Here is a 53,163-nt window from a genome sequence, read left to right as displayed (position 1 = left end):
AATCCTTCCCCCACCACCATCACTTTCAAACGACACTTAACATTCTGCTCGCACCGTGCATCATGTATTTCCGCAAGGGGAAGGATGAGAAGCTTCGACTAAGGTTCGATTCGAGCGCAGCGAGAAAGCGTTGCCGCAGGCAACGACCCGAAGGGCGAGGCGCAGCCGCCACCCGGCGACAGACGACTACATTGGCGGCAAACGACGCTTCACCGGCGAACTTTTCACAATCGACGTATTACATTGGGCATGCTCCGCCAGCCCGTCCAGCAGCGCATCCAGTTGTTCTATTGATCGCACCACTAGCCTAATCACAAAGCAGTCTTCCCCGGTCACCTTGTCGCTCTCAATACACTCCGGCATCGCCTGTATGTATTTATCCACCTTATGCAACAGCCCCGGCAAAGGCCGCACGCGTACCAGCGCCTGCAGCGTATACCCCAGCGCCGCCAGATTCACCCGTGCGCCATACCCCTGAATCACACCGCGCTCTTCCAGCCGCTTCAGACGCTCTGCCGTGCTGGGTGAGGTCAGGCCGATGCGGCCGCTGAGCACCTTCAACGACATGCGCGCATCCTCAACCAGGCAGGCTAAAATTTGCCGATCGATATCATCAATAAGGTATTCCACTCGTTTCACCTAATTTAAAAATGCAGTTAACACCTTCAACCTTATCTCACCCCTGTAAAACCCAACAGCGATTTTCGACAATAGCGTTATTAATCAGGAGGTGAATGATGCGTGATTTACATAAAGGCGTCTGGCAGATGAGTCTGGCGATGTTAATTTCCGGCTCTATCGGCGCGTTTGTTTTGCTCAGCGGCCTGCCGGTGACGGAAGTGGTGTTCTGGCGCTGCCTTATTGGGGCAATAGCGCTTTTCATTTTTATCCGGGTAAGTCAAAAGCCCTTTAGCCCCCTCACCCGCACCACGCTGCTGCTGGCGATACTCGGCGGTGTGGCATTAGTGGTGAACTGGCTGCTGCTCTTCGCAGCCTATGAGCGGATCTCTATTGGTCTTTCGACCGTGGTCTATAATACTCAGCCGTTTATGCTGGTCCTGATGGGGATGTTTTTAGGCGAGCGCGTCAGCGTGGTGAAATGGGGCTGGCTGTTCCTTGCCTTCGGCGGCGTGGTGATACTGCTCTCCAGCGAGCTGACCGGCACCCACGACACTGAATGGCTGGCGGGTATTAGTCTGGCAATGGCCGCGGCCTTCTTCTACGCGCTGACGGCAATCATTGCGCGCAAACTGAAAACAATCGCACCGCAGCATATTGCCTTTATTCAGGTGCTGACTGGCGTCGTGATGCTTCTGCCGTTTGCCAGCCGGCCGTCATTTTCCGGTGATTTTCCCTGGCCGCTCCTGTTGACGCTCGGCATCGTCCATACCGGCATTATGTACCAGCTGCTCTACAGCGCGATTCAGAAGCTACCTACCCCCATTACCGGCTCCCTGTCGTTTATCTATCCGGTGGTGGCGATCGTTGTCGATAACCTGGTGTTCGGACACTCGCTGAACCTGACGCAGCTGGCGGGCGGCGCGTTGATCCTGTTTGCTGCAGCGGGTAACAACCTGGACTGGGGCGAAAAAAAACCCCGCGAATGCGGGGTTGGTATCAAGACGCTGAATTAGCGACGGGCACGCACAATCTGGTATTTGCGCGTCAGGTACTCCACCGGCGCGCTCCAGATATGCACCAGTCGGGAGAACGGGAACAGCACAAACAGCGTCATCCCCAGCACAAGGTGAACGCGGAAGATAAACGCCACGCCGTCCAGGTGCTCAGACGCTCCGCCGTGGAAGGTCACGACGGACTGCGCCCACCCCACCAGCTTCATCATTTCACTGCCGTCCATATGCTGCGCAGAGAATGGAATAGTCAGCAGACCCAGCGCGCACTGCACCATCAGCAGGGAGAGGATCAGGATGTCCGCTGCAGTGGTGGTTGCACGCACGCGCGGGCTGAACAGACGACGTTTCAGCAGCAGCAGGCCACCCACCAGGGTCATCACGCCGCAAGCACCGCCGGCGATCATCGCCATCTTCTGCTTCACTTCAATCGGCAGCCACGCTTCGTACATCCAGTGCGGCGTCAGCATCCCAAGGAAGTGACCGGCAAAAATCCCCAAAATACCGATGTGGAACAGGTTAGACGCGACGTGCATCCCTTTGCGATCCAGCATCTGGCTGGAGGCAGCACGCCAGGTGTACTGGCCGTAGTCATAGCGCAGCCAGCTTCCCACCAGGAATACGGTGCCCGCGATATACGGGTAAATGTCAAAGAAGAACATATTCAGGAAGTGCATTAGTGCCGTCCTCCGTTAGAGATATTCAAATATTGCGGGGCAACCGCGCCGGCAAAACGACGCTGGTGAGCGGAGATTTCAGACTCGCCGCAGTTCTGGTCAGCAAAGAATTTCACCTGCTCTTCTTCCCAGACCGCATCCAGCGCTTGCGGGGTATCGTCGCGGGCTTCATCCGCGATTTTCTCCGCCACTTTTTCACTGTCTACAGAGGCGTTCGCCAGCTTCACCAGCAGATCGAACAGTACGGCATAGCGGCTCTCGCGCTGCTGTAGACGCGCGCCGAGCAGCGCAAGAATCGGGGCGATATCCTGCAGACCGCCCAGCGCCTCTTCTTTCGGCAGCTGCGCCAGATACTCCAGGTACAGCGGCAGATGATCCGGCAGCTCGCGGCTGTCGAGCTGCAGGCCGTGCTGCTCGTACTGGGCCATCAGGTCCACCATCGCCTGACCGCGGTCGCGGGATTCACCGTGAACGTGCTCAAACAGCAGCAGAGACGTCGCACGACCACGGTCAAACAGCTGGCTGTAGTCCGCCTGCGCGTCGAGCAGATCGCGTGCCAGCAGATCGCGGAGGAAAACGCCCAGCTTCTGGGCATCCTCTTTATCCAGGTTTTCAGATGACGCGAGTGCATCAAAGAGTTCCTGTTGATGCTGCGCAAGCGCAGCATCAGGGTACTCGAGCAGACGCGAAACAATGACGAGTTCAATCATTGGTGCGGCTCCGTTTTGCTGGTCACATCCATGGCGTCGATGCGGCGGCTGTTGAACAGGTTGAATTTACTGTCTGACCCGTGGCAACCGTCGCCAAAGGTAAAGCCACACCCGCTTTTCTCCGGGAAGGCCTCGCGAGCCAGCTCGCGGTGGCTGCTTGGCACCACGAAACGGTCTTCGTAGTTAGCGATTGCCAGGTAGCGGTACATCTCCTGCGCCTGCGCTTCGGTCAGGCCGACCTCTTCCAGCGCGCGGGTATCGTTCACGCCGTCAACGGTTTCCGCACGTTTGAAGTGACGCATTGCCAGCATACGTTTCAGCGCCAGCAGCACCGGCTGGGTATCTCCGGCGGTCAGCAGGTTGGCCAGGTACTGCACCGGGATACGCAGGCTTTCAACGTCCGGCAGAATACCGTTGCTGCCCAGCTCGCCCGCGTCCGCCGCAGACTGAATCGGAGACAACGGCGGCACGTACCAGACCATCGGCAGGGTGCGGTATTCCGGGTGCAGCGGCAGAGCCAGCTTCCAGTCCATCGCCATTTTGTACACCGGCGACTGCTGTGCGGCGTCGATGACGCTCTGCGGAATGCCGTCCTTCAGCGCCTGCTCAATCACCTTCGGATCGTTCGGATCGAGGAAGACGTCCAGTTGACGCTGATAGAGATCTTTCTCATTCTCGGTGCTTGCGGCATTCTCAATCGCGTCCGCGTCGTACAGCAGCACGCCGAGGTAACGAATACGACCTACGCAGCTCTCGGAGCAGACGGTCGGCATACCGGCTTCGATACGCGGGTAGCAGAAGATGCACTTCTCAGACTTACCGCTCTTCCAGTTGAAGTAGATTTTTTTGTACGGACAGCCGGTGATGCACATGCGCCAGCCGCGGCACTTGTCCTGGTCGATCAGCACGATGCCGTCTTCTTCACGCTTGTAGATAGCGCCGCTCGGGCAGGTCGCGACGCACGCCGGGTTCAGGCAGTGTTCGCACAGGCGCGGCAGATACATCATGAAGGTGTTTTCGAACTGGCCGTACATCGCCTTCTGCATGTTCTCGAAGTTCTGGTCTTTGGCGCGCTTTTCGAACTCGCCGCCCAGAATTTCTTCCCAGTTTGGACCACTGGTAATTTTGTCCATGCGCTGACCGGTGATCAGCGAGCGAGGACGGGCGATCGGCTGGTGTTTGCTTTCCGGCGCGTTGTGCAGGTTCTGGTAGTCGTAATCAAACGGCTCGTAATAGTCCTCAATGCCCGGCAGGTGCGGGTTAGCGAAGATTTTACCCAGCAGCATTGCGCGGTTACCCATGCGCGGCTGCAGTTTGCCGTTGATTTTGCGGATCCAGCCGCCCTTCCACTTTTCCTGGTTTTCCCAGTCGGTCGGGAAGCCGGTGCCCGGCTTGCTTTCCACGTTGTTGAACCAGGCGTACTCCATACCTTCGCGGCTGGTCCAGACGTTTTTACAGGTCACTGAACAGGTGTGGCAGCCGATGCACTTATCGAGATTCAGCACCATGCCGACTTGTGAACGAATTTTCATTTTACGCTCTCCTGTACCTGGTCATTACCTTCGCCGTCTAACCAGTTAATATTCTTCATCTTACGTACCACCACGAACTCATCGCGGTTCGATCCTACGGTGCCGTAGTAGTTAAAGCCGTAGGCCAGCTGCGCATAGCCACCGATCATGTGGGTCGGCTTCGGCGTAATACGGGTCACGGAGTTGTGAATACCGCCGCGCTGCTCGGTGATCTCTGAACCCGGCAGGTTCACGATACGTTCCTGCGCGTGGTACATCATGGTCATCCCGGCCGGTACGCGCTGGCTCACCACCGCACGCGCCGTCAGGGCGCCGTTGCTGTTGAACACTTCAATCCAGTCGTTATCTTCGATACCCAGATCTTTGGCGTCCGCTTCGCTCATCCAGACAATCGGACCACCGCGCGACAAGGTCAGCATCAGCAGGTTGTCGCTGTAGGTGGAGTGGATACCCCACTTCTGGTGCGGCGTCAGGAAGTTCAGCGCCTTCTCAGGGTTACCGTTCGATTTCGCGCCCATCACTGCTTTCACGGAGCGGGTATCGATTGGCGGACGGTACACCAGCAGGCTTTCACCGAAGTCGCGCATCCACTGGTGGTCCTGATACAGTGACTGACGACCAGAAAGCGTGCGCCATGGGATCAGCTCGTGAACGTTGGTATAACCAGCGTTATAGGACACATGCTCATCTTCCAGACCAGACCAGGTCGGGCTGGAGATAATCTTGCGCGGCTGGGCCTGGATATCGCGGAAGCGGATTTTCTCTTCCTCTTTATTCTTCGCCAGATGCGTGTGGTCGCGACCGGTAAATTCACTCAGGGCCGCCCACGCTTTCACCGCCACGTGGCCGTTGGTTTCCGGTGCCAGGGTGAGGATCATCTCCGCCGCATCAATTGCCGTGTTGAGCATTGGCTGGCCTTTGGCCGGGCCGTCTGCTTTGGTGTAATTGAGCTTGCGCAGCAGGTCCATTTCGCTCTGGGTGTTCCAGGCGATGCCTTTGCCGCCGTTACCGATTTTCTCCATCAGCGGGCCGATGGAGGTAAAGCGCTCGTAGGTTGCCGGGTAATCACGTTCAACCGGAATGATGTGCGGCGCGGTCACGCCCGGGATCAGGTCGCATTCGCCTTTTTTCCAGTCCTTCACGTCAAGCGGCTGCGCCAGTTCGGCAGCGGAGTCGTGCTGAATTGGTAGCGTCACCACGTCGGTCTCTTTGCCCAGGTGACCTACGCAGACTTCGGAGAATTTCTTCGCGATGTCTTTGTAGATATCCCAGTCGCTTTTCGATTCCCACGCCGGGTCAACGGCGGCAGACAGCGGATGAATAAACGGATGCATGTCCGAGGTATTCATGTCGTCTTTTTCGTACCAGGTGGCGGTTGGCAGCACGATATCGGAGTACAGGCAGGTGCTGGACAGACGGAAGTCCAGCGTCACCACCAGATCCAGCTTGCCGTCCAGACCGTTGTCTTTCCATTCCACTTCTTCTGGCTTCACGCCGCCCTGCTTGCCGAGGTCTTTACCCTGAATACCGTTCTCGGTGCCCAGCAGGTATTTCAGCATGTACTCGTGGCCTTTACCGGACGAGCCCAGCAGATTGGAGCGCCAGATGAACAGGTTGCGCGGATGGTTTTTGCCGTTCTCAGGCTGTTCTGCCGCGAAACGAATTGAGCCTTCCTTGAGCGATTTCACGGTGTAATCCACCGGCGACATGCCCGCTTTCTTCGCCTCTTGTGCAATGCGCAGCGGGTTAGTGCCCAGCTGCGGCGCAGACGGCAGCCAGCCCATGCGTTCAGCGCGCACGTTGAAATCAATCAGGTGGCCGCTGTAGCGGGATTTATCCGCCATCGGCGACAGCAGTTCCTGCGCGGTAACCGTCTCGTAGCGCCACTGGCTGGAGTGGTTATAGAAGTAGGAGGTGCTGTTCATGTGACGTGCCGGACGCTGCCAGTCGAGGGCAAACGCCAGCGGCTGCCAGCCGGTCTGCGGACGCAGTTTTTCCTGGCCCACGTAGTGCGCCCAGCCGCCGCCGCTCTGCCCGACGCAGCCGCAGAAGATCAGCATGTTGATCAGGCCGCGATAGTTCATATCGAGGTGATACCAGTGGTTCAGACCGGCACCCACGATGATCATCGAGCGACCGTGGGTCTTGTCGGCGTTTTCCGCAAACTCGCGGGCGATACGAACGATCTGCGCGCGCGGTACGCCGGTGATCTGCTCCGCCCAGGCCGGGGTATAGGCCTTCACGTCGTCATAGCTGGTTGCGCAGTTTTCGTCGTTCAGACCGCGCTCCAGGCCGTAGTTCGCCATGGTCAGGTCATAGACGGTGGTGACCAGCGCGGTAGAACCGTCGGCCAGCTGCAGGCGCTTAACCGGCAGCTTGTGCATAAGCACGTTTTTCAGTTCAACCTTGTTGAAGTGCTCGGAACCTTCACCGCCAAAGTACGGGAAGCCAACCTCGGCGATCTCGTCCTGGCTGCCCAGCATGCTGAGGCGCAGCTCCGTCTGTTCACCGGTGGTGCTGTTGCGCTGCTCAAGGTTCCACTTGCCCTTCTCGCCCCAGCGGAAGCCGATAGAGCCGTTTGGCGCCACCAGCTCGCCGTTGCTGTTATAGGCAACGGTTTTCCACTCAGGGTTGTTTTCCTGGCCCAGCGCGTCCACCAGATCGGCGGCGCGCAGCGTGCGGCCCGCGGCATAGTAGCCCTCACGCTCTTCCAGCATCACCAGCATCGGCATGTCGGTGTAGCGACGCACGTAGTCAGTGAAATACTGGCTCGGTTTGTCGAGGTGGAATTCGCGCAGCATGACGTGGCCCATCGCCATCGCCATCGCGGCATCGGTACCCTGTTTCGGTGCCAGCCACAGGTCGCACAGCTTGGCGATTTCCGCGTAGTCCGGGGTGACCGCAACGGTTTTGGTCCCTTTGTAGCGGACTTCGGTAAAGAAGTGCGCGTCCGGGGTACGGGTCTGCGGAACGTTAGAGCCCCAGGCGATGATGTAGCTGGAGTTGTACCAGTCGGCGGATTCCGGCACGTCGGTCTGCTCACCCCAGGTCTGCGGTGACGCTGGCGGCAGGTCACAGTACCAGTCGTAGAAGCTCAGGCAGGTCCCGCCGATAAGCGACAGGTAGCGCGCGCCGGAAGCGTAAGAGACCATCGACATCGCCGGGATTGGCGAGAAGCCCGCCACGCGGTCAGGACCGTAGGTTTTTACGGTATAGACGTTAGAGGCGGCAATCAGCTCGTTCACCTCTTTCCAGGAAGAACGAACGAAACCACCGCGACCGCGCGCCTGCTTGAAGCTTTTCGCTTTGTCGGCATCTTCAATGATAGAGGCCCACGCATCAACCGGGTCGCTGTGCTGCACTTTCGCTTCACGCCACATTTTCATCAGGCGTTTGCGCATCAGCGGGTATTTCAGACGGTTGGCGCTGTAGAGATACCAGGAGTAGCTGGCCCCGCGCGGGCAGCCGCGCGGTTCATGGTTCGGCATATCCGGACGGGTGCGCGGATAGTCGGTCTGCTGCATTTCCCAGGTCACCAGACCGTTTTTAACGAAAATCTTCCAGCTACATGAGCCAGTGCAGTTTACGCCGTGGGTAGAACGGACGACTTTGTCATGCTGCCAGCGCTGGCGGTAACCGTCTTCCCAGTCCCGGTTGGTATCCAGAACCTGGCCGTGCCCATCGGCAAAAGTTTCACCCTTCTGTTTGAAGTAGCGAAACCGGTCCAAAAATTTGCTCATCGGGTATCTCCTGTATGGAGCCTGTGGCTCTCTAAATCGACATTGCTGATTTGCAGCGAAGGTAACGCCCTGAAAGAGGGGGAGAATTGATAACGATCAAGACGAAGAGGGACTATAAAAGGAGGGGTTAGACCAAATACCACCAAAGCGGTATATTTTTAAAACGAATAAATAAATGATTTATAAAGATATTTATTATTCATCGTACAATAACCCCGGCAAAATTTAACATCTCAGGTATTAAGGGGTAGACATCCCTGCAAAGCGATGGCGATCACAGTGTTACCCGCAGATGACTGCGGTAAAAGCTTTCAGTATGTTGTAACTATTATTCAGTCGAAAAAAAACGCGGCACGAAGGCCGCGTTAACGGATAATCACACTTACTTATTTTTCTTGGTATTACGGCCATATACCAGCCACGTAATCACGACGCAGGCGATATAGAAGACGAGGAAGACTTTCATGGCGCCAGCCGGAGAGCCGGTCAGGTCAAGCGAGATGCCGAACGCTTTCGGAATAAAGAAGCCGCCAATTGCGCCAATAGCCGAGATAAAGCCCAGGGCCGCAGCCGTATCCGTCGCTGCTTCACGCATGGCCTGCTCTTCGCTTCCGCCCTGCGCTTTCACGCGATCCATCGTCAGCTTGCGGAAGATCACGGAGATCATCTGGAAGGTGGAAGCACTCCCCAACCCGGCCGTCAGGAACAGCACCATAAACACGCCGAAGAAGGCAAAGAAGTTACCGCCCTGCCCGTCAGAAGGCAGCGTAAGGAACAGCAGCGCGCAGAAGACTGCCATCACAATAAAGTTCACCAGCGTAACGCGAGTCCCGCCCAGACGGTCGGAGATCATGCCGCCCAGCGAACGCGCCAGTGCGCCAATGAACGGACCGAAGAAGGCGAATTGCAGGATCTGCACGTCCGGGAACTGGGTTTTCGACAGCATGGCAAAGCCCGCTGAGAAGCCGATAAACGAACCGAAGGTAGCCAGATACAGCAGCGCCATCACCCAGAGGTGTCCACGTTTCAGCACCGGAAGCTGCTCGCTCAGGGATGCTTTCGACGCGCTCAGATCGTTCATAAAGAACCACGCAGCCAGGGTGAACACCACCAGGAACGGGACCCAAATCCAGGCCGCGTTCTGCAGGTAGAGGGAAGAACCATCCGCCTGCTCAACGCCGCCGCCACCGAAGGCGGCAAAAATAGAAACAGAGATCGCCAGCGGCGCAATCAACTGCATCACGCTTACGCCCATGTTGCCCAGACCGCCGTTAATACCCAGCGCGCCGCCCTGCTTCGCTTTCGGGAAGAAGAAGCTGATGTTCGCCATGCTGGAGGCGAAGTTAGCGCCGGCGAAACCGCACAGCAGGGAGATAATCACGAACACGCTGAACGGCGTGGAGGTATCCTGCACCGCGAAGCCTAGCCACACGCAAGGGACGATCATGATGCCCGTACTGAACGCCGTCCAGCGACGGCCACCGAATACCGGGACCATAAACGCGTAAGGGACACGCAGCAGCGCGCCAGACAGCGACGGCAATGCGGTAAGCATAAACAGCTGATCGGTCGTGAACGTAAACCCTACTTTCGGCAGGTTTACCGCGACCGCGCTAAACAACATCCATACGCAAAACGCTAAAAGCAGACACGGAACGGAAATCCACAGATTCCGGCTTGCTACACGATGGCCGCGCTGTTGCCAGAACGCCGGATCCTCTGGACGCCAGTCTGTAATAACGGCACCATTTTCCCTTTCGGGAGCGGATGAGTGACTCATAGACACCTCTGATTCTCGAATGATGCTGCAAACATTAGGGTTTTAGGGCGGCGGTAAGTTGATATAAATCAAAGGAAAAGTGCGGGGATTTGCGGCGCAAAAAAAGGGGTTATCCTTAGTGAGTAGGATAAATCGGTAAAAAAGACGTGGTTTTTCACTGCACTGAAGGTTCCTTGCTACCACCGCTTCTTCACCTATACTCCGTTGGCAATTTAGGGGTAATCCTTTATTGGTATGGGTATACTCCAGGGTATGCACCAGAATAGCGCCATTCCTGCAAGCAGGCCACGTCAGGAGCCCGGCAACTCTATGTTAAAAAGATGTTTATCACCGCTGACTCTCGTCAATCAGCTAGCCCTGATTGTTTTGCTGTCTACCGCCCTTGGCGTGGCCGGCATGGCGATTTCCGGCTGGCTGGTACAAGGGGTACAGGGTAATGCACATGCCATCAACGAGGCAGGTTCTCTACGCATGCAGAGTTATCGTCTGCTGGCGTCGGTCCCCCTGACGCAGGACGATCGGCCCTTAATCGATGAAATGGAGCGCACGGCCTTCAGCCCCGAACTGGAAAACGCTGCCATCCGCGCCGGCCAGCAGTCCCAGCTTAAAGCCCTGCAGGGCTACTGGCACACCCAGCTGGAACCCGGTCTGAAACAGGCGCGCAGCACCGAAACCGTTGCGCAGGACGTAGCGGGTTTCGTCTCCCGCATTGACGCGCTGGTCTCCTCTTTCGACCAAACCACCGAATTACGCATCGACCGGGTGGTAATAGTACACCGTGCCATGGCGCTGTTTATGGGCCTGCTACTGATCTTCACCATTATCTGGCTCCGGGCGCGGCTGCTGAATCCCTGGAAACAGCTGCTGGCGATGGCGCGCGCCGTAACGAACAGAGATTTTACCCAGCGCACGCACATCAGCGGCCGCAACGAGATGGCCATGCTCGGCCAGGCGCTGAACACCATGTCGTCGGAGCTCTCCGAAAGCTACGCGGTGCTGGAGCAGCGCGTGCAGGAAAAAACCGCCGGGCTGGAGCAGAAAAATGAGATCCTCTCCTTCCTCTGGCAGGCCAACCGCCGTCTGCACATGCAGGTGCCGCTATGTGAACGCCTTTCGCCGGTCCTGAACGGCCTGCAAAATCTGACCCTGCTGCATGACCTGGAGCTGCGGGTTTACGATGTAGAAGATGAAGATAACCATCAGGAGTTTACCTGTCAGTCTGACATGTCCTGCGATGATAAAGGCTGCCACCTGTGCCCGCGCGGCCTGCCGCTGCAGGCTTCTGGCGGCACTACCCTGAAGTGGCGGCTGACGGACAGCCACACCCAGTACGGTATTCTGCTGGCCACCCTGCCAGCCGGACGCCATCTGAGCCACGACCAGCAGCAGCTGGTGGACACCCTGGTTGAACAGCTAACGGCCACGCTGGCGCTCGACAGGCACCAGGAAAAACAGCAGCAGCTGATCGTCATGGAAGAGCGCGCGACCATCGCCCGCGAGCTCCACGACTCTATCGCCCAGTCGCTCTCCTGTATGAAAATGCAGGTGAGCTGCCTGCAGATGCAGGACGCGGAAATGCCGGAAAGCAACAAACAGCTGCTGAGCCAGATCCGCAACGAGCTGAACACCTCCTGGGTACAGCTGCGCGAGCTGCTGACCACCTTCCGCCTGCAGCTGACCGAGCCGGGGCTGCGCCCGGCGCTGGAATCCAGCTGCCAGGAATTTAGTGCCCGGCTTGGCTTCCCGGTGAAGCTGGATTACCAGCTGCCACCGCGGTTTGTCCCTTCCCATCAGGCGATTCATCTGCTGCAGATCGCCCGCGAAGCGCTGAGCAACGTGCTCAAACACGCTGAAGCGACGGCGGTTACGGTTACCGTCAGCCAGCACGCTAACCAGGTCAGGCTGACGGTTCACGACAACGGTCGCGGCGTGCCGGAAAATGCCGAACGCACTAACCACTATGGTTTAATCATTATGCGAGACCGCGCCCAAAGCCTGCGCGGTGATTGCCAGGTTCGACGGAGAGAGACGGGTGGCACGGAAGTTGTGGTCACCTTTATTCCCGAAAAACCGCTTACAACTGCTCAAGGAGAAACCCATGACTAATCAGGAACCGGCATCCATCCTGTTGATCGACGACCATCCGATGCTGCGTACTGGCGTAAAACAGCTGGTCAGCATGGCACCCGACATTACCGTGGTTGGCGAAGCCAGCAACGGTGAACAGGGTATTGAGCTGGCCGAATCCCTCGATCCGGATCTGATCCTGCTCGATCTCAACATGCCTGGCATGAACGGTCTGGAAACCCTCGACAAGTTGCGCGAGAAATCCCTTTCCGGTCGCGTGGTGGTCTTTAGCGTCTCCAACCACGAAGAGGATGTGGTCACGGCGCTGAAGCGCGGCGCGGATGGCTATCTGCTGAAGGATATGGAGCCGGAAGACCTGCTCAAGGCGCTGCAGCAGGCCGCCGCAGGCGAGATGGTGCTGAGCGAGGCCCTGACGCCGGTGCTGGCCGCCAGCCTGCGGGCGAACCGCGCCACCTCTGACCGCGACGTCAGCCAGTTAACCCCGCGCGAGCGCGATATTCTGAAGCTGATTGCCCAGGGCCTGCCGAACAAAATGATCGCCCGCCGCCTGGATATCACCGAAAGCACGGTTAAAGTGCACGTGAAGCATATGCTCAAGAAAATGAAGCTAAAATCCCGCGTTGAAGCCGCGGTGTGGGTCCATCAGGAACGTATTTTTTAAGCATTACTCATCCGGCAGCAGCTTCCAGCGCGGGTCGTCGTCAGGTAATGCGACCAGCGGCTGCACCACAGCGAGCGTGATCTCATTGGATGAGACGCGCTGGCCCTTCGCATCTTCCACCACCGCCGAGAGATGCCAGCGGTTTGTCGCCCCTTCAGCGTCATTCCAGGCAGGCATGATCACGCTCCAGCCGTCGGTGCTGTCACTTTTCCCCGGGGACGTCAGGCTCAATGCCTGGGTATCACCCTGCCAGTGGATCTGACGAATACCGTGAGTGCTGCGAACCTGCAGCTTCAGCATGACGGTTTCGCCCCCTTTGAGATCCCACGGCGGGGTTGCCAGCCAGACGGAGAGCGTTTTTCGCTGGCGGAACTCCATCACCGGCAGGCTGTTACGCTCCGGTGAATCATAGCGGCTTCCGCGCAGGGATCGCGTGGCCGCGACCTCTCCGGCGGAGAGCTGCTTAACCAGCGGCACGCCGAAGCGATAGTTGAGCTTCAGCCCGAGGTTATTCTGGCTCTCTCCGCTTTCGCCCTGCTTATGCCCGGCGGTCAGCGTCACCAGCGGCACGGGGGTATAGTTAAGCCCGAGATTGACCGCCACCGGGTTGTGATACCCGGTTCCGCTGTTGAAGAGGTCAACGTTGTCGCCAAAATATTGCTCAAAGCTGACGCTGGTGTTCAGGTGATGAAACCACGGCAGCCAGGCTTTGGCGGTCACGTCATATCCCCGCGCCATGCGCTGCTCCTGGACGTCAGAGCTGTCGCGCCAGCCGGCAAAAGGCTGATAATAGTTAGCCGACAGGCGCAGATTTTCTCCCCATAGCTCCGCGCCCAGCCCGGCACGCTGCAGGTTCTCATCCAGCAGGTTATCGTAAAAGGTGTTGTAGCCCAGCAGCCATTTTCCGGCCACCCAGCGCTGGCCGATTCCGGCGTTACTGACCAGGCCATCCGTTTGCTGCGTCAGGCCGAGCTGGCTCCAGCTCAGGTAACGGTTGTTATCGTTCCAGGGGATAAACCAGCTCCCGCTGCTGCCGTTGAATTTCCCGTCGTTATCCACCAGCAAATTGACGCTGGCATTCCCCCAGGGTGACAGCCAGGATTCAATCTGCTGGTTCACCTCGCCGCTCACCGCGTCACGCACCTGACCAAAGGCAAACTGCCGCGCCTGCTCGCCCGTAGTCAGGCCGTTGTCGGTCATACTGGCTTCACCAAAGGCTTTCGCCATTTCGGCGAGATGCTTTTCCCCCTCCCCGGTCGGGGCTGCCATACCGAGATCGGGGAGATTATCCCCGTTATTATCAAAGGGATTTTGTGCCTGCTGGATAAAGGAATTCGGCGCACCGTGAACGGCTCCGGCTGTAACGAGGGAGAGTAAAACCAGCGTTCGGAAAGGGGGAGAAACAGTCATCAATGTCGTAAGAATTACCCGGTGCTTACGTAAGAACACCAGGTACCTTAACGTGATTTCTCCCTCTTTGCAGCTTTACGGGGAATTTTCCGGAATTTCCTGAAACATTGTTTTGAGCTCAGGCACGCACGAACCGCAGTTCGTGCCGCACCGTAGCGTCGCCCCCAGCGCGATAACGGAACCGCAGCCTCCGGCAATCGCCTCCCGTATCGCGTTTTCTCCAACGCTGAAACAGCTGCAGATGATGCGCCCCGGATCTGTAACCTTCCCCACGCCCTGCCCGTTCAGCAGCGCATGGCGCTCAGCGGGCGTCGAGGGTGGTGACTGAAAAGCGGCTTCTATCACCGGATGCGCCAGATCGGGCAAGGCGGTGCCTTCCCAAAAACCCAGCATCAGATGGCCGTTATGCCAGGCCAGTACGCTGCTGCGTTCCCCGGTTTGCGCAACCTGCAGCTGCCAGCCCCGGCCGCTGGCATAGTCCATGACCCACGACAGCAGCGGCTTATCACCCGCTATCGTCATTCGCGAGGCTTTACGCCACCAGTGAACCGAAGAGGGGATTTCCGGCCATTCCCGGGCATAGAGCTCCCCCTGCCAGGCGGGCTGCCAGGGCATGATTCTGACGGCGGTTTGCTTACTCTCCGGCTGCCCGGAAGCCGGATCGACGCGCCCTTCCACCAGCGCGTTAACCTTTCCCTGGCGGGCAAACTCAGCGTTCCAGTGCATAGGAGCAAACGCTTCGCCTTCCCGTATTCCGTCGTTGATTCGTACTCTGGCCACCATCACGCCGCGCGGCGAGCCGATCCGCGCCAGCTGGCCGTCGCACAGTGAAAACCGAATGGCGTCTGCGGCGCAGACCTCAACAAACGGCTCCGCGATATGCTGCATCAGCCGGGGCACGTATCCCGTACGGGTCATGGTGTGCCACTGGTCGCGGATACGGCCAGTGTTGAGGATCGCCGGGTATAGCGCGGTAGCCGTCGCGCCGTGCGGCAGCGGATCGACAGGCACTACATTTCGGCGCGGTAAATTCCCCGTCGGCCACTGGTACGGCTCAAGCGTCTCCCACGCTTCACGGGTTAACCCCGCCAGTTCCTGAAGGTTCAACGCCCGCGCGCCGTCATTTTCAAACGCCGTCAGCGCCGCATGTTCGCAAAAAATCTCCTGCGGATGTTGCCAGGCAAAGGCCTCGCCGTAGCCCAGCCGTTTTGCAATCTGAGCCACGATCCACCAGTCCGGCTTCGCCTCACCCGGCGCGGGCAGAAACGCACGCTGGCGCGAAATGCGCCGCTCGGAATTGGTCACCGTGCCGTCCTTCTCCCCCCAGCCCAGCGCCGGAAAACGGATATGGGCGAACCGGCTGGTGTCGGTATCTTTCATCACCTCAGAGACAATCACCAGCGGACAGGCCGCCAGCGCCTGACACACCGCGTGGCTGTCCGGCAGCGATACGGCAGGATTGGTGCCCATGATCCACACCGCCTTCACCTCGCCGCGGGCGATGGCGTCAAACAGCTCCACCGCCATCAGCCCCGGCGTCTGCGCCAGCCGCTCCGTTCCCCAGAAACGCGCCACCCGTGAAAGATCGTCCAGCTCGAAACTCATATGCGCCGCCAGCTGGTTCGCCAGCCCACCTACTTCCCGGCCGCCCATGGCGTTTGGCTGTCCGGTCAGCGAAAACGGGCCGCAGCCCGGACGGTTGAACTTCCCGCTGGCAAGGTGAACGTTAATGATGGCGCTGCACTTGTCGCTGCCGCTGGAGGACTGGTTGATCCCCATGGTGTAGAGCGTTATCGCGCGAAGCGCGGTAACAAACCAGTCGTAAAAGGTACCAATATCCTCTGCCGGAAGGTCGCAAAACGCCGCCACGCGGGCAATCGGCCAATCATCAGTGCCCTGGATCAGATTGAGCAATCCCACAAACAGCCCGGCGTCGCTGCCGGGTTTAAGCGCCAGATGCAGGTCGGCAATATCGCAGGTAGCGGTTTTACGCGGGTCAATCACCACCACCTTCATCTGCGGATTGTTGTGCTTTGCCTGCACCAGACGCTGATAGAGCACCGGATGCGTCCAGGCCGCGTTCGAGCCAGCCAGCACCACCAGATCGCTGTTTTCCACATCCTCGTAGCTGCACGGCACCACGTCTTCGCCAAAGGCGCGCCTGTAGCCCACCACCGCCGAGGACATGCAGAGCCGGGAGTTGGTATCGATGTTCGCCGCGCCGATAAACCCTTTCATCAGCTTGTTGGCGGCATAGTAGTCCTCGGTTAACAGCTGGCCGGAGGCGTAAAACGCCACCGCCCGTGGCCCCCATGTGTCGATGATCTCCCGCAACCGCTCGCCCGCCGCGTTCAGCGCCTGGGACCAGTCCACCTCAAGTCCATCGACAACGGGGTACAGCAATCGCCCCTGCAAGCCCGTTGTCTCCCCCAGGGCCGATCCTTTCACGCACAGGCGGCCAAAGTTTGCAGGGTGGGTGTCGTCCCCCCGAACGCTGACCGCTCCATCCTCCACGCTGGCGATCACGCCGCAGCCGACCCCGCAGTAGGGGCACGTTGTCCTGGTTTCCGTCATGAGGCCTCCGCGCGCATCACCAGCTCTTCGTTGCCGACCCACACCTTGCCATTTTCAATTTTGACCGGCCAGGCGCGCACTGCGGGTTCGCCGTTCTCCACTTGACAGCCGTCGCGCAGGCGAATGCGCTGCTTGTAGAGCGGAGAAATAACCACCGGTTCGCCCGCCGCATCGCCGAGGATGCCGCGTGACAGCACGTTCGCGCGGCTGCCCGGCTCCAGGTCGTCCAGGGCATAAACAGTTTGACCAAAGCGGAACAGCGCGATCGGTTTACGGCCAAGACGCGCGCCAATGCCCGCCTGCTCCGGGATATCGTCAATGCCGCAGATTTCCTGCCAGCGCTTGCTTTCGTCCGACGGCGCGACGTTCACCGCGGTGCGGAACAGCGCCAGGCGGTCAGGATCGCTGAGCGTGGTTTGCCATTCGCACTGGTACGTCTCGACTACCCGGGCCATCTCCTGCTCCAGCTCGTGGGCGATGCCCAGGCTGTCGTTGAGGATCACCTCACGCAGATAGTCGAGGCCGCCCTCCAGGTTGTCCATCCAGGTGCTGGTGCGCTGCAGGCGATCCGCCGTGCGGATGTAGAACATCAGGAAACGGTCTACGGTGCGGATTAGCGTTTCGTCATCCAGATCGCTGGCGAAGAGATCCGCATGGCGAGGCTTCATCCCGCCGTTGCCGCACAGATAGAGGTTCCAGCCTTTGTCCGTGGCAATCACCCCCACGTCCTTGCTCTGCGCCTCCGCGCACTCGCGGGTGCAGCCGGAAACGGCCATTTTGATTTTGTGCGGGGCGCGCAGGCCCTTGTAGCGGTGCTCCAGCCTGACCGCGAGACCAGTGGAGTCCTGCACGCCGTAGCGGCACCAGGTCGACCCGACGCAGGATTTCACCGTGCGCAGGGATTTCCCGTAAGCGTGCCCGGTTTCAAACCCGGCCTCCACCAGCGCCTGCCAGATTTCCGGCAGCTGTTCCAGGGTGGCGCCAAACAGGTCGATACGCTGCCCGCCGGTGATTTTGCTGTACAGGCCGTAGCGTTTCGCAATCTGGCCGATGGCGATCAGCCCGTCGGCGGTCACTTCTCCTGCGGGCATGCGCGGCACGATGGAATACGTCCCGTCCTTCTGGATATTGGCGAAGTAGCGGTCGTTGGTATCCTGCAACGGCAGGTGCGCCGGTTTGAGCAGATACTCATTCCAGCAGGAGGCCAGCACTGACCCCACCAGCGGCTTACAGATCTCGCACCCGTGCCCCTGACCGTAGCGGCTGATGAGCTGCTCAAAGGTGCGGATATGGTTGACGCGCACCAGGTGATAAATTTCCTGGCGCGAGTACGGGAAGTGTTCGCAGATGTCCTTTTTCACCTCCACGCCCTGCTCGGCAAGCTGGAACTCCATCACCTGCTTCACCAGCGCGCTGCAGCCCCCGCAGCCGGTCGCCGCTTTGGTGCACTGCTTAACGGCGCCGATATCCGCTGCGCCCGCGCTCACCGCCCGGCAGATATCGCCTTTGCTGACGTTATGACACGAACAGATCTGCGCGCTTTCCGGCAGCGCCGCCACGCCCAGCGCTTTTGGCGCGCTGCCTGACAACGTGGGTAGTATCAGCGTTTCCGGCTCTTTCGGCAGGCTGATGCCGTTAAGCATCATCTGCACCAGCGTGGCGTATTCGCTGGCATCGCCCACCAGCACGCCGCCGAGCAGCGTTTTTCCGTCGTGGCTGACCACGATTTTCTTGTAGATTTGCTGCGGGCCGTGCGTCCACTGGTAGCTTAGCGCCCCCGGCGTGCGCCCGTGAGCATCGCCAAACGACGCCACGTCCACGCCGAGCAGCTTGAGCTTAGTGCTCATATCTGCCCCGGTGAAGGTTTTATCTTCGCCCGCGAGCGCGGCGGCGGCGACGCGCGCCATCTGGTAGCCCGGCGCCACCAGGCCAAAGATTTTCCCCTCCCACAGGGCGCATTCACCGATGGCAAACACGTTCGAATCGGAGGTCCGGCAGCCGTCGTCAATGCAGATCCCGCCGCGCTCGCCAATAGCCAGCCCGCTGCTGCGCGCCAGCGCGTCCTGAGGACGAATACCGGCAGAGAAGACCACCATGTCCGTTTCCAGCTGTTCACCGTCGGCGAAGCGCAGCACCAGCCCGTCGTCCGTCGCAGCAATTTCCGTGGTGGCCTTACTGGTGTGAACGCCAACGCCCAGCGCCTCGATTTTCCTGCGCAGCATCGCCGCGCCGTCATTATCAAGCTGCACCGCCATCAGATTGGGCGCAAACTCCACCACGTGCGTTTCCAGCCCGAGTTGCTTGAGGGCATTCGCCGCCTCCAGCCCGAGCAGGCCGCCGCCAATCACCACGCCACGACGCGAGCCCGCCGCGTGGGCCGCTATGTTGTCCAGGTCGTCAAGGGTGCGGTAGACAAAGCAGCCCGGCAGATCGTTGCCCGGTACCGGCGGTACGAACGGGTATGAGCCGGTCGCCAGCACCAGCTTGTCCCAGTGGGTCTCATGCCCGCTGGCGGTACGCACCACGCGCGCGTCGCGATCGATAGCGACGATCTGCTGCGAGAGGCGCAGCTCAATGCCGTTATCGGCAAAGAACTCCTCCTCCACCAGCGAGAGCGACGCCGCGCTTCGGCCGCCAAAGTATTCCGACAGATGCACGCGGTCATAGGCGGCATAGCGCTCCTCACCAAAGACAACGATCTGATACTGCTGATGCAGATTGCGGTTAACGCAGTCTTCGAGAAAATGATGGCCGACCATACCGTGCCCAACCACCACCAGAGTAGGTTTTGTCATAGCGTTCTGTCCTGCAACCTGCGGTTGCGTAGTGAAACGATCGAACAGCCAGTCCGCGCGTGCGGGCGCAGCCGTTGCCAGTAAATCGGTAAATGTTGCCGCGCTGCGGCAGTCGCCCATCAGCAGCACGCCAGCCAGCGCTCCCTGATGGATCAGTAACCGACGATAGTGACGGGTTAGCGGATCCCAGGAACTCCAGACCACGTCGTCCTCCTGCACCGTCGCGCGCCCGAGGCTGAACAGCTCCACGCCCGTAACCTTGAGGCGCACGCCGTTGTCGGTGAGGGCAAACGGCGCGGCTGTGTCACCCGCCAGCCGCGCGGCGAGAATATCCGCCTGCGTCATACAGGGCGCGACCAGGCCAAAGGTCTGGCCGTCAATTTCGCAGCACTCGCCAATGGCGTAGACGTCCGGTGCGGAGGTCCGCATCTGGCTATCCACCACGATGCCGCGCGCGCAGCGAACACCGCTGGCCTGCGCCAGCGCGACGTTGGGCTGCACGCCGGTCGCCAGCACCACGCGAGCGGCGGCGACGCGGCGTCCGTTGAGCAGCGTCACGCTATTCCCGTTAATCGCCGCGATGCCGGAGGCGAGTTCAGAGCGCACGCCCCGCGCCGCCAGCGCCTCTTCAAGCAGTACGCCCGCCTGCTGGTCCAGCTGCTGCTCCATCAGCCACGGGCCGCGATGAACGAGCGTGACGTTGTCACCTGAACGAGCCAGCGCTGCCGCCGTCTCTACGCCGAGCACGCCGCCCCCCAGCACCACCGCCGGACCGGCGATCGCCTGAATGGCGCGGGTATCCTCCAGGGTACGGAACGTGAAGACGTGCGGCGCATCGCCCCCAGGAATCGGCGGCACAAACGGCGTTGACCCGGTGGCAAATACCAGCGCATCCCAGCCCAGCGTGCGGGCGGTGGTTTGCACTTCCCGCGTGTCCACGTTCACGGCGAGTGCCTTTTCGCCCCTCAGCACCGTCACGCCGCGCTCCTGGTACCAGTGGTCATCCTGAAGGCAGATGCCCGCAGCCGTTTTTTCCCCCCCCAGCACCGGCGAAAGCTGGATGCGGTTATAGGCATGCTCCGGCTCGTCACCGATGACGGTGATAGCGAACCGACCGGAAGCTCGCCCGGTGAGCGAAGCAATCAGCCGGGTTGCCGCCATGCCATTCCCGATAATGACCAGTCGCATCAGCGCCCCCTCGTTACGCCGCTTTCGGCTGTTTTTCGTAGAGGAAATGGAGGATCTGCTGGCGCATGTGGTGATAGCGGCTGTCGTCCGCCAGCTGCACCCGGTTGCGCGGGCGCGGCAGGTCAACGCGGAGGATCTCCCCGACGGTGGCCGCCGGGCCGTTGGTCATCATCAGCACGCGATCGGAGAGCAGCACCGCCTCGTCCACGTCGTGGGTAATGAGCACGATGGTGGTGTTCAGCGCCTGCTGGATCTGCATCACCGAGTCCTGCAGATGGGCGCGCGTCAGCGCATCCAGCGCGCCGAACGGCTCATCCATCAGCAATACTTTCGGCTTCATCGCCAGCGCGCGGGCAATCCCGACGCGCTGCTTCATGCCGCCGGAGATCTCCCCCGGACGCTTGTGCAGCGCGTGGCCCATCTGCACGCGGTCGAGGTTGTGCTCGATCCACTCTTTGCGCTCGGCCTTGCTCATGGTGTGACGGAACACCTGATCCACCGCCAGCGCCACGTTGTCGAAGCAGGTCAGCCACGGCAGCAGCGAATGGTTCTGGAACACCACCGCGCGCTCGGGCCCCGGCCCGGCGATTTCGCGGTTGTCGCAAATCAGCCCGCCTTCCGTCGGCAGCGCGATCCCGGCGATGAGGTTAAGCAGCGTCGACTTGCCGCAGCCGGAGTGGCCGATAAGACTCACGGTTTCGCCCTCGTGGATATCAAAAGAGACGTTCTGCAGCGCCAGAAACTCGCCGCTGGCGGTGGAAAAACGCTGGCTCACGGCCTGGATCTGAATTAATGGTTTCATGTTCGCTCCTTATTTTTCCTGCCAGCTAAAGCGACGGGCGATCAGCATCAGCCCCTGCTCCAGCAGCAACCCGACCACGCCGATGATGACGATGGCGATCAGAATGTTTTCGACGTTGAGGTTGTTCCACTCGTTCCAGATCCAGAAGCCGATACCCAGCCCCCCGGTGAGCATCTCGGCGGCGACAATCACCAGCCAGGCGATGCCGATGGAGAGGCGCACCCCGGTCAGTACAGCGGGTAGCACAGCCGGGAAGAGTATGCGGCGCATGATCGTCCACTCGGAAAGCTGCAATACGCGGGCGACGTTGAGGTAGTCCTGCGGAATGCGGCGCACGCCTTCGGCGGTGTTGATCACCATCGGCCAGATAGAGCAGATGAAAATGGTCCAGCTCGACGCGGGCTCCGCTTTCTGGAACAGCAGCAGGCCGATGGGCAGCCAGGCCAGCGGGCTGACCGGGCGCAGAAGCGCAATCAGCGGATTGAACATGCGCGAGAAAAAGGTGAAGCGGCCAATCAAAAAGCCCAGCGGAATACCCGCCAGCGCAGCCAGGCCAAAGCCGATGGCGACGCGCTGCAGTGAAGCAAGCACGTTCCAGCCAATGCCCATATCGTTAGGCCCGTCGCGATAAAACGGGTCGGCAAACAGGGTAATGGCGGAATCAAGCGTGCTGAGCGGCGTCGGGAAGCCTTTGCTGTTTATCGCCGCCAGTTGCCAGAGCACCACCAGCAGCCCGAGGCCAAGCAGCGCCGGAATAACGCGCTGGAAAAAGTCGTTCATCCGGCGCGCTAACGCGGGCGGGCGGCGGCGAACCTGTACCGGAGGCAGGACAATCACTTCCCCGCTCTCTGGCGTCTCTTGTGGTTTCGTGTTTTGCAGATGCGGCATAATCAGGCCCCTTTACGGTGAATGGCGAAACGGCTGGCGTACCCTTCCGGATCGGTGCCGTTCCAGACGGTGCCGTCCATCAGCGTGCTGCTGCGGAACGGTGATGACGGCGTGGACACGCCGCCGACGGCGGTGGCGGCATCCTGCCAGACCGCGGTCTGGTTGATGCGCTGCGCGATGCCCGCGTAGTCCGGCGCGGCTTTGAGCAAGCCCCAGCGGCGGAACTGGGTTAAGAACCACATGCCGTCGGAGAGATACGGGTAGCTCACAGCCCCCTCGTTGAAGAAGCGGATCGGGTGCGCGTCCTGCCAGCGCTGGCCCAGGCCGTTGTCGTACTCGCCGAGCATGCGCCCGGTGAGATACTGTTCTTTGCAGTTGAGCCACGCCCGGCGAGAGAGGATCTGCGCGGTTTCGCGTTTGTTTTCCGGGGACGCCTCGATCCAGCGCGCGGCCTCCAGCACCGCGCTCACCAGCGCCCGGGCGGTGTGCGGGTTTTTCTCCACCCAGTCGCGACGCGTGCCGAGGATCTTTTCCGGATGATCGGCCCAGATGGACTGCGACGTGGCGGCGGTAAAGCCGATACGGTCGTTAATCGCCCGCGCGTTCCACGGCTCGCCGACGCAGAAGCCCACCATGTTGCCGATGCGCATGTTCATCACCATCTGCGGCGGCGGCACCACCACCGTGCGCACGTCGTCAAAGGGGTTAATGCCCGCGCTGGCCAGCCAGTAGTAAAGCCACATGGCATGCGTCCCGGTCGGGAAGGTGTGCGCGAAGGTGTAGGTTCCCGGCGCCTGCTGCCCGATCAGCGTTTTCAGCCCGTCGAGATCGCGAACGCCCTTCTCCGCCAGATCGCTTGAAAGCGTGATGGCCTGGCCGTTCTGATTGAGCGTCATCAGGTTCGCCATCTGCTGCGGCTTGCCGGCGATGCCCAGCTCCAGCCCGTACAGCAGACCGTAAAGAATGTGTGCGGCGTCCAGTTCTCCCGCCACCAGCTTGTCGCGCACCGCCGCCCAGCTCGCCTCTTTGGTGGGAACGATGGTGATACCGTATTTTTTATCAAAGCCTTTTAACGCTGCGATAACCACCGGCGCGCAGTCGGTCAGCGGAATAAACCCAACGCGCACCGTCTCCTGTTCCGGTTTATCTGAGCCAGCCGCCCAGGCAGCCTGCATAACACCCGGTAACAGCGCTGCACCACTCGCCAGCATGCTGGCCTGCAAAAATCGCCGTCTCGACAAATCCGCCATAACCGCTCCCGAAAAAAAGCCAAAAAAAAGCGCCCGCCGTGCCGAAGCACCGCTGGACGCCTTTATCCCGAAGACGGATGCACCGCCGTTGGCGCACCGTCAAAAATGGTTAATTAAATAATGCAAAGCCAGTGCCAGGTTTAAAGACCCTCTTTCAGGGCCGAAAACCGGGTTTTGCCCGCGTTCACGCACCTCAATCAGGCATAAAATGCCCGCTGATTGTGCAGCTACTCCTTTGGTGTTACCTGCCAGACGCTCTTCACCGTAAGCAGCGCGCGGGCGATATCGACCATGCGCTGGTTCTTGTCCATCGCCATTTTGCGCAGCGTTGTCCAGGCCTGTTCTTCACTCATGTTCTGGTGGGTCATCAGCACGCTTTTGGCTTTATCAATGGTTTTGCGCTCCTCAAGCATATCGCGCAGCGACGCGAGCTGGCGGGAAAGCTGCTCTATCTCTCGTGCCTGCTGGCGAACCAGGGTCAGCAGCGGTTTATCCGGGTAGTGCGCCAGCGGATCGTCCTGTTCATCCCCGGGAAGCGGGTATGCCTCGTCGCGCTGAATACGCTCATCCACCGCGACCATCAGATCGGCGATGATCGTCTCCTCCAGCGCGCGCAAATGCTCCAGCCGCGCCGTTTGCAGCGCAAACCAGACGAGTGCGGTATGGCCATTGTCTGCAGCAGGCTGGCGGGTACAGGCCACGCGCCGGAGTTGCTCCGTCTCACGATCGGGCTGACAATTAAGGGAGAACGAAGTCTGCACGTCGGCCTGGCTGTGGGAGAGAAAGATCTCAAAGCAGGCCTGCTGCCCGTCAATGCGGTCAACCAGCCGCTGGCGGGTCACATCATCGAAAAAGCCCTGCGTGAAGCCAATTGCCCCCAGGGCCCGCTCTTGTCCCGCCAGCTCTTTCCCCTGCATCAGGCTATATAGCGCGACGAAACGGCCCGCGATTTGCGGGTCGTCAATGCTGTCATTAAGCTGCGGTACAATACTGAGCAGGTGGCGCAGCATGCGGGAGTAGTGCTCCATTGCCTGCGGAGCCGTTAGCGTTTGCCGATTTACACCGTCGCGCAGTGCGGGAAGCGTCTCCAGCGTCAGCAGCGCATTGCCGATACGTTCGCAAACGGCGCTTCCCGGAAAGGCGGACTGTTTTCCAAGAATGTCGTTCAGTGCGGCAAGGTTTTCGTCCACCAGCGCCCGGCTGGCTTTGCATTCAGGCGCATAGAGCTTACCCTGTGAGCAGAGCCAGACGTTAGATGCGCCGCGCTCGCACTGGAGCATATGCACCAGCTGGCTAATACCGCGTACCAGCACGTTCAGCTGCGCCAGCCTGCTGAGCTGCTCCCGGCGCATCCGCCTTGCGCGCTGGAGCCATTCGGTTGCACCTGGCGAAATGCCGGCCATTAATGTCATGCTTACTCTCCCGGACAGCGAAACTCCGGGGAAATTAAGCAATATTCGTGCCTTTATAAGAACAGGAGTCAACATGCAGAAGATTGTGATCGTCGCCAACGGTGCGGCCTACGGCAGCGAATCCCTTTTCAACAGCCTGCGCCTGGCGATCGCGCTACGCGAAAAAGAGAGCGACCTGGTATTGCGGATATTTTTAATGTCCGATGCCGTGACCGCCGGGCTGAAGGGTCAAAAACCGGCGGAAGGCTACAACATTCAGCAGATGCTGGAGATCCTGACCGCGCAGGACGTGCCGGTAAAACTCTGTAAGACCTGCACCGACGGGCGCGGCATTACCGGGCTGCCGCTGATCGAGGGCGTAGAAATCGGTACGCTGGTTGAACTGGCCGAATGGACGCTGACCGCGGATAAAGTATTAACTTTTTAATAATAAACCCGTAAAAATATTATTTTCTTATGGACGCGGTTTCAGCATCAAGTTTACCTGCGGGGTTGCCGATAGGCATGGAAACAACACAGCAGGTATTTCACTTATGTTCAGATCCATTCGCGCACGCATTATCGCCGCGACGACAGGCTGCCTCGTCGTCGCCCTTCTTCTCAATACCGTAATTAACTTCCAGGTCACGCGCCAGGATAACCAGCACTCCCAGCGCGATATTCTGACCAGCACCCGCACCAGCCACAACATGGCGATTGCCGACTGGGTCAAAAGCAAAATGACGGTGATTACCTCCGCGCAGAGCATCGCGCTGGCTGACGATCCGGTTCCGGTGTTTAAGCAGCTTGCCCAGGCGGGCGGTTTCACCAACGTTTACGTGGGCTACGCCAGCAAGACGGCGAAATTCTCCGACCCGACAGGCGTCCCGGCGGATTATGACCCCACCGTTCGTCCCTGGTATCAACAGGTGGTGAGCACGGACGGCCCGGTGGTAACGGCACCCTACGTTGATGCCGGGACCGGGAAGCTGGTGGTCACGTTTGCCGTGCCGGTGAAAGAGAATGGCGCTCTGAAAGCGGTGGTGGCGGGCGATGTCGCCATGGATAGCGTGGTGGCGAACGTGCGCGGGATCCACCCCACGCCGGCCAGCAGCGGGTTGCTTCTGAACAGCGACGGCACGGTGATTGCCGCCAACGAGCCGGCCCTGACGCTGAAGCCGTTTGACGAGACGATCAAAGGCATCGACCTTGCGGCGCTGAAGAGCGGTAATCCGGTCGACGGAACGCTGAATGACGAGGAAAAAACCTTTATCGCCTCAGCCGTGCCGGGCACGAACTGGCTCCTGGTCGTCGCCCTCGACAGCAGCGATGCCACCTCCGGCATGCGTTCCCTGCTGAAAGCGTCGGCGATTTCGCTGGTGATCCTCGCACTCCTGAGCGGCGCCATTGTTCACGTCCTGATTGCCCGCCTGCTGAAGCGCCTGTCCGACATTCGTGACGCGATGCACAACATTGCCAACGGCACTAACGATCTGTCCCAGCGCCTGCCGGACAGCGGCGATGACGAAGTGGCGCAAATTGCGCAGGCGTTTAACGCCTTCAGCGATAAGCTCTCGGTGGTAATGGTTCAGCTCCGCGACGCCAGCGCCTCGGTGAAAAACGCCGCGCAGGAGATTGCGGCAGGTAACCAGGATCTCTCCGGACGTACCGAGCAGGCGGCGTCCAGCCTTCGCGAAACCGCCAGCGCCGTGGAAGAGATCACCGCCTCTGTCACCCAGTCGAATGAATCGGCAGCAGAAGCCAACGACCAGGCCAGCAAGGCCTCTGCCGCCGCAGCGCGCGGCGGTGAAGTGGTTTCGCAGGCCATCAGCACCATGCAGTCCATCGAAGTGGCGTCCGCTAAGATTGGCGATATCACCAGCGTGATCGACGGCATCGCCTTCCAGACCAACATTCTGGCGCTGAACGCCTCCGTCGAGGCGGCGCGTGCCGGTGAGCAGGGCCGCGGGTTCGCCGTGGTTGCCGGTGAAGTGCGGAACCTCGCCAGCCGCAGCGCCCAGGCGGCGAAAGAGATCAAATCGCTTATCGACTCCACCACCGACAGCGTGGCCACCGGCTCGCGCTACGTGCATCTGGCCGGGGTAAGCATGGATGAGATCCGCTCCAGCATCGGCAGCGTCTCCGGCATCATGCGCGAGATCTCGATTGCCACCAGCGAGCAGATGAAAGGCATTCACGAGATCAACCACGCGGTGACCCATCTCGACAGAATGGTGCAGCAGAATGCCGAGCTGGTGGTGCAGTCCGCCGCGGCCGCCAGCGCATTGCAAAGCCAGGCGGGCGACCTTGCTGAAACCGCCGGCCATTTCCGCATTTAATTTTCTTCAGGCACGCGTTAAACAGGGTAAACGCGCGTCCGCTGAAAGGTTTCAGGAATTTTGTCATTTTTGTTTAATCGTTATGCCATTTTTTGATCAAAATCAGCATCCCTCGCTCCCCGCTTTGGTGTTATGCAATGAGTATTTTGTGAACAACATCACGCTCGGGATGGGCAAAATCGACGGGGTAGAAAATGGCACTGGTGAAAACAAGTTTGAAACTGTTTGGCGGGGATACGGTGGTGGTGCGTTGCTCAGAGCGCTGTCGTATTCATCTGATGAGTGCGAAAGCACAGAAGCAATCCCAGGCGGATATTCTGACCGTGCAGGATGACAAGGCCTGGCTTACCGTGCCGTATACCGGCACGTGGGATGTGCTGATCGACAGCCACAGCCAGTCGCTGGAGCATTCGGTCAGCTACGTGGCAGCGTAATTTAAACGCCCGGCTCGCCGGGCGTATTCTCAGGCAAAACCCGGTCGCAGCGTGCTGTTGAGCGGGTTCCCTTCCAGCAGCGCCTTCACTTTCACCACCAGCTCATTCAGACAATCGTCCTGCATGCCGAGGCGGGTCAGCTCCTGATCGAGGGAGAAGAGATATTGCGCGTTGGTGCCCAGCGGCCCGCTGGCGGCGGCAATTAACGGGGCAATCACCTGCGTGCGGGTGTCCGCTTCATACAGCGGGTGGCGCGGATCCATAATAAATACCAGCGCGTTAACGGTGCGCCCGTCGTCGAGCTCCAGCTTGCACCAGCTCGGCATATAGCAGCCGGTGATCATCTCGCGCTTCCAGAGCAGCGTCAGCTCCTCTTCGAGCGTGGCATCCGGAAGGCGATACGCGACGCCCGTGGTGCGTCCGCCCTCTTTTAGTGCAAGCATGCGCCCTGGCTGACAGGCACTGCCGCGTCCGGCCGTCAGGCGCAGGCAAAATGCGCGATGCCAGCCGGGCAGCGTGCCGGTTGCCGATTCAACAAATTCGAGAGCCGGGTTCCACATCAGTGAACCGTAGCCAAAAATCCATACCGGGCCATCATCCGGGCGGCAGGCAAGCGTAGCAGCGAGCGACGCCGCACGTTGTTCAGCTGACCAGAGAAGCGATTCCTCAATAGCACCAAATGCCGTCTTACAATCTGCCTTCATTAAGAAATCACGCGTTAACACTTTACACCTCCGCCACTGCATGCTTCCTTGCGACATCTGTAATTCGCCTTCCCGGCATTCTGTGCTGGTCATTTTGCCAGCAGTCAAATTACGATAAGCAATTAGCGGACCAGTTGCAATACAACGGAAGTTCAACCGCCTGAAAAGTCAAAATGAAGGCAGCGAATAATTTCACGGCTATTTCTTTTTATGCCATTTATCATCGTCTCCTTTCTCATAGTCATGTTTTACTGCGGCCCAGGCGACCTTGTGCGCCGTCTCTTCCCGGCTGGCATCATCCCGCCGATCGTCTTTATCTTTGTACTGATCCCAGGCGCTGTTAAACGCTTCTTTGTAGATATCCTGCGCGTGTTCGGGCAGGACGTTTTTCACGTTATCGGGTAATTCGCGTTTCGTTTTATATGGCATCACTAACCTCTCTTTTGCCTAAAGAGTTAAGTGTGGACGACGATACGCCGGTGTGCCAGCCGGTCATAAACAATGAACGGATGAATTTCATAATTCATTGTTATTAAATATATATTTAAAAGAAATATCTTATTATAGGCATTAAACAAGAAAACCATAACAAAGGGTAAAATTAAGTAAAAAATAAAGGTTATTTAACAGATTTCTGTTAATTTATTGCCATTAAAATCTATCTATAATTACAAGCACCTGCATTGATGGAGAAGCACATGACAGCAACACACGAGGCGGTAAAGACCCGCCACAAGGAGACGTCTCTCATTTTCCCGGTTCTGGCACTGGCTGTGCTGCTCTTCTGGGGAAGCAGTCAGTCACTGCCAGTGGTGGTTGGTATCAATATTCTTGCCCTGGTCGGTATCTTAACCAGCGCATTTAGCGTCGTTCGCCATGCGGACGTATTAGCCCACCGCCTGGGCGAGCCTTATGGCTCTTTAATTCTCAGCCTTTCCGTCGTTATTCTCGAAGTCAGCCTGATTTCCGCGTTGATGGCAACCGGCGATGCCGCCCCGACCCTGATGCGCGATACGCTTTACTCCATCATTATGATTGTGACGGGCGGCCTGGTAGGCTTCTCTCTGTTACTGGGCGGACGCAAATTTGCGACCCAGTACATGAATCTTTTCGGCATTAAACAGTATCTGATTGCCCTCTTCCCGCTGGCCATCATCGTGCTGGTCTTCCCGATGGCGCTGCCGGGCGCAAACTTCTCCACCGGCCAGGCGCTGCTGGTCGCGCTGATTTCCGCCGCCATGTACGGCGTGTTCCTGCTCATTCAGACCAAAACGCACCAGAGCCTGTTTGTGTATGAGCATGAAGACGACAGCGACGACGATGACCCGCACCACGGCAAGCCGTCGGCCCACAGCAGCGCGTGGCACACGGTTTGGCTGATCGTGCATCTGATTGCGGTTATCGCGGTCACCAAGATGAACGCCAACCCGCTGGAGACGCTGTTAACCGAACTGAACGCGCCGGTGGCCTTTACCGGTTTCCTGGTGGCGCTGCTGATCCTCTCCCCTGAGGGTTTAGGTGCGCTGAAGGCGGTGCTGAACAATCAGGTGCAGCGTGCGATGAATCTGTTCTTCGGCTCCGTGCTGGCGACCATTTCACTCACCGTGCCGGTGGTGACGCTGATTGCCTTTATGACCGGTAACGAGCTGCAGTTTGCGCTGGGCGCGCCGGAGATGATTGTAATGGTGGCCTCGCTGCTGCTGTGCCAGATTTCATTCTCCACTGGCCGCACCAATGTCCTGAACGGCGCGGCGCATATGGCGCTGTTTGTAGCGTATTTGATGACAATTTTTGCGTAGTCTTTTTGCCCAGCGGCGCTTCGCTTACCCGGCAATATGTCCCATAAAAAAACCCGCCGAAGCGGGTTTTTTTATTAGTTGCTGGTATCCAGCTCGTCGAAGCTTTTCACCAGATCGTCAATCGCTTTGATCTGCTTCAGGAACGGCTCCAGCTTATCCAGCGGCAGCGCGGATGGGCCATCGCATTTCGCGTTAGCCGGATCCGGGTGCGCTTCAATGAACAGACCTGCCAGGCCGGTCGCCATACCGGCGCGCGCCAGCTCGGTCACCTGAGCACGACGGCCGCCAGAGGCTGCACCAAACGGGTCGCGGCACTGCAGCGCGTGGGTCACGTCGAAGATCACCGGCGACTGGTTAGAGACGTTCTTCATCACGCTGAAGCCCAGCATGTCCACCACCAGGTTGTCGTAACCGAAGTTAGCGCCACGGTCGCACAGAATAATCTTGTCGTTACCGCCTTCGATAAACTTATCAACGATGTTACCCATCTGGCCAGGGCTCACGAACTGCGGTTTTTTCACGTTGATCACGGCACCGGTTTTCGCCATCGCGGCAACCAGGTCGGTTTGACGCGCCAGGAACGCCGGAAGCTGGATTACGTCTACCACGTCTGCCACAGGCTGCGCCTGCCAGGACTCATGCACGTCGGTGATCACTTTCACGCCAAACGTCTGCTTCAGCTCCTGGAAAATTTTCATCCCCTCTTCCAGGCCAGGGCCACGGTAAGAGTTGATGGAGGAGCGGTTGGCTTTGTCAAAAGAGGCTTTAAACACGTACGGAATGCCCAGCTTCTGGGTCACGGTCACGTAGTGCTCGCAGATACGCATGGCGAGATCGCGGGACTCCAGCACGTTCATACCGCCAAACAGCACGAACGGCAGGTCGTTTGCTACCTTGATATCACCAATGCTAACCACTTTTTGTTTCATAGGATCGCCTTATTCAGGTGTGAATCGGAATTAAGATTAATGCAGTGTAATTTGTTTGTGCGAGATCGCGTTGATCTGCGCGCGAATCATTTCGCTAATCGGATCTTCCGGGCACTGCTCGACGAAATAGCTCAGATCGTTCAGCGCCACGTGCTCGCAGTCGAGCTGGGCATAGATAAGCCCGCGGTCGCGAATTTCGTACGGATCTTCCGGATTAAACTGCAGCAGCACTTCACTGGCACGCAAGGCCAGCTCCATCTGACGCTCTTCCATCAGCGCTGACTTCAGCGTATCCAGCAGCTTGCGAATGACTTCGGCGTTGTCGGCTTCGTCGAGATCTTCGTTAAAGAGCTCGGCCACCGGGCTGATGTTGCCTTTCAGCCAGACGTCCAGCGTATGCTCGTCCAGCGTGTCGCCGTTAAACGGATTAATGAGCCACATCTCACCGTCCAGCCACTCCGCACGCAGGATCATCTGCGTCGGGAAAATAACCGGCACCAGCGGAATATCCAGGCGGTGCGCAACCCACAGCAAAATAGAGCCCAGCGCAACGGCGCTGCCCTGACGATTTTTTAAGACCTGGTCCAGCCATAATGCGTCAGACAGGCGATACACGCCACGCGTGTCGCAGAAACCCCATTCGCCGTAGAAAAGCTCCAGAAGCTTCTCTAATTGCCAGTCCTGCGGGCGCGCCTGATTGATCTCTTCACGCGCCAGGCTGACCAGATTCTCCAGCTCATCGTAGACGTACTGCGACGTAAAATCGTCGCGTATCATCTCAGAAATCAGGATCATGCCATCGCAAAGCGGCACTTTATTAAATTCGAAATCGGCTAAGGACCTCATGACTTACCCCAGTAACGACTGAGCGAACAATGACGCTCAGGCGCGATAAAACTCAAAACGATGTAGATGATAACGCCAAACTGCCTTTCAGTCAGCCTTACGCCTTTATCAGTAAATGGCAGATACCCGGCACTCAAGACCACTGCCCCAGCGTCAGGCGTTCGTTGCCGCCGTAGTCGCGGCAGGTTTCGACAGCGGCGTAGCCTGCCTGGGTAAACAGTGCCCGCACGGATTCTCCCTGCGTCCAGCCATGCTCCACGAGCAGCCAGCCGCCGGGAAGCAAATGCTCTCGTGACGTTGTCACAATGTGATCAAGATCGGCTAATCCCGCGTTGGCGGCCACAAGCGCCGTCAGCGGTTCGAAGCGAACATCTCCCTGCGCAAGGTGCGGATCATGTTCGTCAATGTAAGGAGGATTGCTGACAATCATCGCAAATGAGCGGTTCTCCAGCGCGGCAAACCAGCTGCTTTGCAGCACCGTTACGTTGCTGAGCCCGAGACGTTCCACGTTACGCAGCGCCAGCGCCACCGCGTCGGGCATCACATCCACTGCCGTTACATCGCAGTCAGGCCGCTCGCTGGCCAGCGCCAGCGCGATAGCACCAGTTCCCGTCCCGAGATCGAGAATGCGGCAGGCCGCTGCGGGTAAACGTGCCAGCGCCTGCTCCACCAGACACTCGGTATCCGGACGCGGGATCAGCGTCGCCGCCGAGACGTAAAGCGGTAGCGACCAGAACTCGCGCTCACCGACAAGGTGAGCCACCGGCTCGCCGTTTTTACGGCGGGCAAGCAGCGCGGCGAGCCGTGCTTCCTGCTCTGCGGTCAGCTCAGTTTCGCCGAATGCCAGCAGGTACGTGCGGGCTTTACCCGTCACATGCTCAAGCAAAATTTCTGCGTCGCGCTTCGGGCTTTCGCTTTTGCAAAGCTCCCCGGCCGCCTCGCGTAACCAGCGCTGAAAATCCATTATTCCTGCTCGGACAGCGCCGCCAGCTGGTCGGCCTGGTATTCCTGCACGATAGGCTCAATCAGCATATCCAGCTTCCCTTCCATCACCTCGTCCAGACGGTACAGGGTCAGGTTGATTCGGTGGTCGGTCACGCGCCCCTGAGGGAAGTTATAGGTGCGGTTACGGTCGCTGCGATCGCCGCTGCCCAGCAGGTTACGACGCGTAGAGGCTTCCGCCTGCTGACGCTTCGCCATTTCCGCCGCGTGGATGCGCGCGCCCAGCACGGACAACGCTTTGGCTTTGTTTTTGTGCTGCGAACGTTCGTCCTGACACTCCACCACGATGCCGGTCGGCAGGTGGGTAATGCGGATGGCGGAGTCGGTGGTGTTAACGTGCTGACCGCCCGCCCCGGAGGAGCGGAAGGTGTCGATGCGCAGGTCCGCCGGGTTGATGTCCGGCAGTTCCGCTTCCGGCAGCTCCGGCATCACCGCCACCGTACAGGCGGAGGTATGAATACGGCCCTGAGATTCGGTGGCCGGAACGCGCTGCACGCGGTGACCGCCGGATTCAAACTTCAGACGTCCGTACACGCCGTCGCCGCTGATCTTGGCGATAACCTCTTTGTAGCCGCCATGTTCGCCTTCGTTGGCGCTCATGATCTCCACGCGCCAGCGGCGCGATTCGGCGTAGCGGCTGTACATGCGGAACAGATCCCCGGCAAAGAGCGCCGCTTCGTCACCGCCGGTACCGGCGCGCACTTCGACAAACGCGTTACGTTCATCGTCCGGATCTTTCGGCAGGAGCAGCACCTGAAGCTGCTGCTCCATCTCTTCGGAACGCGCTTTTGCATCCTGCAGCTCTTCCTGCGCCATCTCGCGCATCTCAGGATCGTCGAGCATCATCTGCGCGGTTTCAATATCTTCCTGAACCTGTCGCCAGTCGGTAAAGCATTTTGATACATCACTCAACTGCGCATATTCACGCGAAAGCGCGCGAAAACGTTCCTGGTCTGCGATAGTCCCGGCATCGCCGAGCAGCGCCTGTACTTCTTCATGGCGCTCGTGCAGAGCTTCCAGTTTAGCGACGATAGAAGGCTTCATAGGCGTAAGTGCACCTTGTCTTAGAAAATGGGTATAGGGCGCTATTCCAGCCCGAGGCTGTTGCGCAGAATAGTCAGGCGTTCATCATCCCCGTCACGGGCAGCCTGTTGAAGAGATTTGGTTGGCGCATGGATCAGGCGGTTGGTCAGCTTCCACGCCAGATCCTGCATAATCGCCTGCGCGTCGCCGCCCTGTTCCAGGGCCGCTAACGCTTTGGCAGTCAGGTCATCACGCACCTGCTCCGCCTGCCCGCGGTACTCGCGGATGGTCTCGCTGACGCTTTGCGCGCGCAGCCAGGCCATAAATTCGCTGGTTTCCTGCTCAACAATGGTTTCCGCCTGCACCGCCGCCGCTTTACGCTGGGCGAGGTTGTGCGAAATAATGCTTTGCAGGTCATCCACGCTGTAAAGATAGGCGTTAGCCAGCTTGCCAACCTCTGGCTCAACATCGCGCGGAACGGCGATATCCACCAGCAGCATTGGCTGATTACGGCGGGATTTCAGCGCACGCTCCACCATCCCTTTACCGATGATCGGCAGCGGGCTGGCGGTAGAGCTGATAATAATGTCCGCCTCTTTCAGACGTTCATCAATATCGCTCAGCGCAACCACCTCGGCACCCACTTCGTCCGCCAGCACCTGCGCGCGTTCGCGGGTGCGGTTCGCGATAATCATCTTTTTCACTTTATGCTCGCGCAGATGGCGCGCCACAAGCTCGATGGTTTCGCCCGCGCCTACCAGCATCACGGTGACGGTCGACAGGGATTCAAAGATTTGCCGTGCAAGGGTACAGGCCGCGAAAGCAACAGAAACCGCACTGGCACCAATGTCGGTTTCGGTTCGCACACGCTTCGCCACGGAGAAGGACTTCTGGAACATACGCTCCAGCTCGCTGGCCTTGAGATGCCCTTTCTGGGAATCTGCGAAGGCTTTTTTTACCTGGCCGAGGATCTGCGGCTCGCCAAGCACCAGCGAATCCAGACCGCTGGCGACGCGCATCAGATGGCTGACCGCATCGTTATCCTGATGCCAGTACAGGCTGTTGCGCAGCTCGTCTTCGTTGAGATTGTGGTAGTCACATAGCCAGCGGATCAGCGCGTCGTGCAGGTTATCCTGCTCTTCCACGCTCAAATACAGCTCGGTACGGTTGCACGTCGAAAGCACCACGCCACCCTGCACCATCGGCTGTGCAAGCAGGCTGTCCAGCGCCAGGTCAAGCGTATCCGGCGAAAACGTAACGCGTTCTCGCAGCGAAACCGGGGCCGTTTTGTGGTTGATGCCGAGTGCTAATAGGGTCATGTTGAGCGGGAGTAGTACCAGCGTTAATAAGGTTAGCAGGACGCATCATACAGGATGCGCGAGATCAATAAAAGAGACCGCCTCCTTTCGGAGTAATAGGTTACTCAACGCTTTGAGATAATTTGAACGTAGACGGTAGCACTGCGGGGCGCTAGCATTAACAGTTATAACTGCAACGTATCTCAAGGATTTGTCCTCATTATGACCCGACTGATTCGCCTGCTGCCGCTGGCAGCACTGGTTCTGACCGCCTGTACTGTCACCCAACCAAAAGGCCCGGGCAAAAGCCCTGATTCACCGCAGTGGCGTCAGCACCAGCAGGACGTCCTTAATTTGAAGCAGTACCAGACGCGCGGCGCCTTCGCGTATCTCTCTGACGAACAAAAGGTTTATGCCCGCTTCTTCTGGCAGCAAACGGGGCAGGACAACTATCGCCTGCTGCTGCTGAACCCGCTGGGCAGCACCGAGCTGGAGCTTATCGCCAAACCGGGCGAAGCGCAGATCACCGATAACAAAGGCCAGCACTACACGGCGACCGATGCCGAAGAGATGATTGGCAAGCTGACCGGGATGCCAATTCCGCTGAACAGCCTGCGCCAGTGGATCCTCGGCCTGCCGGGCGAAGCGACCGACTATACGCTTGACGATCAATACCGTCTGAGCCAGGTCAACTACACCCAGAACGGCAAAACCTGGAAAGTGGTGTACAGCGCCTATGACAGCAAGAGTAAACCTTCGCTGCCATCAAACATGGAGCTGACCCAGGGCAGCCAGCGCATCAAGCTGAAAATGGACAACTGGATCGTTAAATGATGACCCACTGGCCTTCTCCGGCAAAACTGAACCTGTTTTTATACATCACCGGCCAGCGTGCTGACGGCTATCACACTCTGCAGACGCTGTTTCAGTTTATTGACTATGGCGACACGATTGCCATCGAGCCGCGTCAGGATGGGCAGATTTGCCTGCTGACGCCGGTCGACGGCGTGGCGCATGAGGACAACCTGATCGTCCGCGCCGCGCGCCTGCTGATGAAAGCCGCCGCGGAATCGGGCCGTCTGCCGGCGGGAAGCGGTGCGGATATCCGCATTGAGAAGCGTCTGCCGATGGGTGGCGGTCTCGGCGGGGGCTCATCCAACGCCGCCACCGTGCTGGTTGCGCTGAACCACCTCTGGGGCTGCGGGCTGTCGACGGATGAACTGGCTGGTTTGGGCTTAACGCTGGGCGCAGATGTCCCTGTGTTTGTTCGCGGCCACGCGGCCTTTGCCGAGGGCGTGGGCGAGATCCTCTCCCCGGTCAACCCGCCGGAAAAATGGTATCTGGTTGCCCACCCCGGCGTGAGCATTCCGACCCCGGTCATCTTTAAAGATCCTGACCTGAAAAGAAATACCCCGGTACGGTCAATAGAAACGTTATTAAATTGTGAATTCAGCAACGATTGCGAGGATATCGCAAGAAAACGTTTTCGCGAGGTTGATGCGGTGCTTTCCTGGCTGTTAGAATACGCGCCGTCGCGCCTGACCGGTACAGGGGCCTGTGTCTTTGCTGAATTTGACACCGAATCCGCTGCCCGTCAGGTGCTTGAGCAAGCGCCGGATTGGCTGTATGGTTTTGTAGCGCGCGGGATGAACACCTCCCCCCTACAGCAGGCCATTCTGGCGCAGACTGAGTTTCGGTGACAACGTCACCCTGTTCCAGACGTTGCATCGCGCTCTTTAATACACCGCCTGGATAGCCTTCGCTTAGGCCCCGCAGTTTGCGGCGAACGCTATCCACCACTGGACGCATGCCTGAGGTTCTTCTCGTGCCTGATATGAAGCTTTTTGCTGGTAACGCCACCCCGGAACTAGCACAACGTATTGCCAACCGCCTGTACACTTCCCTCGGCGACGCCGCCGTAGGTCGCTTTAGCGACGGCGAAGTCAGCGTACAAATCAACGAAAATGTACGCGGTGGTGATATTTTCATCATCCAGTCCACCTGTGCTCCAACAAACGACAACCTGATGGAACTGGTTGTTATGGTCGACGCTCTGCGTCGCGCTTCCGCAGGCCGTATCACTGCTGTTATCCCTTACTTTGGTTATGCCCGCCAGGACCGTCGCGTCCGTTCCGCGCGTGTGCCAATCACCGCTAAAGTTGTCGCTGACTTCCTGTCCAGCGTCGGCGTTGACCGCGTACTGACCGTTGACCTGCACGCAGAGCAGATCCAGGGCTTCTTCGACGTCCCGGTTGATAACGTATTCGGCAGCCCAATCCTGCTGGAAGACATGCTGCAGCTGAACCTGGACAACCCAATTGTGGTATCTCCGGACATCGGCGGCGTGGTACGTGCCCGTGCTATCGCTAAGCTGCTGAACGATACCGACATGGCGATCATCGACAAGCGTCGTCCGCGCGCTAACGTTTCTCAGGTGATGCACATCATCGGTGACGTAGCTGGCCGCGACTGCGTGCTGGTTGACGACATGATCGATACCGGCGGTACGCTGTGTAAAGCCGCTGAAGCGCTGAAAGAGCGCGGTGCCAAACGCGTGTTCGCTTACGCGACCCACCCGATCTTCTCCGGTAATGCCGTGAACAACCTGCGCAACTCCGTCATTGACGAAGTTGTGGTATGCGATACCATCCCACTGAGCGACGAGATCAAGGCACTGCCAAACGTGCGTACCCTGACCCTGTCCGGGATGCTGGCCGAAGCGATTCGTCGTATCAGCAACGAAGAATCCATCTCTGCAATGTTCGAACACTAATCGAACACGGCCAAAAAACCCGCTGCGGCGGGTTTTTTTGTCTCTGGGTTTTATTTGTATGATTAATGCCTCCTTCACCTGCCATTCACATGACAGATGATGCGCACACGGATGATAGATAATTGTGAAAAACGTAGCCTCCTCACATGTTCTGCCCTTTCGCGCCCTCATCGACGCCTGCTGGAAAGAGAAGTACACCTCGTCACGCTTTATCCGTGACCTGATTGCCGGGATCACCGTCGGAATTATTGCCATCCCGCTGGCGATGGCGCTGGCGATTGGCAGCGGCGTTGCGCCACAGTACGGTCTGTACACCTCGGCCGTTGCCGGGATTGTTATTGCCCTGACGGGCGGCTCGCGCTTCAGCGTCTCCGGCCCGACCGCCGCCTTTGTGGTGATCCTCTACCCGGTTTCACAGCAGTTTGGTCTGGCAGGCCTGCTGGTTGCCACCCTGATGTCCGGCGTCTTTTTGATTCTGTTCGGTCTGGCCCGTTTTGGTCGCCTGATTGAATACATTCCCCTTTCCGTGACGCTGGGGTTCACCTCGGGGATTGGGATCACCATCGGAACCATGCAGATTAAGGATTTCCTCGGTCTGCAAATGACCCATGTTCCGGAGCACTATTTACAGAAAGTGGGCGCGCTGTTTATGGCGCTGCCGACGGCCAACCTGGGCGACGCCGCCATCGGAATAGTCACCCTGGGGACGCTTATCGTCTGGCCTCGCCTCGGTATTCGCCTGCCGGGCCATCTGCCCGCCCTGCTGCTGGGCTGCGCGGTGATGGCTATCGTTAATATGTTCGGCGGTCATGTCGCGACTATCGGCTCGCAGTTCCACTATGTTCTGGCGGACGGTTCGCAGGGTAACGGCATTCCACAGCTGCTGCCGCAGCTGGTGCTGCCGTGGGACATGCCTGGTTCGAGCTTCACCCTGAGCTGGGATTCCCTTCGCGCCCTGCTGCCCGCCGCGTTCTCTATGGCGATGCTGGGAGCGATTGAATCCCTGCTTTGCGCCGTGGTGCTCGACGGCATGACCGGCACCAAGCACAAAGCCAACAGCGAACTGGTCGGTCAGGGCTTAGGCAACCTCATCGCACCGTTCTTTGGCGGGATTACCGCCACGGCAGCCATCGCCCGTTCTGCGGCAAACGTGCGCGCGGGGGCAACGTCACCCGTTTCGGCGGTTATCCACTCCGTGCTGGTGATTCTGGCGCTGCTGATCCTTGCCCCACTGCTCTCCTGGCTGCCGCTTTCCGCCATGGCCGCCCTGCTGCTGATGGTGGCCTGGAACATGAGCGAGGCGCACAAGGTGGTGAACCTGCTGCGTCGCGCGCCGAAAGACGACATCATCGTGATGCTAATTTGCATGTCGCTGACCGTGCTGTTCGACATGGTTATCGCCATCAGCGTCGGGATCGTGCTGGCCTCCCTGCTGTTTATGCGCCGCATCGCGCAGATGACGCGCCTCTCGTCGGTAAACGTCGAGGTGCCTGAGGATGTGCTGGTGCTGCGCGTGATTGGCCCGCTATTCTTCGCCGCGGCGGAAGGATTGTTCAGCGATCTGGAGTCCCGCATCGCGGGGAAACGGGTTGTGGTGCTGAAGTGGGATGCCGTCCCGGTGCTGGATGCCGGCGGTCTGGATGCCTTCCAGCGCTTTGTGAAACGTCTGCCGGAAGGCTGCGAGCTGCGGGTCAGCAACCTGGAATTCCAGCCCCTGCGCACCATGGCGCGTGCGGGCGTGCAGCCGATCCCTGGCCGCCTTGCCTTTTATCCTAACCGTGAAGCCGCGTTAGCGGATCTGTGAGTTACCTGATGCAGAGAAACGTCTCTGCATCATCACCCCGATCGCCTGCTGGAGCCATGCAAGCACGGCAGGCGTCATCCAGGTTCCTTTCATCAGATGCGGCTCCTGCTGCATAGCCGTACGAAACTTTTGCTGGGTCTCGGGGTTGGTGCCTGCGTAGGACTGGAACAATGCCAGCCAGTTTTCAGCCAGCTTTTGCGCCTCCTTCGAGTCAGGAGCGATATTGTCCCGCTGCGCCTGATGCAGTTTCGCCACCAGCGGCGGCCACTCCATCATGCGGTCAAAATAATGTGCCCGGGTAAAGGCCATCTCTTCGGCAGTGAGATACTTCTCCCATATCCTGAGCTTAGATTCCGCAAACGCCCGCGTGATGTAATCTGTCATCTCCGGGGTGATGCCGGTCTGCGCCTGCATCTGTGGCTCTACGCTGTGCATCTCGTTCAGCCGGGTGAGAAACTCCGGCTTGCCCGCCGTGTCCTGTTCAAGACGTTCCATCCAGCGGGTCGCCAGATCCATCGCCCGCGTGTCAGTAACGGGTATATCCTGTTCCAGCAGCGCGTTAGCCTCTGCCACCAGCCCTGACCAGATAGCCGCCAGCGCATCCTTCTGTACCGCAAACGGCAACTGCTGTAACTCTTCTTTGCTAAACCAGCGATCGTACATATTCATTAACTCCAGAGTCTGTAGCCAGGACTCCAGATCCGGCGTCGCATCGTCGGTAAGCCCGGTACGCAGCTCCACCAGCCGGTCGCGCAGCGTGTGTATGCTGCGCAGCTGTTTATCCAGCAACGTGATTTGCGCATCGAGTAGCTCGGTCAACGACAGCGACTCCTTTTCCAGAAAATCCCTGATTTCGGCAAGTTCCAGCCCCGCTTTTGCCAGCGCCTGGATCATGTGCAGACGCTGGACATCCGCCAGGTTGTAAAGCCGGTAACCTGCCGCGCTTCTGGCAGAAGGCAGCAACAGCCCTGTTTGCTCGTAGTGATGCAATGTCCGCACAGTGATACCGGCTCGTTTCGCCAGCTCACCCACCTGAATCAACATAACTGCTCCTTTTTACTTTGCCAGTGCCACCACTCTGGAGCCTTACGTTACGTGAGGGTCAATATGCTATGCAAAAAAAAAACGACTCCGGATGGAGTCGTTTCGATGTTCTTAATCAGGCACTAGCTGTGCTTATGCTGGTCACGACGACAGCGTTTGTCGTAGTGGCGCACCCACCAATATTTATCGCAGACTTCCTCATGTCCGCTCACGCGCGCCCCGGCGAGCCACAATACTGCACCGAGGAAGATGCTCAATACCGCGCCATGCGCGAAGTATTGTGGGAGATCAAGCTGCGGCAGTTGGTTTAAAATGGAATAACCTACGCCGACTACCATCACGAACAGTCCCAACCCCATTAGCACGTTACCGAGCATCGAAGCGTTTTTGCGTTTCATATGTCACCTCCGGAACTTTGGGTTGTCAGGGGAAAAGCCCCTAATCCTTGTGTGTAAAGTATAGACAACGCCCCTTTTATGAGTTGCGTGAATGATCACAATTACGAATAACGCACAAACAAAAATTTACAAATAAGGCGTTGAACAGCTTGAAATTCTAATTGTTCAGATGAGTAATTATTCGAATTTCGCCGGGATAACCGCAGAATTTTGTCAAGCGGCGCGCCAGACAGTAAACTACGCGCCAGATCTGGAACCCATTAGGAATTGAATCGTGACGATTAAACTGATTGTCGGCCTCGCCAACCCGGGCGCGGAGTATGCGGCCACCCGCCACAACGCCGGAGCCTGGTACGTCGATCTGCTGGCCGAACGGTTACGTGCTCCCCTGCGTGAAGAACCAAAATTCTTCGGCTATACCTCACGTATCAACCTTGCTGGCGCGGATGTTCGCCTGCTGGTGCCCACCACCTTTATGAACCTGAGTGGTAAAGCGGTGGCGGCAATGGCAACGTTTTATCGCATCAACCCGGATGAAATTCTGGTGGCTCACGATGAGCTGGATCTCCCGCCTGGCGTAGCAAAATTCAAGCTGGGCGGCGGACACGGCGGTCACAACGGTCTTAAAGACATCATCAGCAAGTTGGGCAATAACCCGAATTTCCACCGTTTGCGCGTGGGAATCGGCCATCCGGGCGATAAAAACAAAGTTGTCGGTTTCGTGCTCGGTAAGCCCCCGGTTTCCGAACAAAAACTGATTGACGAGGCGGTAGACGAAGCGGCGCGCTGCACTGAAATCTGGCTGCAAGACGGCTTAACCAAAGCGACAAATCGCTTACACGCTTTCAAAGCGCAATAATCCGCCCGATACGGCTTTTTTACCGCGCGTCATGCGGGTTACGTGTATAATAGGCGTAGTTATTTACTTTTCATCAATCGGTTATCGTTAACGGATTGATTATCAAGATATTAAGGTGATTTAGAAATGGGATTCAAATGCGGTATCGTCGGTCTGCCAAACGTGGGCAAATCCACCCTGTTTAACGCGCTTACCAAAGCGGGTATCGAAGCGGCGAACTTCCCGTTCTGTACCATCGAACCGAACACCGGCGTGGTGCCAATGCCGGACCCGCGTCTGGACCAGCTTGCGGAAATCGTGAAGCCGCAGCGCATTCTGCCAACCACCATGGAGTTCGTGGACATCGCGGGCCTGGTGAAGGGTGCCTCCAAAGGCGAAGGTCTGGGTAACCAGTTCCTGACCAACATCCGTGAAACTGAAGCGATCGGCCACGTTGTGCGCTGCTTCGAGAACGACAACATCATCCACGTTAATAACAAAGTGGATCCGGCTGACGATATCGACGTCATCAACACCGAGCTGGCGCTCTCTGACCTCGACACCTGCGAACGTGCGATTCACCGCGTGCAGAAGAAAGCCAAAGGCGGCGACAAAGACGCGAAAGCGGAACTGGCTGCGCTGGAAAAATGCCTGCCACAGCTGGAAAATGCCGGCATGCTGCGCGCGCTGAAAAATCTGACTGACGAAGACAAAGCGGCGATCAAATACCTGAGCTTCCTGACCCTGAAGCCAACCATGTACATCGCCAACGTTAACGAAGACGGTTTCGAGAACAATCCGTACCTGGACAAAGTCCGTGAAATCGCCGCGGCGGAAGGTTCTGTGGTTGTGGCGGTTTGCGCAGCCGTTGAGTCCGATATCGCCGAGCTGGACGACGCCGACCGTGAAGAGTTCATGGCCGAACTGGGTCTGGAAGAGCCGGGCCTGAACCGCGTGATCCGCGCGGGCTATGAGCTGCTGAACTTGCAGACCTACTTCACCGCTGGCGTGAAGGAAGTGCGTGCATGGACGATTCCTGTGGGTGCGACTGCGCCTCAGGCGGCCGGTAAGATCCACACCGACTTCGAAAAGGGCTTCATTCGTGCGCAGACTATCGCGTTTGAAGACTTTATCACCTACAAGGGTGAGCAAGGCGCGAAAGAAGCTGGCAAGATGCGTGCGGAAGGGAAAGATTACATCGTTAAAGATGGCGACGTGATGAACTTCCTGTTTAACGTTTGATTTGTTTTGAATGAAAAAAATCCACGCTTGGGCGTGGATTTTTTTATAGAGTAACGAACTTATCCCCTTTTGCGCCGGTAGAACTCTAGATATTTTTTAGGTCTATCCTGAAACGCATGCTCTTTGCCGTAGTTATAAGCATCGTTAAAATATTTGTACGCTTCATCGAATTGATTCAACTCGTAACAGACCATACCCAAGTCGATTAACGGTGCAGTGTCTATATCCGATCCACGTGTCCGTAAAGTCGTCTCTCCCCATTTCTTTGCCTCAACGTAATCCGCAAGATCAAAATATGCGCTGTACATGCATGCAGAGATCCAGTTAGCAAGTTCTGATTCGGACTTTGGCTCAGGAAGAGCTTGCCAGGCCTTTTGGTATTGATCTAAAGCCTCGGCGTATTTTTGGTTGTCGTGTAACTTGTTTCCTTGTTCAATAGTATCTTCTATAGCCGTTTTCATACTAAAGCCCTTGCCTTTTTAAATAAAAATCCTTTTCCAAGCAACAACAAAACATAATGAAATGCAACGCTAATTTTGTTTTTATATTATAAAGTTATTACATTACAATCGACCATCTTATAGCAAATATTTTTTAGTATTAATGACTCTATAACATCCCAATCACCTCCACCGAGGCCAGCGCCTATTCTTGGCATTTGTACTGAAAGGCGATTCACTAAAGCAAAGTCAGATAATTTTTCAAGACAAACGTCCAGGGATGCATAACATACGTATTGATTTTTGTCATTGACATTTTTCTTAATACCATCTTGTGCATACATATTAGCAATAAATATCTGTTCTTTAGCATCAACCAAGACAAAATCAACCGTACCTAATTCTGGGATATTATTTCCATTGAAGCTATTGAGATAGTATTTCTTTGCAGAAGGATATTTATTTGAAAGAGACAGAACAAAGCCTTTACCCCATTTCCCTTTATTATTCACAATGTGAGCAATAACTGTGGATTTTTTCAAAGGTTCCACAGCATTTCCAGACAAGTATTTTATTTGTTTTTTTTCTTGCAATGAACTCGTTGATGTTTGCCAGAAAGTTTCAAACTCCTCATTCGAAATTTCTTCAGCATCACTTAAGTCGAGATCGCTTTTTTTACCATCATACAGCAGAAAACCAATTTTATCATTTTTATCTAGCAAAGAGGAAGATGCATAATAATCGCCATCTATGATGTTTATTTGTCGTGTGGCCACCTCTCCTATGAATTCATTGATAATAATTCCTTCACCTGCAATAAAATCAACGTTACCTTTATAATATTTTTTCACATCAACCACAACTCCTCCCACTTTTAACAATTCTTTTAGAGACATCAAGATCTTTTGAGTTTAAGATCAAGAATGTGTTTTCCCGGGGTTCAATTACATCTAGGCCAGTAACATCTATTTCAACAAAATGGCTTATACCTTTTAATTTTCTCGCATCACCATATATATCAGCTGCTAATTGGCCGAGAGACATTTTTCCAGTTCCTCCAACATCTTTGAGTGTTCTTCCGCCAATCATTTCAGGTCTGATATTAGTGAAATATTGCCCATCCCCAAAACGAGCATGTATATCACCAGACGACGGTCTAATCACACCACTTTCCGTGATACCTTTCATACCTTCTTCAGTCGTGTAGTGAATCAATGTTTTAGGCGTCAACCCCCACGGATCCACCCATCCCAGCGCATTCGGCGCATACTGGTAAAGGTTTATCCCCCCCGCCAGCCCTATCGGGTCCTGCTGCGTAAACCGTCCGCAGTCCGGGTCGTAATACCGGAACAGATTGTAGTGCAGCCCTGTCTCGCGGTCCAGATATTGCCCCTGCATACGCAGGTTCTGAGAAAATCCTGATATCTGCGTCTCGCTTTCCCGCAGCAATTTGCCCCAGGCGCTGTTCACCCCTTCCCAGCGCAGCTGTCCTTCGATATCCGTCATCCGCTCCGGCGTGCCGTTGGGCTGGCAGTGGAACCAGAAGATCTCCGGGGCATCAACGCCGTCTATGCGCGCCAGCGGATCGTAGCTGTCCTGATCGCTGTAGACGTAGGTCAGCGGCATGTCCCCGTGCACCTCCTGCAACAGCCGGAACCCTTCCCAGACAAATCGGGTGGTGACCGGCTTGCCGGTTGGCTGTCCGCCCAGCATCTGGCGGCGCGTTTTGCTGATGCGTCGCCCGAGCGGATCGTAGCGGAAGCTGACCTGCGTCTGCGGCCTGTTGCGGTCCCGCGGCTGGCTGATCACCTCCGTCAGACGGTGCTCGCCGTCGTAGCGGTAGTGCCAGCGGGTCTGGCCGTTATCTTTCTCCACGGTGCGGCCGTGGATGTCATAGCGCCAGCGAATGCCGTTCAGCTGCGTCAGGCGGTTGTGCGTGACCTTCTCCGCAGATCCTTCGAGCGGGTTACCGGCAGCGTCCCAGCGCCACTGCTCCTGTCCGGGCAGCGTGCCGTCCTGAACCAGCAGACGCCCGGCGCTGTCGTACTGCCAGCGGTACCAGCTGAACGGGTTATCGTCTCGCTCTTCGCGAACCAGGTTATTACGGTAATCGTAATCCCAGCGGCGGGACCAGCGGCGCGGCGACGGGCGCTGAGCGTTGCCGGTAAAGACGTCCCGCCGATGCAGGCGACCAAGGCGGTCGTATTCGCTGCGGGTGGTCAGCAGCCCCTGCGTGCGGCTGGTCTCGCGGTGAAGCTCGTCGCGGGTAAAGTCGGAGACCGACAGCTTATCGAGGGCAATGCTGAGCAGATGCCCGCTGCCGTAGTAGAACTGTTTCAGCTCGCGGCCATCGGGCAGCGTGACGGAGGTGCGGTTGCCCAGCGCGTCATACTCCCACGCCAGTTCGCCGTGCTCGCCCGCTTCGCGCGTGACGCGACCAAGCGCGTCGTACTCAAAGGCAAGCTCCTGCTCTGCCTCGGTGGTCCACGCGTCGGCTGAAAGCGCAGGATGCAGCCCAATCCGGCTTAACAGCCCGGACGGCGTGTAGTGGTAGCGGGTCTGCCCTTCCGGCGTGGTGCGGGCGACCAGCTGGCCGCTCGCGCTCCAGGCGAAGGCGTGGGTGATGGCCTCCGGATGACCGGCGGCGAACGTGCGCGCTATCGTGCGTCCGCAGGCGTCGTAGCGATACTGCGAGGCCACGCCATCAAGCCCTACCTCTTCCAGCAGCAGCGAGTCAGCGCCCCAGCGGAACTGGTACGCTTCGCCGTTTTCGTTTTCCAGGGCAATCAGACGCCCGCGGCTGTCCCAGCGGCGACGGACCTCTTCGCCCTGCGTATTACGGGTGGCGGTTAAGCGCCCCGCCTCATCGTATCTGAACTCACTTTCTTTCCCGTCGGCGCCCGCGTGCCTCACCGGCAGGCCACGTTCGTTCCATTTGAGCGACTCCGTCCAGCCTTCCGGACGATCGAGCTGCACCGGGCGCCCTGCGGCGTCGTAGCGGTAGCGCGTCTCTTCACCGTCAGCGCTAATCTCTGCCACCAGCCAGCCCAGCGGGTGATAGCGATAGCGGGTAATACGCCCGGAACAGTCCGTCGAACGGACAATCTGCCCGGCCTCGTTGTACTCCTGATAGCGGCTGTTGCCGGCGGCATCGATCTCTTCCACAACCTGGCCAAACTCGTCCCGGCGCAGCTGCGTGGTCTGCCCCAGCGGATCCACCACGCGCTTCAGCCCGTGGTGTTCGTCGTACCAGAAGCGAGTCGCGCTGCCGTCTGCTTCAATGATTGACGCCGGAAGCGCACGGTGCTCCAGCCAGGTGGTGGTGCGGTTATTGCCATCGGCGTCGATCTCCTGCACCCGGTTGCCCATCTCGTCGTAGACGAAGGTGACGGCATTGCCGAGCGGATCGATGCGACGCGTCAGAAGCTCGTTATCGTCCCACTCGTAGCGCCAGTTTTCACCGCGCTCGTCGACGTAACGCACAATCAGATTCTGCGCGTTCCAGTAGTGGCGTCGCGTCTGGCCGTCGTAGTGCTCGACGGTCGTCAACCCCGCGTCTAAATCGTAGCTAAAGCGGCAGCCATCGCCGGTGCTGGTGCGGTTTTCCACCACGCGCCAGTGATCGAATTGTTTCCAGCGGTATTCGCTCTCCAGCCCCCCCGGCAAGCGGTGCCAGACCATCAGGCCGTGGTCGTTGTAACGGTATTCACGCGTCACCACGCCGGAGGCGTCCGTCGCGCTCGCCAGCTGGCCGCGCGCATCGTAGCCCCACTGCATCAGCGGCCAGGTTTGGTTGCCGTCGAAATGGCTGGCTGCGGTAACCCGCTGCGGGAAACGTTCATCCTCATAGCGCAGGGTGACGTCTATCGCCCGCGGCTCGTCGTGAAGACCAACCAGCCTGCCGTGCTCGTCCCACGCCGTCAGCAGCGCGTTGCCGTATTCATCGCTGAGGGAGGCCAGACGCAGGATAGAAGGATTCGCGCGGGTCGGTTTGTACAGACGCCACACCGCGCCGTCATCGTCGGCAATCGCCACGTCGCCGCTCTCATTGCGGCGGATAATGATGCCTTCGCTGATGCTGTAAAACGCCTGGTCGACAGGCGGCAGTTCAAAGCTCAGCTCGCGCCCGGTTTCATCGAACCAGGTCGCATTGTTATCTTCCAGCGTCAGATAGCTGTCAAAGGTTGTAGCCCAGCCCAGACCGAACAGCCCTTCGCGGGTGGTCAGGCTGTTATAGCTGCGCTGCCAGCGCAGCGGAAAGCGCCCCGGCAGCGAGAAATCGAGCTCGTCGTCGTCATTCAGCACCTTCACGCCGGTAGCGGCGTGAACCGGGTGCGAGGAGCCAAACACGGCGTTCACCGCCATATCCGCCAGCATCCCGCCGCCAGCCGCCGCCAGCGCGCAGGGCATGTTTTTCAGGATCTTGCCCGGACGACCGCGCAGCAGGGAGAGCGCAATCATCCCCAGCGCCAGACCCGGCGTTTTACCGCTTTTGATATCGCGGACCGTGAGCGTGTCCCCGCCGATGATCACGTTAGGAGAGACATCGTCGGAAACGGTGCCTTCGCAGGTGGTGCGATCTTTCGCGCGCACCGCAGGCTGGCCGTTGATGAAAACGCTTTTGGAGCCTTCCGCCAGATACTGCGGCCCGGAGTGTTTTTCACACGCCACCTTGTCTTCTTCCAGCGGCGAAGTTCCCGCAGCGGCAGACGCCACGCTCGGCTGCCACATTTCGCTGCCAAACTGTCCGGCGGCGGAAAGCAGCATGCCCGCGTAATCGGCAAAGCTGCCCGGCGACTGCGGCTCAGGGGACGGGGTATCGGCGGGCGTGAGCGTGCCTGCCGCGCGCGCGGCAGGGATTGCGTTGGTCAGAACGTTATTCGAACCGGTGGTGATTTTGCCCGCAGGCGACGGCGGGAAAAGCGCATTGCCTAACCCTTCCGCGGCGTTACTGATATCGTCTGTGATACCCGCCACGTTCGCCAGCACGCCGCCAATGATGCCGCTTAACAGACAACTGGATCCAATTGCTGCCACGCCTGCAGCTGCTGCCCCCGCACCCAGCAATGGCGCCGCTACGGTTGCTGCTGCGCCTACCGCCGCACCGATCACCGCATAGGCGGCACCTTCCGCCACAATGCTGGTGATGTCAGCAAAAATGCTGGAGTGAATAATCTCGTCGCCCTTACGGGCCGCGTTGTTATCGCTCATGCCTTACACATTCCGGTTGTCGTTTAGCGTCAGACTCTGCTTAAGCGCGCTCCAGCGCACCTCGTCCTCTTCAGTGAATGCTCTGAGTGCCGAGAGGGTAAAAATCATCATTACGGGTTTGCCCGGCGTCTGCACGGCCAGCTGTTTTTGCCACAGGCGCTGCCCGTTACGGTCAAACGTGGTCTCAACTTCCAGTCCGCTAATTTTTCCATCAGGCCCGGCTTTTACGCTCCGGAATTCGCTCTGGGCGATCTCACCCATCTGAGGACGCAGCACATCCCACTGGCGGTGAAACTCTTGTTCGTAGTCGCTGCCATCGGGAATCACGCCGCGGCTGACCACCACGGACAGCCCGCTTTCGTCATCGCGAATGATGTTCATGCTGTTATCCTGCCAGGCAGCAGGAAATAGGGAAAACGAACCTTCCTGGAGGGTGTATTTCATAAGTGAACTCGGGATGATTAATATTGAGAGAAACAAAAGAGGCCAATCCATGCTGGCCTTTTGGCTGGCTTTTTTATTTAAGCCACTGACCTGACTGTTCGACTAAAACATGACTGCCTTTGCTGACAACCAATTTCACAGGTGCATACGTCACGGTATAAGCGATCTCGCCATTCTTGTACGTTGAGCCGATTATTTTGCCTGCGGAGTCGTGTAACGTTTTACCCCTTAAGGAGATTGTACTGTTATCGCTTTTGCGCACGCCGAGATAAACCATCTCGTCACATTTGCTCTCAAAATGGCCGCATTTGTTTATCAGCGAAATAGCGAATTTATCGGTGTCCAGTTTTCTGGTTTCCGCGTTTTGAACCGAAGCGGCTTTACGTAACGTATATCGCAGCGGAGCATAGTAATTTCCTTTTTGAGGAGGAGTAACTAAACGCCATTCCATTTCACGCCCCTTTATTTCCAGAACAGCCCGTCCACCTACGCCGCCAAACGATGAGTTGAACTCAACGCTGGCACGATTGCCAGCGATCGTACCGCTAAGATTTTGCTCATCATCTTCCGGGCAATCTATGCGGTTTCCTCTCTGGGAGATATAGCAATAAGAGCCGGTGATCCGCTTGTCTGATTCAGCTAATCGCAGGGTTAACGTCGAGTCGTTCTTGAATTCGCCAGCCCACTCCCCGTCAAACACGAGTTTTGATTGGCCGAACGTTGCAAAATGCATCGCATTAAATCTGGCGGCCCACTGCTGAATATCGGCATGAATAACTGGGCTATTGTCAGATGACTGGTAATGAATAACGTCCGACGTCGGAACCACCCAGGCTGCAAAGATTTTGCCGTCAGGATTGATGACCAGCGCGGATGCATTCTCCTGATAGAGATCTTTTAACCAGCCTTCAACAAACAACCCACCACCTGTGGTGGTATGCGGTTCACCGAAGACATCAAAGTTATCAATAAAGGTCTGGTAATGATTTCCCAGCGTTTTCCTGAGATTGTCAGTCACTTCGCTGTCGTTAACGATGCGGCTAACCGTATCAAGCTTATTATATTGTGATAATTCAAGCGCCGTTGTGGTTTCAACGGGGCCTGTCAATAAAGCGGTGAACAATATGGCTGCCAAATGTTTTTTGCTCATAAATTACTCTGAAGAGCCATTGTTGTAATTCATGGTTATTTTCAAAACGTCGCCGTCTTTCATCTCAAACGAGAGCGCTTTTTTACCCAACTCGTAGGTAATCCACTGTTCCCCCGAATCATTGTCGACCTGACCGGTACCGTATGCGCTGTTCAATTCCTCTCTCGTTGAACCCACATGGATACCACGCGGCGTTGCGAAGCCTTCGGCAGTCACCGTAATTTGAGACACGATATAATCATCAACGCTTCTTTCCGCTTTATCCCACCAGAGATTGGAACTGAATATTTCTAACCCAGCCCTTTGATGCTGGAAGAATTTATAATTAGTTCCGTCAAAAGGAACCTCACCGGTAAAACTGCCTTCCACCGGCACGTCAAATTTAAGCGCGATATTAGGAGCCCATCTGTCGCCCAGGGCGATGGACTGGTCTTTGACCTTCACGGAAAAATCCTGTTTTGTCAGAACGGGCGGCATAGCCTCTGCCAAAACCACATTGCTACTCAGACAACTAAACATCAGGGAAAAACAAAGAAATATAGGCGTGTGTTTTTTCACGTTTATCGTCACTAACTTGATGTAAATTACGCTTTTCACGAATACTGCAAACCGGCAGCGAAATATCCGTGCCGGCATGAAAACACAACACTTATTAACGATCGTAACGCGACATAACGACTCTATTTAGGCATTCCTGGTTCATTACCGGAAAACTAAATGCCCATGCAAGTCCTCTCTCATCAGTAACGGTTCGGTATCCAACTGATTGTCCTGCGGTATTCCCACGAGGAATGTTAGAAATTTTAACATCAGGGAAATGAGTTTTTACTTGTTCGAGCGTAATGCAAGGCTGTTCGATTACAAACGAGATAAGTGAAACACTATTATCTCCATTTCCCCATAAACGAACATCTAAATCGCTGATACGAGTTCCATCAGATAATGTGAATGGAACTGACGTATAACGGTCTTTCACTTCTGGATTTTTTTGGACCAGTGGTTGATGGAAAAGTTTACTGACATCCTCGGTCTGTTTTCCCCAGACTGTTTTTAGTTCTTTAACAATATTCCATAACGAATCTTGGTTCATGTTTTTTTGTCCTGCGTAAGAAAAAGATGAAAATAGTGGGAGCAAAAAGAGGATGGTATTTTTTGTCATTCTACTTACCATAGAAACCCCCGTAATAATCGCTGTAATTGAGATCGGTACCCGAAGCTATTTCGCCTTTACCGTAGACTTTACCTATAGCTTTTGCTGCGTCAACCCGCGACAACTCTCCACTTACCATTTTATCATAGGCTGCATTGTAAGCTTTGAGATTTTCCGGGCTTCCTGCTATATCAATATCAATACCGCCATTTCCCAGAATTTCACGCTGTATTTTAATATTATTCAAGGTTGCACCACCTTCATCCATAAGCTGGCTGTTAACGAAATTTTCTTTACTAGAATAGTCCGCTGCAACAGGATATGTTGCATGCCCTGCTTCATGAGCCAGTGTTTGTACTGTATTGGCCGTGTCTTCCATGTGTTCGGGATCCATAACGATCAGTTTATTATCCGAATCAGTATAACTTCCCCCTCCAGTCGCACCTGGTTGAATCGCCCATCCCTTGTCTTTCAAATCTTTTAGCTGAGTTTGAAGGGTCGGTGACTTGTTGATTTGTTTAACAACATCATCATTGAAAGGCATAACGTCTGAGCTATTCGGATTGTTTTTATAAACATAATTCCCTTTCAAAGGCGGGGCTGTTGTTGACGCCGAAGCTGGAGCAGGTTTCGATTGGCCTGCTGCTGGAGCCGCAGCGGGGGCAGGACGACTAGCGCTCTCTTGCGGCGAAAACTTCGCCTGCACCGCCGCATCAATATCCCCTTTATGCCCAGAACCCGGCGCCGTTGTGCCCGGCTTGGTTCCCGAGGTATTCAGATGCAGCTTACCGCCCGTGGTGATATACCCATCTCCCTCAACGAAGAAGTTAAACTCTTTGCCAATCAGGTTAATCTTGCCGTTAGCGTTAAGCTCTATGGCGCTTTCACCTGAGACCAGCCGCAGCTTCGTCCCGGATGCAATAACATACTGCTCGACCGCCGCATCCAGCTTGCCTTTCCCCGTCAGGATCTCGGTGCCACCTTTCACGGCCTGCGTCTGGTTCGCTTCTACGCGATGCAGCTCATTTTTCTTCACGTAATGGCTGCGCGCCCCGCCGACGCTGTGCGTTTCATCATTTTTAACGCTGGTGTCCATGTTGCGCTCGGCCTGGATCCACACCTGCTCTGCACCCGCTTTATCCTCAAAGCGCAGGGCATTGGCGTTGTCCACAGAGCCC

General features: G+C 57.5%; 42 protein-coding genes, 1 other RNA gene and 2 pseudogenes. 14 read left to right on the top strand and 31 right to left on the bottom strand.

From position 1 onward, the window contains the following. The first annotated feature begins 63 nt into the window (after nucleotides 1-63). Nucleotides 64-181, top strand: a non-coding RNA gene (locus INF77_RS13075) — RtT sRNA. Between the two features lie 5 nt (nucleotides 182-186). Here the strand turns inward: INF77_RS13075 and INF77_RS13070 are convergent. Next, on the bottom strand, nucleotides 187-630 hold the full coding sequence (locus INF77_RS13070; protein ID WP_041909598.1) for an Lrp/AsnC family transcriptional regulator: 444 nt from the start codon (nucleotides 628-630) through the stop codon (nucleotides 187-189). A gap of 107 nt (nucleotides 631-737) precedes the next feature. Here INF77_RS13070 and INF77_RS13065 point away from each other — a divergent pair, with 107 nt between their 5' ends. Next, entirely contained in the window at nucleotides 738-1,634 is an 897-nt protein-coding gene (locus INF77_RS13065) for a DMT family transporter (RefSeq protein WP_193532743.1), read from the top strand. Here the strand turns inward: INF77_RS13065 and narI are convergent. The 5 genes from narI to INF77_RS13040 all read right to left on the bottom strand — a co-directional run bounded on the left by narI (nucleotide 1,631) and on the right by INF77_RS13040 (nucleotide 10,070). Continuing rightward, the gene (gene narI, locus INF77_RS13060) at nucleotides 1,631-2,308 is read right to left on the bottom strand and encodes a respiratory nitrate reductase subunit gamma (RefSeq protein WP_021240339.1); all 678 of its coding nucleotides are present in this window, start codon (nucleotides 2,306-2,308) and stop codon (nucleotides 1,631-1,633) included. The two genes, INF77_RS13065 and narI, sit on opposite strands and share 4 nt — an antisense overlap. Then, the gene (gene narJ, locus INF77_RS13055) at nucleotides 2,308-3,018 is read right to left on the bottom strand and encodes a nitrate reductase molybdenum cofactor assembly chaperone (RefSeq protein ID WP_045261096.1); all 711 of its coding nucleotides are present in this window, start codon (nucleotides 3,016-3,018) and stop codon (nucleotides 2,308-2,310) included. Before narJ ends, narI begins: the two co-directional genes overlap by 1 nt. Continuing rightward, the gene (gene narH / locus INF77_RS13050) at nucleotides 3,015-4,550 is read right to left on the bottom strand and encodes a nitrate reductase subunit beta (protein ID WP_028013444.1); all 1,536 of its coding nucleotides are present in this window, start codon (nucleotides 4,548-4,550) and stop codon (nucleotides 3,015-3,017) included. Before narH ends, narJ begins: the two co-directional genes overlap by 4 nt. Continuing rightward, nucleotides 4,547-8,290, bottom strand: coding sequence for a nitrate reductase subunit alpha (locus INF77_RS13045; RefSeq protein ID WP_193532730.1), 3,744 nt, complete (start codon nucleotides 8,288-8,290; stop codon nucleotides 4,547-4,549). The genes narH and INF77_RS13045 overlap by 4 nt, the downstream gene beginning before the upstream one ends. A gap of 382 nt (nucleotides 8,291-8,672) precedes the next feature. Beyond that, nucleotides 8,673-10,070, bottom strand: coding sequence for a NarK family nitrate/nitrite MFS transporter (locus INF77_RS13040; RefSeq protein ID WP_047364940.1), 1,398 nt, complete (start codon nucleotides 10,068-10,070; stop codon nucleotides 8,673-8,675). A gap of 309 nt (nucleotides 10,071-10,379) precedes the next feature. Here INF77_RS13040 and narX point away from each other — a divergent pair, with 309 nt between their 5' ends. After that, the gene (gene narX / locus INF77_RS13035) at nucleotides 10,380-12,176 is read left to right on the top strand and encodes a nitrate/nitrite two-component system sensor histidine kinase NarX (protein ID WP_193532731.1); all 1,797 of its coding nucleotides are present in this window, start codon (nucleotides 10,380-10,382) and stop codon (nucleotides 12,174-12,176) included. Beyond that, complete coding sequence (gene narL / locus INF77_RS13030; protein WP_003856701.1) at nucleotides 12,169-12,819, top strand: two-component system response regulator NarL; 651 nt, start codon at nucleotides 12,169-12,171, stop codon at nucleotides 12,817-12,819. The genes narX and narL overlap by 8 nt, the downstream gene beginning before the upstream one ends. A gap of 3 nt (nucleotides 12,820-12,822) precedes the next feature. Here the strand turns inward: narL and INF77_RS13025 are convergent, their stop codons facing one another. The 7 genes from INF77_RS13025 to nasR form a co-directional block, all read right to left on the bottom strand. After that, nucleotides 12,823-14,229 (bottom strand): YchO/YchP family invasin, encoded by a 1,407-nt coding sequence (locus INF77_RS13025; protein ID WP_150144074.1) that lies wholly within the window; start codon nucleotides 14,227-14,229, stop codon nucleotides 12,823-12,825. A gap of 75 nt (nucleotides 14,230-14,304) precedes the next feature. Further along, the gene (locus tag INF77_RS13020) at nucleotides 14,305-16,803 is read right to left on the bottom strand and encodes a nitrate reductase (protein ID WP_193532732.1); all 2,499 of its coding nucleotides are present in this window, start codon (nucleotides 16,801-16,803) and stop codon (nucleotides 14,305-14,307) included. Further along, the gene (gene nirB / locus INF77_RS13015) at nucleotides 16,800-20,786 is read right to left on the bottom strand and encodes a nitrite reductase large subunit NirB (RefSeq protein WP_193532733.1); all 3,987 of its coding nucleotides are present in this window, start codon (nucleotides 20,784-20,786) and stop codon (nucleotides 16,800-16,802) included. Before nirB ends, INF77_RS13020 begins: the two co-directional genes overlap by 4 nt. 13 nt (nucleotides 20,787-20,799) lie before the next feature. Further along, on the bottom strand, nucleotides 20,800-21,588 hold the full coding sequence (locus tag INF77_RS13010) for an ABC transporter ATP-binding protein (RefSeq protein WP_153657319.1): 789 nt from the start codon (nucleotides 21,586-21,588) through the stop codon (nucleotides 20,800-20,802). Between the two features lie 9 nt (nucleotides 21,589-21,597). After that, nucleotides 21,598-22,476, bottom strand: a complete 879-nt coding sequence (gene ntrB / locus INF77_RS13005; RefSeq protein ID WP_028013452.1) for a nitrate ABC transporter permease — start codon at nucleotides 22,474-22,476, stop codon at nucleotides 21,598-21,600. Nucleotides 22,477-22,478: 2 nt separating this feature from the next. Further along, nucleotides 22,479-23,726, bottom strand: coding sequence for a CmpA/NrtA family ABC transporter substrate-binding protein (locus INF77_RS13000; RefSeq protein ID WP_062935728.1), 1,248 nt, complete (start codon nucleotides 23,724-23,726; stop codon nucleotides 22,479-22,481). 227 nt (nucleotides 23,727-23,953) lie between these two features. Then, on the bottom strand, nucleotides 23,954-25,138 hold the full coding sequence (gene nasR, locus INF77_RS12995; protein WP_193532734.1) for a nitrate regulatory protein NasR: 1,185 nt from the start codon (nucleotides 25,136-25,138) through the stop codon (nucleotides 23,954-23,956). Between the two features lie 73 nt (nucleotides 25,139-25,211). On the opposite strand from nasR, the gene INF77_RS12990 reads away from it, so the two are divergent. The 3 genes from INF77_RS12990 (at nucleotide 25,212) to INF77_RS12980 (ending at nucleotide 27,890) form a co-directional block, all read left to right on the top strand. Then, entirely contained in the window at nucleotides 25,212-25,565 is a 354-nt protein-coding gene (locus tag INF77_RS12990; RefSeq protein ID WP_028013455.1) for a DsrE/DsrF/TusD sulfur relay family protein, read from the top strand. 106 nt (nucleotides 25,566-25,671) lie between these two features. Then, on the top strand, nucleotides 25,672-27,456 hold the full coding sequence (locus INF77_RS12985) for a methyl-accepting chemotaxis protein (protein ID WP_193532735.1): 1,785 nt from the start codon (nucleotides 25,672-25,674) through the stop codon (nucleotides 27,454-27,456). 194 nt (nucleotides 27,457-27,650) lie between these two features. Then, a complete protein-coding gene (locus tag INF77_RS12980; protein WP_013096243.1) occupies nucleotides 27,651-27,890 on the top strand; it encodes a DUF1883 domain-containing protein in 240 nt (79 codons plus the stop codon). A gap of 29 nt (nucleotides 27,891-27,919) precedes the next feature. Here INF77_RS12980 and INF77_RS12975 read toward each other — a convergent pair whose 3' ends face one another. Then, on the bottom strand, nucleotides 27,920-28,615 hold the full coding sequence (locus tag INF77_RS12975; protein ID WP_028013457.1) for a gamma-glutamylcyclotransferase: 696 nt from the start codon (nucleotides 28,613-28,615) through the stop codon (nucleotides 27,920-27,922). A gap of 177 nt (nucleotides 28,616-28,792) precedes the next feature. Further along, nucleotides 28,793-29,023, bottom strand: coding sequence for a putative cation transport regulator ChaB (chaB, locus tag INF77_RS12970; protein WP_014884191.1), 231 nt, complete (start codon nucleotides 29,021-29,023; stop codon nucleotides 28,793-28,795). Between the two features lie 269 nt (nucleotides 29,024-29,292). Here chaB and chaA point away from each other — a divergent pair, with 269 nt between their 5' ends. Then, nucleotides 29,293-30,393, top strand: coding sequence for a sodium-potassium/proton antiporter ChaA (chaA, locus tag INF77_RS12965; protein WP_008499517.1), 1,101 nt, complete (start codon nucleotides 29,293-29,295; stop codon nucleotides 30,391-30,393). A 74-nt stretch (nucleotides 30,394-30,467) separates the two neighbouring features. On the opposite strand, the gene kdsA is transcribed toward chaA, so the two are convergent. The 6 genes and pseudogenes from kdsA to hemA all read right to left on the bottom strand — a co-directional run bounded on the left by kdsA (nucleotide 30,468) and on the right by hemA (nucleotide 35,512). Continuing rightward, nucleotides 30,468-31,322, bottom strand: a complete 855-nt coding sequence (kdsA, locus tag INF77_RS12960; RefSeq protein WP_028013459.1) for a 3-deoxy-8-phosphooctulonate synthase — start codon at nucleotides 31,320-31,322, stop codon at nucleotides 30,468-30,470. Between the two features lie 36 nt (nucleotides 31,323-31,358). Continuing rightward, entirely contained in the window at nucleotides 31,359-32,168 is an 810-nt protein-coding gene (sirB1, locus tag INF77_RS12955; protein ID WP_028013460.1) for an invasion regulator SirB1, read from the bottom strand. Nucleotides 32,169-32,209: 41 nt separating this feature from the next. Next, nucleotides 32,210-32,299 (bottom strand): annotated as a pseudogene (locus tag INF77_RS23240) (siroheme synthase); the annotation flags it as partial. A gap of 2 nt (nucleotides 32,300-32,301) precedes the next feature. Beyond that, nucleotides 32,302-33,132: a peptide chain release factor N(5)-glutamine methyltransferase gene (gene prmC / locus INF77_RS12950; RefSeq protein WP_063942338.1), complete on the bottom strand. Its 831-nt coding sequence runs from the start codon at nucleotides 33,130-33,132 to the stop codon at nucleotides 32,302-32,304. After that, nucleotides 33,132-34,214, bottom strand: coding sequence for a peptide chain release factor 1 (gene prfA, locus INF77_RS12945; protein WP_021240360.1), 1,083 nt, complete (start codon nucleotides 34,212-34,214; stop codon nucleotides 33,132-33,134). The genes prmC and prfA overlap by 1 nt, the downstream gene beginning before the upstream one ends. Nucleotides 34,215-34,255: 41 nt before the next feature. Continuing rightward, the gene (gene hemA, locus INF77_RS12940; protein ID WP_021240361.1) at nucleotides 34,256-35,512 is read right to left on the bottom strand and encodes a glutamyl-tRNA reductase; all 1,257 of its coding nucleotides are present in this window, start codon (nucleotides 35,510-35,512) and stop codon (nucleotides 34,256-34,258) included. A 201-nt stretch (nucleotides 35,513-35,713) separates the two neighbouring features. Between hemA and lolB the strand changes: the two genes are divergently transcribed. From lolB to dauA, 4 genes are all read left to right on the top strand, one after another. Further along, complete coding sequence (lolB, locus tag INF77_RS12935; protein ID WP_028013462.1) at nucleotides 35,714-36,325, top strand: lipoprotein insertase outer membrane protein LolB; 612 nt, start codon at nucleotides 35,714-35,716, stop codon at nucleotides 36,323-36,325. Beyond that, nucleotides 36,322-37,191, top strand: a complete 870-nt coding sequence (gene ispE, locus INF77_RS12930) for a 4-(cytidine 5'-diphospho)-2-C-methyl-D-erythritol kinase (protein ID WP_193532736.1) — start codon at nucleotides 36,322-36,324, stop codon at nucleotides 37,189-37,191. Before lolB ends, ispE begins: the two co-directional genes overlap by 4 nt. 125 nt (nucleotides 37,192-37,316) lie before the next feature. Further along, complete coding sequence (gene prs / locus INF77_RS12925; RefSeq protein ID WP_003856663.1) at nucleotides 37,317-38,264, top strand: ribose-phosphate diphosphokinase; 948 nt, start codon at nucleotides 37,317-37,319, stop codon at nucleotides 38,262-38,264. 124 nt (nucleotides 38,265-38,388) lie between these two features. Beyond that, on the top strand, nucleotides 38,389-40,068 hold the full coding sequence (gene dauA, locus INF77_RS12920; protein WP_193532737.1) for a C4-dicarboxylic acid transporter DauA: 1,680 nt from the start codon (nucleotides 38,389-38,391) through the stop codon (nucleotides 40,066-40,068). Here the strand turns inward: dauA and INF77_RS12915 are convergent. Then, nucleotides 40,054-41,112 carry a MerR family transcriptional regulator gene (locus tag INF77_RS12915; RefSeq protein WP_193532738.1) on the bottom strand — a complete coding sequence of 353 codons (1,059 nt, stop codon included), beginning with the start codon at nucleotides 41,110-41,112 and terminating at the stop codon, nucleotides 40,054-40,056. The genes dauA and INF77_RS12915 overlap by 15 nt on opposite strands. 122 nt (nucleotides 41,113-41,234) lie before the next feature. Then, nucleotides 41,235-41,510 (bottom strand): stress-induced protein YchH, encoded by a 276-nt coding sequence (gene ychH / locus INF77_RS12910; RefSeq protein ID WP_028013466.1) that lies wholly within the window; start codon nucleotides 41,508-41,510, stop codon nucleotides 41,235-41,237. Nucleotides 41,511-41,784: 274 nt separating this feature from the next. Between ychH and pth the strand changes: the two genes are divergently transcribed. Next, nucleotides 41,785-42,369 (top strand): aminoacyl-tRNA hydrolase, encoded by a 585-nt coding sequence (gene pth, locus INF77_RS12905; protein ID WP_008499504.1) that lies wholly within the window; start codon nucleotides 41,785-41,787, stop codon nucleotides 42,367-42,369. A gap of 126 nt (nucleotides 42,370-42,495) precedes the next feature. Next, nucleotides 42,496-43,590: a redox-regulated ATPase YchF gene (gene ychF, locus INF77_RS12900; RefSeq protein WP_003856650.1), complete on the top strand. Its 1,095-nt coding sequence runs from the start codon at nucleotides 42,496-42,498 to the stop codon at nucleotides 43,588-43,590. A gap of 59 nt (nucleotides 43,591-43,649) precedes the next feature. Here ychF and INF77_RS12895 read toward each other — a convergent pair whose 3' ends face one another. The 8 genes and pseudogenes from INF77_RS12895 to INF77_RS12860 all read right to left on the bottom strand — a co-directional run. Continuing rightward, complete coding sequence (locus tag INF77_RS12895) at nucleotides 43,650-44,051, bottom strand: hypothetical protein (RefSeq protein ID WP_193532739.1); 402 nt, start codon at nucleotides 44,049-44,051, stop codon at nucleotides 43,650-43,652. Nucleotides 44,052-44,137: 86 nt separating this feature from the next. Next, nucleotides 44,138-44,926, bottom strand: a complete 789-nt coding sequence (locus INF77_RS12890) for an Appr-1-p processing protein (RefSeq protein ID WP_214581235.1) — start codon at nucleotides 44,924-44,926, stop codon at nucleotides 44,138-44,140. Then, nucleotides 44,883-49,241 (bottom strand): RHS repeat-associated core domain-containing protein, encoded by a 4,359-nt coding sequence (locus INF77_RS12885; RefSeq protein WP_193532740.1) that lies wholly within the window; start codon nucleotides 49,239-49,241, stop codon nucleotides 44,883-44,885. The genes INF77_RS12890 and INF77_RS12885 overlap by 44 nt, the downstream gene beginning before the upstream one ends. Before the next feature lie 3 nt (nucleotides 49,242-49,244). After that, a complete protein-coding gene (locus INF77_RS12880) occupies nucleotides 49,245-49,685 on the bottom strand; it encodes a DcrB-related protein (RefSeq protein WP_193532741.1) in 441 nt (146 codons plus the stop codon). Nucleotides 49,686-49,758: 73 nt separating this feature from the next. Beyond that, a complete protein-coding gene (locus INF77_RS12875) occupies nucleotides 49,759-50,835 on the bottom strand; it encodes a hypothetical protein (RefSeq protein WP_193532742.1) in 1,077 nt (358 codons plus the stop codon). Nucleotides 50,836-50,838: 3 nt separating this feature from the next. Then, nucleotides 50,839-51,393, bottom strand: a complete 555-nt coding sequence (locus INF77_RS12870) for a hypothetical protein (RefSeq protein WP_247649072.1) — start codon at nucleotides 51,391-51,393, stop codon at nucleotides 50,839-50,841. Between the two features lie 94 nt (nucleotides 51,394-51,487). Then, complete coding sequence (locus tag INF77_RS12865; RefSeq protein WP_223824751.1) at nucleotides 51,488-51,994, bottom strand: hypothetical protein; 507 nt, start codon at nucleotides 51,992-51,994, stop codon at nucleotides 51,488-51,490. 1 nt (nucleotide 51,995) lies between these two features. Further along, nucleotides 51,996-53,163, bottom strand: a pseudogene (locus INF77_RS12860) (type VI secretion system tip protein VgrG); the annotation flags it as partial.

Source organism: Enterobacter cloacae complex sp. P1B, from assembly GCF_014982345.1.
GTDB lineage: Bacteria > Pseudomonadota > Gammaproteobacteria > Enterobacterales > Enterobacteriaceae > Enterobacter > Enterobacter bugandensis.
This window is presented reverse-complemented; position numbering and strand designations above follow the sequence as displayed.

Excerpts from the sequence above, each read along its gene's own strand:
- INF77_RS13065 (WP_193532743.1), top strand. The coding sequence starts at position 738 with ATGCGTGATTTACATAAAGGCGTCTGGCAGATGAGTCTGGCGATGTTA.
- narI (WP_021240339.1), bottom strand. The coding sequence starts at position 2,308 with ATGCACTTCCTGAATATGTTCTTCTTTGACATTTACCCGTATATCGCG.
- narJ (WP_045261096.1), bottom strand. The coding sequence starts at position 3,018 with ATGATTGAACTCGTCATTGTTTCGCGTCTGCTCGAGTACCCTGATGCT.
- narH (WP_028013444.1), bottom strand. The coding sequence starts at position 4,550 with ATGAAAATTCGTTCACAAGTCGGCATGGTGCTGAATCTCGATAAGTGC.
- INF77_RS13045 (WP_193532730.1), bottom strand. The coding sequence starts at position 8,290 with ATGAGCAAATTTTTGGACCGGTTTCGCTACTTCAAACAGAAGGGTGAA.
- INF77_RS13040 (WP_047364940.1), bottom strand. The coding sequence starts at position 10,070 with ATGAGTCACTCATCCGCTCCCGAAAGGGAAAATGGTGCCGTTATTACA.
- narX (WP_193532731.1), top strand. The coding sequence starts at position 10,380 with ATGTTAAAAAGATGTTTATCACCGCTGACTCTCGTCAATCAGCTAGCC.
- narL (WP_003856701.1), top strand. The coding sequence starts at position 12,169 with ATGACTAATCAGGAACCGGCATCCATCCTGTTGATCGACGACCATCCG.
- INF77_RS13025 (WP_150144074.1), bottom strand. The coding sequence starts at position 14,229 with ATGACTGTTTCTCCCCCTTTCCGAACGCTGGTTTTACTCTCCCTCGTT.
- INF77_RS13020 (WP_193532732.1), bottom strand. The coding sequence starts at position 16,803 with ATGACGGAAACCAGGACAACGTGCCCCTACTGCGGGGTCGGCTGCGGC.
- nirB (WP_193532733.1), bottom strand. The coding sequence starts at position 20,786 with ATGCGACTGGTCATTATCGGGAATGGCATGGCGGCAACCCGGCTGATT.
- INF77_RS13010 (WP_153657319.1), bottom strand. The coding sequence starts at position 21,588 with ATGAAACCATTAATTCAGATCCAGGCCGTGAGCCAGCGTTTTTCCACC.
- ntrB (WP_028013452.1), bottom strand. The coding sequence starts at position 22,476 with ATGCCGCATCTGCAAAACACGAAACCACAAGAGACGCCAGAGAGCGGG.
- INF77_RS13000 (WP_062935728.1), bottom strand. The coding sequence starts at position 23,726 with ATGGCGGATTTGTCGAGACGGCGATTTTTGCAGGCCAGCATGCTGGCG.
- nasR (WP_193532734.1), bottom strand. The coding sequence starts at position 25,138 with ATGACATTAATGGCCGGCATTTCGCCAGGTGCAACCGAATGGCTCCAG.
- INF77_RS12990 (WP_028013455.1), top strand. The coding sequence starts at position 25,212 with ATGCAGAAGATTGTGATCGTCGCCAACGGTGCGGCCTACGGCAGCGAA.
- INF77_RS12985 (WP_193532735.1), top strand. The coding sequence starts at position 25,672 with ATGTTCAGATCCATTCGCGCACGCATTATCGCCGCGACGACAGGCTGC.
- INF77_RS12980 (WP_013096243.1), top strand. The coding sequence starts at position 27,651 with ATGGCACTGGTGAAAACAAGTTTGAAACTGTTTGGCGGGGATACGGTG.
- chaB (WP_014884191.1), bottom strand. The coding sequence starts at position 29,023 with ATGCCATATAAAACGAAACGCGAATTACCCGATAACGTGAAAAACGTC.
- chaA (WP_008499517.1), top strand. The coding sequence starts at position 29,293 with ATGACAGCAACACACGAGGCGGTAAAGACCCGCCACAAGGAGACGTCT.
- kdsA (WP_028013459.1), bottom strand. The coding sequence starts at position 31,322 with ATGAAACAAAAAGTGGTTAGCATTGGTGATATCAAGGTAGCAAACGAC.
- sirB1 (WP_028013460.1), bottom strand. The coding sequence starts at position 32,168 with ATGAGGTCCTTAGCCGATTTCGAATTTAATAAAGTGCCGCTTTGCGAT.
- prmC (WP_063942338.1), bottom strand. The coding sequence starts at position 33,132 with ATGGATTTTCAGCGCTGGTTACGCGAGGCGGCCGGGGAGCTTTGCAAA.
- prfA (WP_021240360.1), bottom strand. The coding sequence starts at position 34,214 with ATGAAGCCTTCTATCGTCGCTAAACTGGAAGCTCTGCACGAGCGCCAT.
- hemA (WP_021240361.1), bottom strand. The coding sequence starts at position 35,512 with ATGACCCTATTAGCACTCGGCATCAACCACAAAACGGCCCCGGTTTCG.
- lolB (WP_028013462.1), top strand. The coding sequence starts at position 35,714 with ATGACCCGACTGATTCGCCTGCTGCCGCTGGCAGCACTGGTTCTGACC.
- ispE (WP_193532736.1), top strand. The coding sequence starts at position 36,322 with ATGATGACCCACTGGCCTTCTCCGGCAAAACTGAACCTGTTTTTATAC.
- INF77_RS12915 (WP_193532738.1), bottom strand. The coding sequence starts at position 41,112 with ATGTTGATTCAGGTGGGTGAGCTGGCGAAACGAGCCGGTATCACTGTG.
- ychH (WP_028013466.1), bottom strand. The coding sequence starts at position 41,510 with ATGAAACGCAAAAACGCTTCGATGCTCGGTAACGTGCTAATGGGGTTG.
- ychF (WP_003856650.1), top strand. The coding sequence starts at position 42,496 with ATGGGATTCAAATGCGGTATCGTCGGTCTGCCAAACGTGGGCAAATCC.
- INF77_RS12895 (WP_193532739.1), bottom strand. The coding sequence starts at position 44,051 with ATGAAAACGGCTATAGAAGATACTATTGAACAAGGAAACAAGTTACAC.
- INF77_RS12890 (WP_214581235.1), bottom strand. The coding sequence starts at position 44,926 with ATGTCTCTAAAAGAATTGTTAAAAGTGGGAGGAGTTGTGGTTGATGTG.
- INF77_RS12885 (WP_193532740.1), bottom strand. The coding sequence starts at position 49,241 with ATGAGCGATAACAACGCGGCCCGTAAGGGCGACGAGATTATTCACTCC.
- INF77_RS12880 (WP_193532741.1), bottom strand. The coding sequence starts at position 49,685 with ATGAAATACACCCTCCAGGAAGGTTCGTTTTCCCTATTTCCTGCTGCC.
- INF77_RS12875 (WP_193532742.1), bottom strand. The coding sequence starts at position 50,835 with ATGAGCAAAAAACATTTGGCAGCCATATTGTTCACCGCTTTATTGACA.
- INF77_RS12865 (WP_223824751.1), bottom strand. The coding sequence starts at position 51,994 with ATGACAAAAAATACCATCCTCTTTTTGCTCCCACTATTTTCATCTTTT.